The sequence below is a fragment of the Blastomonas sp. genome, from assembly GCF_046294995.1.
In the GTDB taxonomy this organism is placed as follows: domain Bacteria; phylum Pseudomonadota; class Alphaproteobacteria; order Sphingomonadales; family Sphingomonadaceae; genus Blastomonas.
On the sequence record NZ_JBKBOG010000014.1, the window covers coordinates 39644 to 87148 of the forward strand.

Consider the following 47505-nt stretch of genomic DNA (forward strand, 5'->3'; position numbering starts at 1 on the left):
CCCCCTTCCCCGCGCCCCCGTTACTCCCGCGTCTTGCTGAGGCAAAAGCGGGATTCCCGCGTGCGCGGGAATGACGAAGAATTAAAACTCACGCAGCCCCTCCCGCACGGTCGGCGATGATCAGCCCGTCGCGCATCTCGATCACGCGGTCGCAGTGCGTCGCCAGCGCAGGGTCGTGGGTGATGATCAGCAATGTCGCGCCGCTGGTCTTCTGGCGGCCAAACAGCAGGTCGATGATCGCATCGCCGGTGGTGCCGTCGAGGTTGCCGGTGGGCTCGTCGGCAAAGATGATGTCCGGACCCGGCGCCATCGCGCGCGCGATCGCCACGCGCTGCTGCTCGCCGCCCGAAAGCTGGCTGGGGTAATGCGTCACGCGGTGGCCAAGCCCAACCGCTTCGAGCTCGCGCGCGGCGGTGCCGAACGGATCGTCGCGCCCTGCCAGCTCCAGCGGCACCGCGACGTTCTCGAGCGCGGTCATCGTCGGCAGCAGGTGGAACGCCTGCAGCACGATGCCGATGCGCCCGCGCCGCGCCTTGGCGAGGCCATCCTCGTCCATCGGCCCGAAATCGAGCCCGGCGACGGTCACCTCGCCGCTGGTCGCGCGTTCCAGCCCGGAGAGGATCGCCATCAGCGACGACTTGCCCGATCCCGAGGGGCCGAGCAAAGCGACCGACTGGCCGAGCGGAATTTCGAGGTCGATGCCCTTCAATATCTGGGTCTGGTTGCCGCTTTCGCCGAGCGAGAGGGTGACATTGCGGGCGGCAATGGCAATATGAGGCCGCGTCTGGCTGTCAGGCATGAAATGAAAGGGCTTTCGCTTTGGGTCGGAACTTCATCTTATATGGGGCAGCATTGGCGCTTGTCCATTGCACCGCAGCATGTTCGCAGCCGTCGGACGAAGCCACGGCGCCGTCGGTCGAACGCGCAGACGCGCCTGCTGCGAATGCCGCGGTCAATGCCGACACCAAATTGGTGATGGCTTTCGGCGACAGCCTGTACGCGGGCTATGGCGTCAAGCAGGACGAAAGCTTCCCCGCGCAGCTCGAAAAGGCGCTGGCGGCCAAGGGCCTGAACGTCTCGGTCCACAACGCCGGGGTCTCGGGCGATACCACCGCAGCCGGCCTGCAGCGGCTGGCGTTCGCGCTCGATGGGCTGCCGCGCAAGCCTGACCTCGTCCTCCTGGGGCTCGGCGGCAACGACATGCTGCGCGGGATCAGCCCCGACCAGACGCGCAGCAACATGGAAGCGATGCTCAAGGAACTGCAGAAGCGCGACATCGACGTGGTGCTGACCGGAATGATCGCCGCGCCCAATCTGGGCCAGGATTATGCGGGCCGGTTCAACACGATCTTCACCGATCTCGCCGAGACCTACGACGCAGACCTCTATCCGTTTTTCCTCGACGGCGTGATCACCGATCCCGAATTGATGCTGCCCGACAGGGTCCACCCCAATCCACAGGGCATCGCCAGGGTGGTGTCGGGGATCAGCGACCTGGTTGCTGCTGAGCTGAAGGACTGAGTGCTAGGGCTGAAATTATCTGGAGTCACGAGCAGGATTTGCCGCTCGCAAACAGCCCTCTCCCCTTCAGGGGAGAGGGTTGGGAGAGGGGCATGTATTTCCGCTGGCCCCTCTCAGCTGCGACTAAGGCAGCAAGCCGCCAAGTCTCGCGTCTCTCCCCTGAAGGGGAGAGAGAGCAATCAGCTATCATCGAAAATCTTACCGGAACAACAGCACCGACATCTGGCCCGAACGGATCATCTGCGTCGTGGTGCTGCCGACCAGCATCCGGCGCAGCGGGCTCTGGCCATAAGCACCCATCACGAACATATCGATCGCGCGCTCCAGGGCGAGCTGTTGCAGCACGCCATCGGCCGAGCCTTCGCGCTGGATCGCCTTGACCCCGGGCCTTCCGGAAAACTGGCTCTGCGCCCAGTCGATATGGGCCGCATTCTTGTCGGTGTAGCTGCCGACCAGCACGATATCGATGTCGAGCCCGCCGAACAGCGGTGAACTCGACACGTATTCGAGCGCCTTTCTGCTCGAAGGACCACCGTCGAACGCGATTGCGATACGCTGGGGTTGCTTGAACACCCGGGTCGCGACCAGCACCGGTTTCTGGCTCTGGCGAACCACCCGCTCGACCTTGCTGCCCAGATGGCCCTTGGCGAAGTTGGCCTGCGCGCCCCGCTTGCCGATGATGACGATGTCGCTGAGCACTTCGCGCTCGGTAATCGTCTCGACGATCCCGCCTTCGCGCTGCGTGACCTCGACGTTGGTTATGCCCAGCTTGCGAAGCTGATCGGTGGCCGCCTGGATCAGCAGTTCTCCCTGGCGCTCGGCCAGCCGTCCTTCGGCCACCTTGAGAGAGAGGATTTCATCAAGCAGGCCCGGCTTGCTGGCCAAATCCATCGTATCGCCGAGCTCCTGGCGGACGTCTTCGGCAGCGTTACGCTGGATGACGTGCAACAGTTCGACCGCAGCATCGAGCCGGGTCGCGGCCCAGGCGGCGTGTTCGCATACGCTTTGCGAGTAATGGGATACGTCGAGGCAAGCCAGAAGGCGCTTCATGTCTCTCTCTCCTTGTTATTGTTTTGCCGATATTGGCTTGTCAGCTATTGGGTTGTCAGCTGGATGATAGGGCCCCCGCCGTTGCGGCACCATGGCCCGCTTGTTGTATAACGTTCATCATGGCGGGATGGTTTCGCCCGATTTCAGGTGACTTTGCTGGCGGCGCTGTATTCGCTGCGCTGCCAGCGACCGTCCGCCATGATCGCAGCCAGACGATCGACCGCGGTCCAGACGTCGGCAAACCCAAGATACAGCGGCGTCAGCCCCAGGCGCAGCACATCGGGCGTACGGAAATCGCCGATCACCCGCGCTTCGATCAAGGCACGGTTGATCGGCCAGGCATGGGGATGGACGAAGCTTGCATGGCTGCCGCGCTGATCGGCGCGTTCGGGCGTGATCGGCGCAAGCTGAGGACATCGCGCCGCCATCTGTTGCGCAAGGAAATCGAACAGCGCCTGCGACTTGTTCCACAGCGCCGGACCGTCAGCCTCGAGCATCAGATCGACCCCGCCCTCGAGCGCGAGCAGCGACAGCATTGGCGGTGTGCCGGCAAGGAACCGTTCGATGCCCGGCGCGGGCGTATAGCCATCGGTCATCGCAAACGGCGCTGCGTGGCCCATCCAGCCCTGGATCGGCGAGCCGAGAAACTCGAGCGCCTCGGCTGCGACATACACGAACCCCGGCGCGCCCGGCCCGCCGTTGAGGTATTTGTAGCCACACCCCACCGCAAAGCGCGCCGCATCGGCGCCCATATCGAGCGGCACCGCGCCGATCGAATGCGACAGGTCCCAGATCAGCGGCACATTGTGCGCATCGGCCAGCGCCTGGACGCTGGCAATATCGAACCGCTCGCCGGTCTTGTAGTGCACGTGCGTGAGCACGATCAGCGCGGTGTCCGGCCCGATCCGCTCGGCGATCGCATCGCGCGACACCGCATCCAGGGTCATCCCGAACTGCTGCGCCACGCCTGCGGCGACGTGGAGGTCGGTGGGGAAATTGCCGCTCTCGGTGAGGATGGTCCTGGCCTGGCCTCCGGTTTCACGACGCGAGGCGAGCAGCGCCATCATCAGCTTGTAGAGGTTCACCGTCACCGAATCGCAGGCGATGACCTCTCCGGGTGCGGCGCGGATCAGCTGCGCGATCTTGTCGCCGATGCGGCGCGGCGCGCCGATCCAGTCGGCATCGTTCCAGCTGCGGATCAGCCCTTCGCCCCATTGCCGCTCGGTGCAATCGCGCATCAGGTCGGCGGTCGCGCGCGGCAGTGCACCCAGCGAATTGCCGTCGAGATAGATCACGCCATCGGGGATCACGAACCGCTCGCGCCAACCGCGCAGCGGATCGGCGGCATCGCGGGCCTGGGCCTCGGACAGCGGCGGAAAAGATGCGCTCATGACGCACCCAGCAACTGCTTGATCCGCGCCTTCTGCGCCGCCCAGCTGCGGCTGGCAGGAGCGATCAGCTCGACATGGCCTTCGGGGCCGTGGACATGGGTTTCGACCGTGACGCCGCGCTTCTTCATGTCGGCGGCATAAGTGTGCGCATATTCGGGCGGCGCGATCCGGTCCTTGTCGGTGTGGAACTGGATCTGCAGCGCCTTGCTCACCGGCATTTCGGGGGGCGAGGTCAGCGCGAAGGCGTCACCCGCCATGGCCTTGGGAGCTTGCGTGCCGCAGGCATGGCCCTCGCGCTGCATCGCCGCGCGCAGATCGGCGATTCCGGCCTGGCTTATCGCGGCGTCGATGCGCAGCGGGGTCGTGCCCCGTAGCGGTTCGCTTGCAGGCAAAGCCTGCCGCGCCGCCAGCCAAAGCGCCAGATGCCCGCCCGCCGAATGGCCCATCGCGATCGTGGTGCCGAGATCGAGGTTGAGCGCCTTTGCCTGGGCCGCGAGCATGTCCGCTGCCGCGCCGACATCCTGATAGGTGCCGGGATAGCCGCCGCCGCGATCGACGCCGCGATAGTCGATGTTCCACACCGCGATACCTTCGTCGCGTAGGTCGGCCGCGATGTAGTTCATGATATCGAGGGTCGCGATTTCGGTCTGCCAGCAACCGCCATGGATCATCACCACCACCGGATGCGGCCCCTTGCCCTCGGGCAGCCACAGATCGACCACCTGCAAGGGGTCCTCACCATAGGTCAGCGTCCGGTCAGCTGCAGGGCGCGGCTGATCGAGCAGATCGGGCCACTGCATGATCGGGGTGGCGTCCGCCTGGTTCACCATGGCCGCCACCGAAGCATCATCGGCGAGCCGGATGCCGAGCAGCACCAGCGCCAGTGCAATCGCACCCCATTTGGCGCCCCATTTGATCGTCCGCACACGGTTTCCTCTCCGATTTGAATGTTCGATATCACCCAGCCCCGTTCAGCCGGAGCGTGTCGACGGCCCCGCCTTTGGGCCGCCGTCTACGCGGGGCCTTCCACAGGCTCAGGCTGAGCGGAGGTGGTAGGGGCTTTACACCGCCACCTCAATAATCTCTCGACACCCGCACATTGGCGCTTTGACGCCCGATCGTCGAGATCGACGACAGCAGCGACAGCCACCGCGTGATCTGGAATTCGATCTGCGTCGCCGAATAGCCGCGCCCGTCGGTGACGATTTCGACATAGGTGTTGCGGGTGATGTACTTGCCCGCCGCGATGCTGGTGCCCTGGCCGGTGGTCTGGTCCGCCGCGACGATCCGCAACCGGTCGAGCCCGATCGCCCCGCGCAGCGCGTTGATCGGGTCCAGCCCGCCGCCGCCACGCAGCGATGCCAAGGCCGCCGCCAGCTGCACCGCCTCGGGCGCGGAAATGTCGGTGATCGACGATCCGAACAGCAGCCGCGCGAGCAGTTCCTCCTCGGGCAGCGCCGGCGTGCTGGTGAAGCTGATCTCGGGCGCCAACCCGGTGCCGCGCACGTTGATCGTGGCGTTGAGGTCCGACAGGTTGGCAGAAGCGGCGATATCGAGCGACGGGTTGGGCGGCGATTCGCCGCGGAAATTGATGCGCCCGCGCGCCAGATCGAACTCGCGTCCGGCGAACTCGTACTCGCCGCGCACCAGATCGGCCTGCCCTGTGATCCGCGGCGCATCGACGGTGCCGGTCAGCGTCACATCCGCGCCCCATTCGCTGTTGAGGCCAAGCCCGGTGACGGTGAACTGGTTGGCAGCGCGCGCCTTGATATCATAGCGCCAGATCGCCGGACGCTGGCGGCGCGGCGCCTCGTCGGCGCGGCGGTTGATTTCGCGGATGTTGATGATCGGCAGCGCCTGCGCGGCATTGAACTGCCCCAGCCTGAACCGCCCACGATTGAGCACGACATCGCCACCCAGCGTCCCTGCGGTACCGCTCGACGAGATGGTCAGCGGCCCGGTCGCCGTCGCGCCGAAGTCGTCGCGGTTGACCAGCAGCGCGTTCTTGGCGGTGGCCCTGATCTCGACCGCGACGCCTTGCGAGGGCGAAGCGAACAGCCCGCCATAATCGACATAGCCCGATCCCGAGATCGTGCCGTTCGGCCCGGCCTTGCCGGTGAAACCCGAGAAGGTCAGCCGCGATCCGTTGAACTGTCCGCGCGAGACGATGTCGGTGATGATGGTGCCCGACAGCCCGCTTTCGAGCCGCGCGGTCCTGGTCGCCAGCACGCCGTTGATGCGCGGATCGCGCAAGGAGCCCGACATGTCCGCCGCAACGCCGACCTGCCCGGTGACATCGAACGCCTCGATCCCCAGCAGCCGCCACAGCGAATCCGCTGGGCCATTGAAGCGCAATTGCCCCGCCAGATTGCCGCGTTGCAGCCGCCCGAACAGATCGAACCCCGCAGGCAGCGCGCTGATCCGCGCCTGCGCCCGGCCCACGGTCTTGTCCTGCTCGGCGATGACCGCACGCATCGCCAAGGCATCGGCGGTGAGGGCGACATTGGCCGAGATATCGACAGGCCGCGAGCTCAGGATCAAGCCGGTGCGGGTCAGATTGTCGAGCTTGATGCTGGCCTTGCCGGTGGGCACGCCGCCAGCGGCCTGGCGATAGCTGAGCGTGCCCGACGCGTTGCCGCCAAAACCGAGTTCGCGCACCGCGACATCGAACAGCGCCATCGGCACAGTGTTGAACTGCGCGGTGACATCGGTCAGCCCGCCGCCGAACCGCCCCTGCGCGCCGATGCGTCCGCGCCCGACGCGCAGCACCGCAGGTGCCAGACGCCAGCCGCCATCCTCGAGCTTCGCCAGCCGCGCCGGGTTCACCAGCCGCACGCGGCGGTTGCCGTACTGGCCATTGCCCGCAATCACCAGCGCGTTGCGCGCAATCTGGACGTTGGTCTGCAGATCGAAATTGCTGCCCCGCCTGCCCGTCAGCGAGGCCGTCACCCGGCCCTCGCCGTTGACGAGGTTCGCGTTCGCCGCCAGCCGTCCGATGAACAAAGGCCCGCGCCCGATGCCCTGTGCGCGGATCGCACCGGTGACGGTGCTGCGCCCTTCCGCAAACAACGCATCAAGCTCTACAGCGCCCCGGTTGATGGTGATCGGCACATCGCCATCGAACCGCGCATTGGCCAGATCGAGCAGCGCCTTGACCCCCTGGCCCTGCCCCCGCGGATCGAGCGTCACATTGCCGGTGATGCCGCCGCCCGAGACGGTAAGCGACCCCTCGACCCCTTGACGGGTCGCGAAGAGATCGCCTGCAAACAGCGCCTGGGACACCGTGAAGCGCTCGATCTCGATCAGCGTGCGTCCAGCTTCGCGTGCGAATATCCGGGTTTCGCCTGCCAGCGGGCCGAGTGTCGATTGGCCGGTGACATCGACCGAAAAGCCATCGGGAACGGTGCCCAGCGCCAGCTGCAGATCGCTCACGCCCAATGCAGGCAACGGGTCGTCGAGCGTCAGCACCGCCCGCGTATCGCCCCGGATCGAATCCGCGCTGACGTCGAGCGGCCCGTAGTCGCGATGACGCCCGCTGGCGCGCAGCACGATGCGACCATCGGGCTCGACCCGTCCGCCACCCAGCAGCGCCAGCTTCTCGGCGGCAAGGCTCGCATCGCGCAGCACGAAAGGCTGGCCTGCGCCAAAACTGAACTTGCTGGCAAAGCGCGGCGCAGGGCCGATCAGCGTCACCACGGTCTCGTTGACGATGCTGCGCATCAGCACGCGGACGTCGCCGAGCAGATCCCAGCCCGGCCCGCCGCCAAAGGCGAGGCGCACATTGGCGTCGATATCGGCATCGCCGACATTCTCGATGGCAAAGGCCGGAAGCCGCACATCAGCGACCGCGAGATAGCGTCCGCGCTGGGCGCTGCCCGACAGCTGGACCAGAGCGGTAAACGCGCGACTGGCAAGCCGGATCGGGTCACTGCTCAATTGCCCGTCACGCATCCGCACCACGCCTTCGCCGACCAGTCCGCTCGCCAGACGGTCCCCATAAGCATTGCCGGTGACGACGCGCGCGGCGCGGACCTTGACCGGGATGGTAAAGTCCTCACCCGCCCGGGTCAGCGTCCCTTCCGCCACCAGCGTATCGGCGCTGACGCCCGCCAGCGCCAACCGGGCAGCGGTCAGCCGATAGGGTGCGGTGAGACGCCCGAAGGCGCCATCGAGCGTGACCGAACCACGCAGGTTGCGCGCGTCCAGCCCCGCGACCAGCAGCTCCGGCCGGGTGAGCGATGCCACGACTTCGACGCTGTCGAACCGGTTGCGTCCCAGATCGATCGCGCCGTCAGCGTTGAGGGTGCCCGCCTGCGCTGCCAGCGCCAGCGTGCCCGAGAGCACCCGCGCATCGAGCGTACCGCGCGCCGAGACACCGACCGCAGGTCCCAGCGCCCGCGCCATCTGGGTGCCGATCAGCGGCGCCGGGCGGACATAGCCACCGATCCGCACATTGCCTTCGCGCTGGTCGATATCGAGCGCCGCCAGTTCCGCCTGCCCCAGCGTTGCGGCCAGCTTGCCCTGCCAGAAATCCCAGTCGCCGCGGCCCTTGATCGAAGCGGTCAGATCCTGGCTCAGCCCCGCGATCGCGGCAATCGCGCCATTTGCAGGCGCGTTGACATCGGCATCGATCATCAGCCGGTTCTGGTCGGGCATCGCATCGATAACCACCGCCAGCCGGTCGGTGCCGTCGGTTAGCGCCGCGCGCGCATCGACCAGCACCCGGCCCGATCGGATATCGACCTTGCCTGCAACATTGCCTACCCGGCGCGCGCCGGCGATGCCATCGCGGATGACGAAGCCGTCGGCGCGCAGCCGGTCGATGCGGATATCAAAGGCCGGGAGCAGCGGATCATCGGGGTCGCCGGGACGCAGTTCGGGCAGGCTGCGCAGCTCGCCGCGCCGGATGACGATATTGCGGATGTCTAGCCGGTTGGCGAGGAAGCTGACCGGCCGCCAGTCGAGATCGACGCTCGATGCGGTGAGGAAGACGCGTTTGGTGTCGGATACCTCCACCCCGCGCAGCACCGCCCGGCCGAAGATCGACCCGTCGATCCGCGCAACGCGCAGCTTGAGCCCGGACTTGAGCTCGTATCCGGCGATCTGCTCGGCCAGGAACCTGCGCCCCGGCCCGGTGTCGAGCGACAGCACCAGCGCGCCGAGCGCCAATGCCAGCCCGAGCACCGTCAGCAACAGGCCGCGCACCCAGCGCACCTGCTTGCGCGGTGCTGGCGCGACCGCCTCGTCGGGCATGGCGACGGGTTCGTCCGCCATCAGAACGCCTGCCCGAGCGAGATATACACGCCGATGCGGCTGTCACCGGTCTGGCGGTTGAGCGGCGTCGCGACATCGACGCGCAACGGGCCGAAGCTGCTGTAGTAGCGCACACCTATGCCCGCGCCGTAACGCAGGCCGCTGAAGTCGGGCGTGCTTCCGGCATAGACGTTGCCCGCGTCGAAGAACGGCACGACACCGAAATCGCCGAAGCGCACCCGCGCCTCGAGCGAGAACTCGGCCAGGCTGTTGCCGCCGATCGGATCGTCGTTGCCATCGCGCGGGCCGATCCGCTGAAAGCCATAGCCGCGCACCGATCCGCCGCCTCCGGCATAAAACCGCCGCGATGGCGCAATATCGAAACGGTCGGCGCCGACCGTGCTGCCCAGCCGCACGCGTGCCGCCATCACCACCCGGTCGGACACCGGCTGATAAAAGCTGCCGTCGATCTGGAACCGGCCATAGCCGCGGCTGCCGGATTGAAGCGAGTATTCGGGCGAAACGCGCCCGCCCAGCCTGAATCCACTTTTGGGATCGAGCAGATCGTCGCTGCCGTCATAGGTCAGCGATGTCGGCAATGCGGCGATGAAGAAAGTCTGCCGCGCACCACCGACGATGCGGGTCCTGCTGTCGCGTTCGTCGGACAGCACCAGCTCGGCACCCAGCGACCATGTCCATTTCTTCTGGAAGATCAGGTTGGTCTGCCGCTCGAGCGATGCCGCGACCAGAAAGGTGCGCGCCTCGAAGGCGTTGCGATTGGTGTCGCTGGCGAGCACCTGCGCTGTCAGCACGCGGTCGCGGGTCCTGAAGTTGTTGCGGCGGAAGACAAGATTGATCAACTGCTCCTGGGTGCCGCCCACGGCGCGCGCGCGGACAAGCCCCTCGGGCGGAAACAGGTTGCGATGTTCCCAGCTGAGTTCGGCGCGCAGGCCTTCGCCGGTGCCATAGCCCAATGCGCCCGCTATCGTCCGCAGCGGTGCCGCCGCCGTCTCGACCGCGATGTCGACGACTCCCGGCTCGGTCCCCTGCGGCTCGGTCACCGCCACCGGCTTCAGCGTGACGGTGGAGACCAGTCCCGTCGCCAGGATCGCGCGGCGCAGATCGTCGACGTCCGACGCCTGATAGATTTCTTTCGGCTCGAACCGTGCGATCCGTTGCAGGTGACGCGATCCGAAAAGCCTGTCGTCGTCGGTGACGATTGCGCCGAAACGATATTGCCCGCCCGGCGTCACCGGCACGGTCAGCGCGCCACTGCGCGCCTCGTGATCGATCAGCAGATCGGGCTCGCCGGTTTCTGCAAAGGCAAAGCCCGTCTCCAGCAACCGGGTCAGCAGCGCCAGCCGCCCGGCGACGATCCTGTCCGAATTGGCCGGGTCGCCGACCTTCAACCCGAAGGCCTGCCGCGCTGCGGGCACGTCGACACCGACGGCATCGAGCCCCGCCAGATCGATCGCGCTGAGCGTATAGACCGGCCCGGCGGCAATATCGAAGGTCAGCGCAACGCGCTCCTGCCCCTCGATCCGCGCGACCGAATTGCGCACATCGGCATCGTAAAAGCCGTAGACGTGCATCATGGTGTCGAGCAGATCCCGGTCGTCGCGCGCGCGCCGGTTGACCTGCGCCAGGTTCGCATCTTCGTCGGCCAGCCTTTCCAGCGTCGATAGCGCGCGGAAGCGTGCGGTGAAATCCCCCTGATCGATCGCATCGAGTTCCTGCGACGGCAGGAAGTTGACGATCACGCGGTAGCGCACGTCGCCATCGTCGATCGCACGCAGCGCCTGTCGGTCGGCGCGGGTGGCCTGGCGATCGGCGCGGGTGGCCTGGCGTTCGGCCTGGCGCTCCGCGCGGCGGCTTTCGGACGCAGTCTCCTGCTCGCCGGCTGCGGCATCGACCCCGGGCACCGCGCTGGCAAGACCGTCGCGGACGTCGTCGACCCTGGTCGCGACGCTGTCCGGGTTGGCGCTGTCGGCCAAATCGGCTGTCTGGGTGTCGGCGGCCTGGGTGTCGGCGGTCTGGGTGTCGGCGGTCTGGGCCCCAGCAATCAGCGCGTCCTCGGTCGCAAATTCACCGGGCCATGCGGGGATGTCGCCGCCCTCGGGCCAATCGACCTCCATCCCCGGCAACTGATCGAGCGGGGCGAGCGGATCGATCGCCAGCGGATCGTCGAGCTGCGGCTGGTCGAAGGGCTCGGGGGTGGTGGGTTCGGACGCGGTGGGTTCGGGGCTGGCTGTCTCGGGAGTGATCGGGACAGGCAGGGGGACCGGCTCGGCAGCGTCCGCCTGCCCGGCAGGGCCTTGCGTCTGCCCGGCAGCGTTCGCCTGCCCGCCGGGGCCTTGCGCCTGCGCGCGCGCAGGATCGGGCATTGCCATGCCTGAAGCCAGCAAAGCCAGTGTCCAGGCCGTGGCAAGGCGCGCGCGATCAGCCAGACTCATCAACCATATGCCTTCAACGCGCCCGGGCTGTGTTCCCGATGCTGCAGCAAACGTCTAGACGTCGCCTGCGTCGCGTTCAAGGTCGAACGGGTGCCATCCATCGGGTCCAAGCAGTTCAAGCGGCTGGTATTTCATCTTGTACTGCATCCGCGGCGAAGATTTTACCCAATAGCCCAGATAGACATAAGGCAGCCGCGCCCGCGCCGCGCGCTGGATGTGATCCATGATGATATAGTTGCCAAGCCCGCGCCGCGTCGGGTGATCGGGCTCGTAGAAGCTGTAGATCATCGACAGGCCATCGCCCTGCTGATCGGTCAGGCACGCGCCGACTAGCTTGCCCGCGCTGCCATCGGGATTGGGTTCGCGATATTCGATGACATAGCTGCGCACCGGCGAATGCTCGACCATGTCGGCATAGTCCATGTCGTCCATCTCTGACATCCCGCCGCCGGGATGACGCGCCTTGAGGTAGCGGCGCAACAGATCGAACTGCTCCTGCGTCGACCAGGGCCGGCAGGCGGAGACGATGAGATCGCGGTTGCGCTTGAGCAGCTTGCGCTGGCCCAGATTGGGCGTGAACTGTTCCGCCACCACGCGCACCGAAACGCAGGCGCGGCAATCGAGGCAACTGGGCCGATAGGCGACGTTCTGGCTGCGGCGAAAGCCGATGCGGCTGAGCGCATCGTTCAACTCATCGGCGTGCGGACCGCTGAGCTCGGTGAACACCTTGCGCTCGCTCTTGCCCGGCAGATACGGGCAAGGACCAGGATTGGTCACGAAGAATCGGGGAAAACGTGCCGGTGCGCTCACTGGGCCAACGGTCCTTGTGTCTGGTGCCAATCATGCGGGAAATGCCCCGACCCGGTATGGTCGATAAGCCGCAGCGCCGCCAAGGCTGTTAACCAACTTTCGTGGTTAAGCAGCGCCAAGTCGAGTCAATTTGACGGCAGACCGTGTGTGGCTGTGGAGAAAGGAAGGATTCATACTGAATCCGGGCCTCCGGAGATCTACTGATCCTTGCAGGGGTGCTTCATAGCCCTCCCCCTCGATGGGTGAGGGTTGGATGGGGGTGATGTCTCCGGATTGTGCGTCGGTGACAGCCGCACCATCACCCTCACCGCTGCGACTAGGTGGCAAAGCCACCAAGTCTCACTGCCTCTCCCATCAAGGGAGAGGCGAGTAGCAGCGAAGTTCCCAGGGGTTGCCCCCCTACGCCACCTCGACCAGGCCGACGTCGTAGCCGCTCGCCTTGAGCGAGGTGATCAGGGCTTCGAGCTGGGCGCGGTCGCGGGCTTCGCATTCGATGTCGGTGATCAGCCCCTTGGCGGGCAGGTTGGTGAAGACGCGCTGGTGGTAGATTTCGATAATGTTGACCTGGTGCGCGTCGAACTGGCGCATCACCTTGAACAGCGCGCCGGGGCGGTCCTGCAGCGCGATGCGCAGGCGCGCGAGGCGGCCCGAGCGCGCCAGGTCACGCAGCAGCACGTTGGCGAGCAGCCGCGTGTCGATGTTACCGCCGCACAGCACCACGCCCACGGTCTGCCCGGCGAAGCGCTCGGGCTCGGCGAGCAAGGCGGCAAGCCCTGCGGCGCCTGCACCTTCGGCGACGGTCTTTTCGATCTGCAGCAACAGGCTGACCGCGGTTTCGAGCTGGGGTTCGGTGACCAGCACGATGTCGTCGGCGAGCGCGCGGACGATTTCGCGGGTGAAATTGCCCGGCTGCTTGACCGCGATGCCTTCGGCGAGCGTATCGCCCTCGCAGGGCAATTCGGTCCCCTTCACGGTGTTGTACATGCTGGGATAGAGCCTGGCCTGTACCCCGGTGAGCTTGATCCCGGGCTTGAGCGCGCGCGCTGCGGTCCCCATGCCGGAAAACAGGCCGCCGCCGCCGATGGGGATGATGAAATGGTCGATCTCGGGCGCGTCCTCGAGCATCTCGATCGCCACCGTCCCCTGCCCCGATGCGATCACCGGATCGTCGAACGGATGGACGAAGGTGAGGCCCTCGGTCGCCTCGAGCTCGCGGGCGTGGGCATAGGCATCGTCGTATTTCTCGCCGAACAGGATGACCTTGCCGCCGTTCGCCTCGGTCTGCTGCACCTTGATCGTCGGCGTGGGCTTGGGCATCACGATGGTCACCGGAACGCCCAGCCGGGTGCCGTGCCAGGCCAGGCCCTGCGCATGGTTGCCCGCAGAGGCCGCGATCACGCCCTTGGCCTTGGCCTCGTCGCTCATCTGGCTGAGGAAGTTGAGCGCGCCGCGCTCCTTGTAGGCTGCGGTGAACTGCAGGTTCTCGAACTTCAGATACACCGTCGCGCCGGTAATCGCCGACAGGGTCCTGCTCACCAAAGTGGGGGTGCGGACGATCGATCCGGCAATGCGGGTGTGCGCGGCGCGGATGGTCTCGAGGGTGAGCTGGGGGTGCGGGCTGTTCATGTCGGCTGCGGCACCTAACCGATATGGCGCGGATTGAAAACATCCGTTAAGGCACCGCTATGGCAAATATAGCATTTATCGGTATCGGCGTAATGGGTGGCCCCATGGCGCGGCATCTGGGCAACCACGGACACTCTCTGGCGCTGTACAACCGCAGCCCGGCCAAGGTGCAGAGCTGGCTCGAGGCGAACCCCGCGCTAGCGCAAAGCGCACGGGTTGCCGCGACACCGGCGGAGGCGGCAGACGGCATGGACGCGGTGATCACCTGCGTCGGCAACGACGATGACCTGGCGCAGGTCGTGCTGGGCCGCCAGGGCGCGTTCAATACGCTGAGGCGCGGCGCGGTGTTCATTGATCACACCACGGTCTCGGCGACCATCGCCCGGCAGATTTCGGTCGAAGGCAAGTCCAAGGGCATCCTGTGCGTCGATGCACCGGTCACCGGAGGCCAGGCGGGAGCCGAGAACGGCACGCTCGCGATCATGTGCGGCGGCAAGCCCGAAGCGATCGAGGCTGCGCGGCCGATCATCCAGAGCTATTCCTCGCGGATCGTTCATGTCGGCGGGCCCGGCGACGGCCAGACGACGAAGATGGTCAACCAGATCTGCATCGCAGGCGTGCTCGGCGGATTGAGCGAGGCGATGCGCTTTGCGCAGGCGAGCCGGCTCGATCTCGACAAGGTGTTTTCCGCGGTCTCGGGCGGCGCGGCGCAGAGCTGGCAGATGGACAACCGCTGGAAGACGATGTCGGAGGACAGCTTCGACTTCGGCTTCGCCATCGACTGGATGCGCAAGGACCTGGGGCTGGCGCTCGACGAGGCGCGCAACAACGGCGCATCGATCCCCGTTGCCGCATTGCTCGACCAGTTTTTCGCCGAGGCGCAGCACCTGGGGGCGGGCCGACAGGACACCAGCGCCCTCGTTCGCAGGTTGCCGCGCAAGTGATCGCCCGGACCCTGCGCGCGCTCGCGCTCACCACCGCGCTGCTGACCAGTGCTGCAGTCCCCGCACTTGCCGATGGCCTGATCGACAACGTCAACGGCATGACGCTCGATGCCAAGGGCAAGGTGGTCAATTTCACCGGGCTGGTCATCGATGACGACGGCAAGGTCAAGACGCTGCTCCAGCGCCGCGACAAGCGCCCCGAAAAGCTCGACTACAAGCTTGACGGCGACGGACGCACCTTGATGCCTGGCATCATCGATGCGCACGGCCATGTCATGGGGCTGGGTTTCTCGCTGCTGACGCTCGATCTTTCGGGCACCCGCTCGCTCGAAGAGGCGCTTGGCCTGATCAAGGCCTATGCCGACGAACATCCTTCGCGGCCGTGGATCATCGGGCGCGGGTGGAACCAGGAGAAATGGGGCCTTGGCCGCTTCCCCACTGCGGCCGATCTCGACGCGGTCGTGCCCGATCGTCCGGTCTGGCTGGAACGGGTCGATGGCCATGCCGGCTGGGCCAACAGCGCCGCGATGCAGGCGGCAGGCGTCAAGCCCGATGTCAAGGATCCCCCGGGTGGCCGGGTCGAGCGGATCGGCGGCAAGCCTGCGGGCGTCTTCGTCGACGCCGCCGAGACTCTGGTGTCAAAGTCGGTCCCTGCCCCGCGCGCGGTCGATCGCGATGCGGCGCTGATCGCGGCGCAGGACCATCTGCTGACGCTGGGCATCACCGGGATCGCCGATATGGGCACCACGATCGAAGACTGGCAGGCCTACCGCCGCGCGGGCGACGAGAGGCGGCTGTATGTGCGCATCATGGCCTATGCCGGCGGGATCGATTCGATGGTCGCGATCGCAGGCCCGCGCCCCACGCCCTGGCTGTATGACGACCGGCTGCGGCTTAACGGGGTAAAATTGTATCTTGATGGCGCGCTGGGATCGCGCGGCGCCCTGCTCAAGGCGGATTACGCCGACAAGCCCGGCGAACGCGGCCTGAGCTTCGTCAACGACACGCAGTTGCTCAACATGATGAGCCGCGCTGCGATGGACGACTTCCAGATCGCCGCACACGCGATCGGCGACGGCGCCAACGCGCAGGCGCTGTCGGCGATCGAGGAACTCGCCAAGGACTACAAGGGTGACCGGCGCTGGCGGATCGAGCATGCGCAGATCATCGATCCGGTCGATATTTCCCGTTTCGCCAAGAACGGCATCATCGCCTCGATGCAGCCGGTACACCAGATCTCCGACCGGCAGATGGCCGAAGCCCGGCTCGGCCCCTCGCGCCTGACCGGTGCCTATGCGTGGAAGACGCTGCTCGATGCCAAGGTGCCGCTGGCGTTCGGGTCCGACACCCCGGTCGAATCGCCCGACCCGTTTGCCGGCCTTGCAGCCGCGATCACCCGCGAGGGACCGGATGGCCAGCCTTTCGGTGGCTGGCAGCCGCAGGAACGGCTCAGCCGCATTCAGGCGATCGACGCGTTTACCCGCGGTGCGGCCTATGCAGGCTTTGCCGAGGAGCGCTTCGGCATGCTGCAGCCAGGCATGCGCGCGGATTTCATCCTGCTCGATGTCGATCCGCTGATGAGCAGCCCGGGCGAGCTGCGCAACGCCAAGGTGGTGGAGACCTGGGTCGGCGGTGTGCGGCGCTATGAGGCGCGGGGTAGCCGCTAGCATCCTGCCTCGGCATCGTTAACGGGTTGGCAAACATTCGTTGCCCGCATGCAACAGGCTGCGACAAAAGCCTTTTTGGAATGCGGTGCGCCGGATTTGTGCCTTGCAAGGCAGGAACTTTAACCCTAGTTGGGGATTGAGCGCGGGGAAGAGCCTATAAAAGACTCTTCTCGCAACGGGTTGCAAATCCTTAACTCCCAATGGGTTAGGGGCACTGAACTAAGACGTGACGGAGGCTATAATGAAGAATCGTATTGCTGCAGCTGCTCTTGCTGCACTCGCCATCGCGGCGACGCCGGTACTGGCCCAGGCCAGCGCACAGCGCGTTACCTCGACTTCGACCGAAGACAGCGAAGCTGCTGGCGGCACCGGAATCATCATCGGCGTTATCGCTGCTGCTGCCATCATCGGCGGCATCGTGATCGCTGCCGACCAGGACAGCGACACCCCCACCAGCCCCTGATTTCGATCAGACTGGTTGGATCGCTCTGATCCACTGAATCAAGGAAACGGGGTCTTTTGGCCCCGTTTTTTTGTGCCTGCCGAACGGCTGCCGGTGCGATGGTTTGCTGCCCCCAAAAAAATAATGACGCCCGCATTTTTTCTCGGAACCAATTTTCGCGATCTTGGTTTTTCATTCAGGACGACAGACCAAGCCCCCCCTCGAAATGTCGTCCTAACAAACATGAGCCCGGGCGCGCGATCCTCCCCCCTTCTCATCGCGCCCGGGCTTATACCTTCCCCCCCCCCATATCCGCGCGCTTGCGCTTCACCGGTCGCCCGCACATGCCTGTGCGATGGTCCGCTCGCTGTGCGCTGGACCCATCCACGCCATCGCGATAAGGCAGGTGCATGACTGCTACCCCCGCCTGGCCACCGCGCTCTGCCCCTCGTCTGTTCGTCGATCAGCCGCTCGCCATTGGCGCATCCTTGCGGATCGAGGGCGGACAGGCGCACTATCTGGTCAACGTCATGCGGCTGGCCGAAGGCGCTGCGGTCAAGCTGTTCGACGACATCAGCGGTGAATATCTCGCCACGGTCAGTGCGCGCGGCAAGCGCGACCTGACGCTGACGATCGAAAGCCTGCTGCGCCCGCGCGAGGCGGTTCCCGATTTCTGGCTGTGCGCCGCACCGATCAAGAAGGCGCGGTTCGATTTTCTCGCCGAAAAGGCCTGCGAACTGGGCGTTGCGCGCTTCGTGCCGGTGCTGACCGATCGTGCGGTGGTCGACAAGGTCAAGGACGACCGGCTGCGCGGCACGATGATCGAGGCCGCCGAACAATGCGAGCGCACCGCGCTTCCCGAGATCGCACCGCTGACCAGGCTCGATGCGCTGCTCAAATCCTGGCCAGAAGGGCGTCATCTGTTCTTTGCCGATGAACGGCTGCACGAAGACGGCGGCGTTGCGCTGACCCAGGCCCTCGCCCGTCATCCCGGCCCGGCAGCGGTGCTGATCGGCCCCGAGGGCGGTTTTACCGATGGCGAAAACACCGCGATCCGCAGCCATCGCGCTGCGGTTCCTGTTTCACTCGGCCCGCGAATCCTGCGCGCCGAGACCGCCGCGATCGCTGCGACCGCGGTGTGGATGGCGGCTGCGGGGGACTGGGCCGCTTGAAAGCCGGGCTATCCACCCCATTACACAATTAGCGCTGGCTTGGGTTGCATCCCGCAACTAAAGGCAGCGACAACAGACATATCAGGGTTCAGGGCGCATCGATGAGCACACGTACTTCCACCGGCCAGGACGAGCCCGTGATCACCTCGATTGCGCAGCTGGCAGAGCCGATGCGCGCGGGCGAAAAGCCCAAGGCCGATTGGCGGATCGGCACCGAGCACGAGAAGTTCGTGTTCAACCGCGCCGATCGCCACGCCCCGAGCTATGACGAACCCGGCGGCATCCACGATCTTTTGATGTCGATGACCGAGTTCGGCTGGGAGCCTGTCGAGGAATTGACCCCGGCGGGCGGCAGCAACGTCATCGCGATGCGTGGCCCCGATGGCACCGTCAGCCTTGAGCCCGCCGGACAGCTCGAACTGTCGGGCGCGCCGCTCGAAAACCTGCACCAGACATGCGCCGAAACCGGACGCCACCTCGCGCAGGTCAAGGCCGTGGGCGAGAAGACCAACACCGGGTTCCTCGGCATGGGGATGTGGCCCGACAAGTCCCGCGCCGAGCTGCCGATCATGCCCAAGGGCCGCTATGGCATCATGCTCAACCATATGCCGCGCGTCGGCACGATGGGCTTGGACATGATGCTGCGCACCTGCACCATCCAGGTGAACCTCGATTATTCGAGCGAGGCCGACATGGCCAAGAAGTTCCGCGTCGGGCTGGCGCTGCAGCCGCTGGCGACCGCCTTGTTCGCCAACTCGCCGTTCACCGAGGGCAAGCCCAACGGCATGCTCTCGTACCGCAGCCACATCTGGTCGGACACCGACCCTGCGCGCACCGGCATGCTGCCGTTCGTGTTCGAGAATGGCTTTGGCTATGAACGCTATGTCGAATACATGCTCGACGTGCCGATGTACTTCGTCTTCCGCGATGGCCTCTATATCGACGCGGCGGGCCAGAGCTTCCGTGATTTCCTTGATGGCAAGCTGCCTGCGCTCCCCGGCGAGCGCCCGACGATCAGCGACTGGAACGACCACCTCTCGACCGCCTTCCCCGAGGTTCGCCTCAAGAGCTTCCTCGAGATGCGCGGCGCCGATGGCGGACCGTGGAGCAAGATCTGCGCGCTGCCCGCTCTGTGGGTTGGCCTGCTGTACGACCAGACCGCGCTCGATGCGGCGTGGGATGTGGTCAAAGGCTGGACCATCGAGGAACGCCAGACCTTGCGCGATTCGGTGCCGAAGATGGGCCTGAACGCGCCGATCGCAGGCGGCGGCAAGCTGCTCGACATCGCCGCCGAAGTGCTCGACATCGCCTCGTCAGGCCTTGCCGCGCGCGCGCGCACCAACTCAAGCGGCGACAACGAAACCGGCTTCCTCGAACCGCTACGCGACACCGTCGCCCGTGGCCGCACACCTGCCGAAGACCTGCTCGCCAAGTACCACGGCGAATGGGGCGGCGACCTCAGCCGGATCTATGACGAGATGCAGTTCTGATTTTTTACCATCGCCCATGACCCCTTCCCCTCTCCCTTGACGGGAGAGGGTTGCGAAAGCTTGGCAGCTTGCTGCCTGGCTGAAGCTGGGAGAGGGTGACGCGCAAGCAGAACGCCATCTCGCCCAGATCACCCTCATCCAACTGCGCCTAGCCAGCAAGCTGGCGAGGCTTCGTATCCTTCTCCCATCAAGGGAGAAGGTTTAAGGCCCGCGCCGCCTGCCCTGCCCGCGCCCTGGCCGCGTTGTGCGGCCCTCGATTGAAGAAATGACGCCATTCTCGAAACGACCCCAAGTCGGGCGTTCAGTCGCAAGTTTCAACTGCCATCACGCCAGCGCCACTCAGCGTCGGAATGCACATAAGCCAGCCAGACAACGATGGGGGTCAAAACGACCAAGACTATCAGTGAAATCGTTTCGGAGAATATCACCGCTGAAAGCGTGACCGCTGCGATGTATAGGGCCAGAACCAACCACCCTTCCCATGCGACGGGAAGGCCGACGCCATAGCCGTGGCGTTTAACCCGGAACCATATCCTTTTCTCATCTGCGCACATTGACTTGCCTCCTGCCCGCCAGTGAACTCCAGATTGAGCCAGTATTCAAGCGGAAGCGGCCCGTCCGTTTTCCACCCAGCTTGAACCGTTCCCGAAAGCCTGACGCGATCCCGATACCCGTCGGGCAGCTTCGGCGGGGTTTAGTGCCGAAAGCCGAACTTCTCATGTCGATCCCATTGCGGTTGTTCCACCTTGCGTTATCTCCCTGATGACCAGTTCCGTGTGTGAGCACCGCAAAATGTCGTTTTTTGTTCTAGGTATCATCACCGCCATCATCCCATTGGGTATCCTGACAGGTGCGTATCTCGCACGTTGGACAGGTTCTCTTTTTCTCCCTGATTATCCAGCTTCAATTGCTGGCTTCGCCTTCATTCTCGGTGTCAACATGACCGGGGCGCAGCACTACGCTGACTTATCGCTCGGTCTGGTTATTTGGTTCATGCTCGCACAAGTCATTGGCCTAGCCAGCGTCTTCTATCTATTTTTTAGAAGGGGCACTTCTCGAAGCTTCCCGTATTAAACGGCCTGATTGCGCTAGGTGGTGTCAGCAAACCACCCACTTCTCGCCATTCGCGGTCATAAAGCTGAGCACCGAGAGCTGCCGTCGAGGTTGAGCCTTCGAAAACCAGGTTACAGCCCCGTCACGCCCGCGCCGCCTGCCCCTGCCGCGCCCGCGCCGGGTGGCGCGCCACCAACAGCAGGTACCATCCGATCAGCACCGTGTTCGACAGCGCATTGCGCCAGAAGCCGGTCGCGACCGACAGGCCGCTGTCGACGGCATACCACAACAACAAGGCGGCGGTGATCCCGCGCCACAGCGCCAGCGATTGCGCGCTCGCCATGTCGCCAGTGCCGCGCACCACCGCGAGCACGGTCGCGCCCCAGCCCAGCGTCACCGCACCCATCAGCGCGAGGGAGAAGCGCAGCACCGGATCCCAAGTCATCGGCCCGGGGCCATCGAGGATCGCGAACAGCGCGCTCACCCCGGCGCTGGTTGCCTCGAAAGCACCGCCCATCAGCACCAGCCCGAAAACCATTACCGCGCCGCACCAGAGCTGCATCTGCGCCTGCCATTTGCCGTTCATGTCGTTATCTCCCGCTGAGCATCCTGGCTTCGAGCTACGCCATACCGTCGCGGCGGAACAATTACCCTGCAGGTAACGTGCGCACTGCATCCATTCACCGCTTGCCTGCGTTAGGGTGAACATATGCGCATTCCCAACATCATTGGCCCCCGACTCGTACGCTTGGCCCGGCGGCTGGTCTGGCTCGCCATCATCGCGTTCGCGTTGCTGGTGCTGTTCGCCTGGCTCAAACCGGGACGCCAGGATCTGCCATGGACGCCGCTATCGCTGAGCGAGCCGATCGGCATGTCGACCGGGCGCAAGATCGTGAAGCTCTCCGAAGATCGCGAGGAGTGCATGGCGCTGCTGGAAAGTTCGGGGCTGGAGTTCACGCCCGCAGAACCGTTCGGCGCGGACCAGTGCCGGGTCGAGGATGCGGTGCGCGCGTCGTCGGGCCAGCCGCTGCTGCCGCTTGCCCCCGCCTCGGTCGCGCCATCGTGCCCGATGGCGGTTGGCCTGCTGATCTGGCAGGCGCAGGTCGTGCAGCCGGCGGCACAGGACATCCTTGGCAGCAAGGTCAGCCGGATCGAGAACTTCGGCAGTTACTCATGCCGGCGGATGTATGGCCGCAGCGAAGGCTCCTGGAGCGAGCACGCCACTGCCAACGCGCTCGATGTCAGCGGCTTCGTGCTCGAGGACGGCAGGCGCGTGTCGGTGCTGGGCGACTGGTTCGGCGGCGATGACAAGGCGTTGTTCCTGCGGCGGGTGCGCGATGGCGCGTGCGACCTGTTCTCGACCACGCTGTCACCCGATTACAACGCCGCGCATCAGGATCACTTCCATTTCGACCTCGCCAATCGCGGCGCGATGGGCTGGAGCGCCTGCCGCTAGGCTCGATCCGGCCTATTCGCGCCCGGCGCGGATCGCGGCACCGGCGGCGATCGGGCAGATGACGGTGAGCAACAGGCTGGCCGCGGCCAGCAGCAGCAAACCGTTCTGGCTCCCAGGCGCGAGACTCCCGGCGCCGAAGATCAGCAAAGGGACTGCCAGCGGCAGCAAGAGCAATCCGCCCAGAGCCGCGCCATGGCGCAGGCCTGAGGTCAGCGCAGCGATCATCACCCCCAGCGCCGCCAGTGCAGGCGTCGCGCAGGCGAGCCCGATCTCGATAGTTAGCAATTGCTCGGATGTCTGCCCCAGCAGCCCGGCGGAAATTACCGCAGCAAGCATCAGCGGCGGGCCGAAGCTCAGCCAGTGGCCAATGGTCTTGGCAAGCGCGATCAGCTCTTCGGAAATCCCGCGCACGACATATTGGTCGATCATCCCCTGGTCGACATCGGCCTGCACCAGCCGGTCGATCGGCAGGATGCTTGCGAGCAGGGCCGCCACCCAGATCACCCCGCCCCCGGTGCGGCCGAGCAATTGCGCATCCGGCCCGACCGCGAACGGATAGATCGTCGCCACCGCGAGGAAGAAGATGATCGGCATGATGAAGCCAGCCGATCCACGCGTGCCACCGCCCAGCCCGAAGGCCAGCATCAGTTCGCGCCGGATCAGCGTGCCTAGGGCTGCGATCATGCGGGCTCGTCCACAGCGGCGGGCACGAAATCGGCGAGCGGCAGCGTCCGCGCGCCATCGAGCGGCAGCGGCTGGTGCGAGGCGGCAAGCACGATCCCGCCGTTCGCCCTGTGCGCCGCCATCAGCGTGCCCAGCCGCGCGATCGACGCGGTGTCGAGGCCGTTGGCGGGCTCGTCGAGCAGCCAGATCGGCGCGCGCGACAGGCTGATCCGCGCGAGCAGCGCGCGCTTGCGCTGGCCGGTCGAAAGGAACCGCACCGGCACATCGGCGAGATGCGGCAGATCTACTGCGGCCATGGCTCCCGCGATATCGGCATCCGCGCTGCCGTCGAGCCGGGTCCAATGGCTGAGCGCGCGCGCCAGCGGTTGCCCCGGATCAAGCGCCACCTTCTCGTCGGCCAGCGCCATCCGCCCCGTGGTCTTCACCTCGCCAGCATAGGCCGGCAGCAGCCCGGCGAGCACCCGGATCAGGCTGGACTTGCCCAGGCCATTGGGGCCGGTAACATGGAGCGCCTCGCCTCCGGTCAGTGCGAACGAGACGCCACGAAACAGCATTCGCCCGCCGCGCACACAGCCAAGGCCGGTGCATTCCAGCGCTGCATCCGTGTCAAAGTCCTTGGTTTGTGCAGCATCTTGCGCCATCTGATCCGCAGATAGGCGCAATTGCCGCCCGCTGCCAAGAGGAGACACGAGCGATGGTCACCAAACTCACCGACGTCGAACGCACGACCGCCTTTTCCGCGCTGCCAGAATGGACGCCCGAGCCGCTGCGCGACGGGCTGACCCGCACGTTCAAGTTCACCGATTTCGTCGAGGCGTTCGGCTTCATGACCCGCGTCGCGATCCTGGCCGAAAAGGCCGATCATCACCCCGAATGGTCGAACGTCTACAACCGCGTCGAAATCCTGCTGACCACGCACGATGCAGGCGGCCTTTCGCAGCGCGACATCGACCTTGCGACCCAGATTGACGCCCTGATCTGACCGCTTGCGGCGGCCATTGTGCAGGCCGCCCGCTCTCTATACGATGCCCTTGCGACCGACCCTGCATGAACGGGGCGGCAAGCTTCGAGGAGGAGAGAGCATATGGCAGACGACGCCCCCAATCTGGTCGAAGAGGCAGCGCAGCACACCACCGCGTTGGGACCCCTGATGGGGCTGGCGCGCGAGGATTTTGTCGGCGCGATCGGGTTGCTGCTGCGCGAAACCGCGAGCGACCCGGCACGAACGATGCGCCACGCGCAATCCTTCTCCGAGGATGTCGTCAAGATCATGACCGGCCAGTCCGAGCTTGCCCCCGACCCCAAGGACAAGCGCTTCATGGACCCCGCGTGGCGGTTCAACCCGTTCTTCAAGGCGGGCGCGCAATATTACATGGCGGTGCAAAAGGGCATGAAGAGCTGGATCGAGGAGCTCGAGCTCGATGCGATCGAGCGCGACCGCGCCAACTTCATCTCCGCAATCATCATCGACGCGCTGGCCCCCACCAACACGCTGCTGGGCAATCCGATGGCGCAGAAGCGGATCGTCGATTCGGGCGGGCTATCGCTGCTCAAGGGGCTGAAAAACGCCTATAATGACATGGTGTACAACGACGGCATGGTCAGCCAGGTCGACAAGAAGCCGTTCACTATCGGCGAGAATGTCGCGACCTCCAAAGGCAATGTCGTCTATCGCGACGAGATCATGGAGCTGGTCCAGTACGCGCCAACCACCGACGAGGTCTATGCGATCCCCCAACTGACCATCCCGCCGCAGATCAACAAGATGTACATCAACGACCTGTCGCCCGAGAAATCGGTGGTCAAGTGGCAGGTCGACAACGGCATCCAGACCTTCGTGATTTCGTGGCGCAATCCGCAAAAGGAGCATGGCCACTGGGCGATGGCGGACTACATCGCCGCGTGCACGCGCGCGGTCGACGTGGTGTGCGAGATCACGGGCTCCAAGAAGGTCAATGTCTCGGGCGGCTGTTCGGGCGGGCAGACGCTGGCGATGCTGCTCTCCAAGCTCAAGGCATCGGGCGACGATCGCATCGGCGCGGTGACACTCATGGTGTGCGTGCTGCACCCCAAGCAGACCGATATCGAGGCCGGATCGCTGATGAGCGACAACGGCCTGGCGCTCGCCAAGCAGCGCGCGGCGCGCAAGGGCGTGATCAAGGGCAGCGACCTTTCGCGCGGCTTTGCCTGGCTGCGGCCCAACGACCTGATCTGGAACTATGTCATCAACAACTATCTGATGGGCGAGGACCCGCCGGCGTTCGATGTATTGTTCTGGAATGCCGATGCCACCAACCTGTCGGCGAGCCTGATGGGCGATTTCCTCACCATCTTCGAGACGCTCGCCTTTACCCGCAAGGGCGAGGTCGAGATGGTCGATCACAAGATCGATCTGTCGAAGGTGACCAACGACCTGTTCATCCTGGGCGGGGTGACCGATCACATCACCCCATGGCGCGCATGCTATCGCTCGACGCAGTTGTTCGGATCGAAGAACGTCGATTTCGTGCTGTCGCAATCGGGGCATATGCAGGCGATCCTCAATCCGCCGACCAACCCCAAGGCCAAGTATTTCCGAATGAAAGGCAACACCCCGACCAAGGCGGGCAAGACCCCGGCGGACGTCGATGCGTGGCTGGCCAAGGCCGAAGAGGTCAAGGGCAGCTGGTGGCCGTATTGGATGGAATGGCTGCAGGCGCGCTCGGGCGACAAGGTGGCTGCGCCTGCGGCCACCGGCAGCAAGAAGCACCCCGCGCTGGAACCTGCGCCGGGTCTGTATGTACTGGAGTGAAGCAGATTTGAAATCCTCCCCTGCAAGGGGAGGTGGCTGGCGTAGCCAGACGGAGGGGTGTCAGCACTGGCGATAGGGGGTCACCCCTCCACCACTTCGTGGTCCCCCTCCCCTTGCAGGGCAGGATTTAGTTAGACACTGAACTCAACCGACAGGAATTCGCATTGGCCAGCAAACCCAAGCTCCAAACGCCCTCGGGCCCCGAAATCACCATGCCACAAATCACCATGGAGGTGGCCGATGGGCGCACGTTGCGCGTGGCGCGGTGGCGCTTTGACGAGGGGCTGACCAAGCCGCCTTTGCTGTTCTTCAACGGCATCGGCGCCAATATGGAAGCGGTCGCGCCATTTGCCGAACAGCTCTCCGATCGCCCGTTCATCACCTTCGACATGCCCGGCATCGGTGGATCGCCCGATCCCAAGGTGCCGTACAATGCGTTCCTGATGGCGCGCTGCGCCTGGCTGCTGCTGCAGCAGTTCGAGATCGAGACGGTCGATGTCATGGGGGTGAGCTGGGGCGGTGCGATGGCGCAGCATTTCGCGCTCCAGCATCCCGGCAGCGTCAACCGCCTGGTGCTCGCCGCGACCACCGCCGGCATGGTGATGGTGCCCGGCAAGCTCTCGGCGCTCAGCAAGATGGCCGACCCGCGCCGCTATATCGACCCCAGCTACATGGAGAAGCACTTCGCGACGCTCTATGGCGGCTCGACCGACGGCGCCACGGGCCACACCGGACGCATCACTGCGCCTTCCAAGACCGGCTATTTCTATCAGCTGCTCGCGATGATCGGCTGGACCAGCGCGCCGTTCCTGCCCTTCCTGGGCAAGCCCACGCTGATCCTGATGGGCGGCGACGACCAGATCGTCCCGGTGGTCAATGGCCAGATCCTCAAGGCGCTGATCCGCAACTCCGAGCTCAAGGTGATCGAGGATGGCGGGCATCTGTTCATGCTCAGCCATCTGGACGAGAGCCTGGAGGCGATCCGTGCGCATCTGGATGCGGAAGTAAACTAGCCCTAACTCGTCACCCCCGCGAAGGCGGGGGTCCCGCTTCTTCGCCAACATCAGCGCTAAAGCGGGATTCCCGCGTTCGCGGGAATGACGAAGGGACGACAAATTACCCCGCCTGTCCCGAGCGAAGTCGAGGGACGTGCGCGCTACCTCCACCGACAATACTTCTGTTCTCCGGCGAAAGCCGGAGCCCAGGAGCCAGGTTGCGCCAAGACCGCCCCTGGACTCCGGCTTTCTCCGGAGAACAGATTGCGAATAAATGAACCCTAGCCCGCCTTCACCTTCTGCCGATACGCATGCAGCAGAGGCTCGGTGTAACCACTGGGCTGTTCAACCCCCTTGAAAACCAGATCACGCGCCGCCTGAAACGCGATCGAGCCTTCGGGATCGCTCGCCATTGCCCGGTAGAGCGGGTCGCCCGCGTTCTGCGCATCGACCTTGGCCGCCATCCGCAGCAGCGCCGCATCGACTTCCTCTGCCGTGCACACGCCGTGGAGCAGCCAGTTGGCGAGCGCCTGGGATGAGATGCGCAGCGTCGCGCGGTCTTCCATCAGGCCAACATCGTGGATGTCGGGCACCTTGGAGCAGCCGATGCCCTGATCGACCCAGCGCACGACATAGCCCAGGATCCCCTGCGCATTGTTGTCGAGCTCGGCGCGGATGTCTTCGGGCGACCAGTTCTGGCCGGCGGCGAGCGGAATGCTGAGCAGCGGATCAAGGTTGGGCACCGGCTGCGCGGCGATCTCGGCACGGCGGGCAAACACATCGACCTTGTGATAGTGCATCGCGTGCAGCGTCGCGGCGGTGGGCGATGGCACCCAGGCGGTGTTGGCGCCGGTCAGCGGATGGCCGATCTTCTGTTCCATCATGTCGGCCATCATGTCAGGCGCCGCCCACATGCCCTTGCCGATCTGCGCCTTGCCATCGAGCCCGCATTTAAGGCCGATCCCGACATTGCGCGCCTCGTAGGACTTGATCCAGTCCGAGGTCTTCATGTCGCCCTTGCGGACCATCGGGCCTGCCTGCATCGAGGTGTGGATCTCGTCGCCGGTGCGATCCAGAAAGCCGGTGTTGATGAAGACGATGCGGTTGCGCACCGCATGGATGCACGCGGCGAGGTTGGCCGATGTCCGACGCTCCTCGTCCATCACGCCGACCTTGATCGTGTAGCGCGCAAGGCCGAGCATGTCCTCGACCGCATCGAACAGGTCGTTGGTGAAGGCGCACTCTTCGGGCCCGTGCATCTTGGGCTTGACGATGTAGATCGATCCGGCGCGGCTGTTGCGGAACCGGCCCAACCCCTTGATGTCGTGGCAGCCGATCGCGCTGGTGAATACCGCATCGAGAATGCCCTCGGGCGCTTCGGATCCATCGGCGAGCAGTACCGCCGGGTTTGTCATCAGATGGCCGACATTGCGCACGAACAGCACGCTGCGGCCCGGCAGGGTGAATGCGGTGCCATCGGGCGCGGTATATTCGCGGTCTGCTTCCAACGACCGGGTCAGCGTCTTGCCGCCTTTGGGGAAGCTGGCTTCCAGGTCTCCGCGCATCAGCCCCAGCCAGTTGGTATAGGCGGTGACCTTGTCCTCGGCATCGACCGCAGCGACCGAATCTTCCATGTCGACGATGGTGGTCAGCGCGGCTTCGAGCAGCACGTCGGCGATCCCGGCGGGGTCGTCCTTGCCGATCGGGTGCAAGGGATCGATGACGATCTCGATATGCAGGCCGTTGTGGGCGAACAACAGCGCGCTCGGCGATGACGCCTCCCCCTTGAACCCTGCAAAACTCCCGTTTGTCCCGAGCGTCGTCGAGGGACCCTCCTCAACCGTTCCCTCTACGTCCCTCGACTTCGCTCGGGACAGGCGGAGTTGGGTTGGTGTGTCAGGTGACAGCTCGAAGCCTGTCACATCCGCCCAGCTTCCCTCGGCAAGGGGAACCGCCTCGTCAAGAAACGCCTTGGCCGCCTTGACCACCGCCGCGCCGCGCACCGCGTCATAGCCGCCGGGCTGCGCCGGGGCCGCATCGAGCGCGTCGGTGCCGTAATAGGCGTCGTACAGGCTGCCCCAGCGTGCATTGGCGGCGTTGAGCACGAAGCGGTCGTTGAGCGAGGGCACGACCAGCTGCGGGCCCGCCATCGTCGCGATTTCGGGATCGACGTTGGTGGTGCCGATCGCGAACGGCTGCGGCTCGGTCACCAGATAGCCGATGTCATAGAGGAAGGTGCGGTATTCCATCGCGTTCATCGGCTGGCCCCTGCGCACCCGGTGCCAGTCGTCGATCTTGGCCTGAAGCTCCTCGCGCTTGGCGAGAAGATCGCGGTTTACCGGCACGAACCGCTCGAGCAGCGCGGCGAAATCCGCCCAGAAGCGGTCGGCGTCGAGCGCCAGCGGGGCCAGCACCGAATCGGTGATGAAGCCGTGCAGCGCAGAATCGATGCTGATGCCGTTGGTCTGGATAGTATCGCTCATTCCCGGTCCTCTTTGCTTGATACGATCTCCCCGCGCGCAACGCGCAGGGAAAGTCAGAGTATTTCCGGGGAGGAATGAAGCACCGGCTATGGCAAGGCAAGGCGCCAAAGTAAATCCGCTTTGCCCGCAACGGGTGGCGGCGTGCGACCAACCGGGCTATGGCATGGCGGATGACGACGAGCCTTGCCAGCCTGAGCGCATCCGAACGCGATGCGCTCGAACCCATCGACCAGTCCGCGATGCTGCGCCAGGTCGAGCAGTGGGCGGCGATCAACAGCGGATCGGGCAATCTTGCGGGCCTCGCGCAGACTGCGCAGCTGCTCGCCGACGCGTTTGCTGTGCTGCCCGGCGAGGTGCGGCTGGTCGATCCCGTGCCGGTCGATGCGGTGCGCGTTGATGGCAGCATCGATACCATCCAGCGTGGCCAGCATCTGGTCGTCTCGGTGCGGCCCGATGCCCCGCTGCGGCTGCTGCTGACCGGGCATATGGACACGGTGTTTCCCGCCGACAGCGCCTTCCAGAGCCTGACCTGGCTCGAGCCCGGGGTGCTGAACGGCCCGGGCGTCGCCGACATGAAGGGCGGGATCGCGGTGATGCTGGCGGCGCTCAAGGCGGTCGAGCGATCGCCGCTCGCCGCAAGCATCGGCTACGACGTGATGATCAACTCCGACGAGGAAGTCGGCTCAGGGTCCTCCGGCGCGCTAATCGCGCGCCTAGCAGCCGGCAAAGTCGCCGCGCTGACCTATGAGCCTGCGCTGCCCGATGGCACGCTTGCCGGAGAGCGCGGCGGATCGGGCAATTTCTCGGTCATCGTCACCGGTCGCTCGGCGCATGCCGGGCGCAATCCGCAGGACGGGCGCAATGCGCTGGTCGCAGCAAGCGACCTTGCGGTGCGGCTAAAGGCGCTGACCCGCGACGGACTGTCGGTCAATCCGGCGAAGATCGATGGCGGCAGCGCCAACAACGTCGTCCCCGACCACGCGATCCTGCGCGTCAACTTCCGCCCGCAAAGCCTTGAGATGCAGGCCTTTGCCGATGATGAACTCAATCGGCTCTGCGAAACCGTCGCGCGCGCGCACGATGTCTCGGTCCATGCGCATGGCAGCTTCGGCCGCCCGCCCAAGCCGATCGATGCGGGCGCCGCAAAGCTGTTCGGGCTGGTCAAGGATTGCGGCGCGGCGCTCGGGCTTGAGATCGGCTGGCGCGGCACCGGCGGGGTGTGCGATGGCAACAACATCGCGGCCTGCGGCGTGCCCGTGGTCGACACCATGGGCGTGCGCGGCGGCGCGATCCACAGCGCCGAAGAATTCCTGATCACCGACAGCCTCGCCGAAAGGGCGCGACTGTCGGCGCTCACCATGTTGCGGCTTGCCGAAAAAGGGGGGTTATGAGTTTTGTCATCCGGGCGGCGACGCCCGACGATCTGCAGCCGATCTACGAGATGGCCAAGCTGACCGGCGGCGGGTTCACCAACCTGCCTGCCGACCGCAAATCGCTCGAATCCAAGATCGAGCGCTCGGCGACCGCCTTCGCGCGCGATGCGGACAGCGTCGAAGATGAACTGTTCGTGCTGGTGCTGGAAAACACCGAGACCGGCGAGATTCGTGGCACCTGCCAATTGCTCACCCGGGTGGGGCAGAAATTTCCGTTCTACTCCTATCGGCTGAGCACGCTTTCGCAGCACAGCGCCGAACTCGCCCAGACCTTCCGCGCCGAAATCCTCAGCCTGGTGACCGATCTTGAGGGATCATGCGAAGTTGGCGGGCTGTTTCTGCACCCCGGCGAGCGGGCCGGCGGCCTCGGCATGCTGCTGGCGCGCAGCCGCTATCTGTTCATCGCGATGCACCGCGCGCGCTTTACCGACCGCATCCTCGCCGAACTGCGCGGGGTGATCGACGAGGCGGGCGATTCGCCGTTCTGGGACAGCATCGCCGGGCGCTTTTTCGGGATGAGCTTCGACGAGGCAGACACCTTCAACGCGCTGCACGGCAACCAGTTCATCGCCGATCTGATGCCCAAGCACCCGGTCTATGTCGCGATGCTCTCAGATGCCGCACGGCATGTGCTGGGACGCCCCAATGTCAGCGGCAGGGCCGCGATGCGGATGCTCGAGAACGAGGGTTTTGCGTATGAGAACTATGTCGACATCTTCGATGGCGGCCCGACGATGACCGCGCGCACCGACCAGGTCCACTCGATCCGCAACTCGCGCGATGCAGTGCTGGGCGCCGTCGCCGATGGCGGCACGCTGTCGCTGGTGGCATCGGGCCGGCTGGCGGACTTCCGCTGCGCTTACGGCCATGTCGCGGATCAGGGCGACAGCATCGCGATCGACCCCAAGGCAGCGGGGCTGCTGGGAATAGCGCCGGGCGATGCGGTGCGATGGATCGAGCGGTGATGTGACGCCAAACCTTCTCCCCTTGAGGGAGAAGGATACGAAGCCTTGGCGGCGAAGCCGCCTAGGCGCAGTTGGATGAGGGTGATGGGGCGGGGCGCACGAACGCCAGCGTCGCTGCCCCCTCTCCCAGCTCCGACTAGGGCACATGCGTGCCCAAGTCTGCGCAACCCTCACCCTCGGAGGGGAGAGGGAAGAAACGGAAAGACCCAATGCTGACCGAAATCAACTTCGACGGGATCATCGGCCCCAGCCACAATTACGCGGGGCTGAGCCTGGGCAATATCGCCTCGGCGAGCAACGCAGGCGCGGTCAGCGCGCCGCGGGCGGCGGCGCTGCAGGGGGTGGCCAAGATGCGTGCCAACATCGCGCTCGGGCTGGCGCAGGGCTTCTTTCTGCCGCTCGACCGGCCCAATAACGGCTGGCTCGAGAGCCTGGGCTGCGACCTTGCGACCGCCGAGCCGCACATCCGTGCCGCCGCCTATTCTGCGTCCTCGATGTGGGCCGCCAACGCTGCGACCGTCTCCCCCGCCCCCGATACCGCCGATGGCCGCTGCCACCTGACGGTCGCCAATCTGGTCACGATGCCGCACCGCAGCCATGAATGGACCGGAACGCTGGCGCAGCTTCGCCTCGCCTTTGCCGACGAACAGCATTTCGCGGTGCACGGACCTGTCCCGGCCCCGTTTGGCGACGAGGGCGCTGCAAACCATATGCGGCTGTGCGATGGCCATGATGGCACCGGCGTCGAGATTTTCGTCTATGGCAAAACAGGCGGCCCCTTCCCCGCGCGCCAGCATGTCGAGGCGGGCAAGGCGATTGCGCGGCGGCACGGCCTGGCGGCGGACCGGACGCTGTTCATCCAGCAGAGCGAGACCGCGATCGCCGCCGGTGCCTTCCATAACGATGTCGTGGCGGTCGCCAACGAGACCGTGCTGTTCACGCACGAACAGGCGTTCGAGGATCGCGCGGGCAGCCATGCCGCGATCCGCGCGGCATTTCCGGCGGTGCAGATCGTCGAAGTGCCCGCCAGCGCGGTGTCGCTGGCCGATGCGATCAAGAGCTATCTGTTCAACGCGCAGCTCGTTACCCTGCCTGAAGGCGGCCACGCCCTGGTTCTGCCCAGCGAATCGCAGGAGGTGCCGGCGGTGTGGCAGTGGCTCGAGGCGATGGTCGCGGGCAACGGCCCGATCCGGCGGCTGGTGCCGGTCGATGTCCGCCAGTCGATGGCCAATGGCGGCGGGCCTGCGTGCCTGCGTCTGCGCGTCGTCGCCGATCCTGCCACGGTCGACCCGCGCTTCATCGCGACACCGGGAAAGCTCGACATAATCGAACGGGTGATTGCGGCCCAATGGCCCGAACGTATCGCGCCGTCCGATCTTGCCGAGCCCGGATTTGCCGCCACCGTCCAGGCGGCACGCAGCGCGCTGCTCGATGCGCTCGATCTGGCCGAGCTTGCCCGATAATCTGTCGGCAGGCTTTACACGTTAACCCAATCTCAACCATACTATCCCGCAGGAAACCGCCCTTGGCACGGGGCTTGCGGGGATATGTCGATGTTCGAAAAAATACGGCGCCTGTTCCTGATCAAGACCAAGTTCGAGGTGTTTTTGATCACCTATGCACTGGCGCTGGGTGCCTGCGAACGCGGCAAGGCATATCTGGACCAGTATCCCGGCTATGGCGGCTGGCTGCTGTTTGCCGCGTGCACCGGTGCGGTGTTCATGGCCGGCGCCAAGATGCTCGACGCGGTCGACTACCAAAAGGCCTATGGGCCTGAGTGACGCCATCTTCTGAGGGGGAAAGTGGAGAGCTTCTGTTGCCCGGTGCTCTCCAAACCGCTGAACTCCGCTTCTGTTGCCCGGTGGGTTCAACCGCGCTCTTGCTAGATAACTCTTGGCCGTTAGGCCGCTGAATTATGCAGCGAGGGCGAGTGCGTCATTGTCATTGGCACTTATCGTGTTTGAGCCTTTAACGGGTTACTCAGCCCGGACGAAAACAACGTCTTTCAACACACGTCGATCCTAGTTCGGCCCCATCAAAAGCCCCGGTTTCACGGGGATCCCCCCGTTAAACGAAGATTATGGTGGAGCCGCCGGGTACCGCCCCCGGGTCCGCTGTGCCTATTGCACGCCGCAGTTTATCGTCATAGCCGGACAAGCCGGCAGGGATGTATATAGCGATGGAATGATGAATGGGAAGTGAGTGGGGAGAGAAAAGCTCTGCCCCTCTCCCCTTCCGCCTGCGAGAGGGGCTTAAAGCCCTCCCCCTCGATGGGGGAGGGTTGGGTGGGGGTGATCTCTCCGGATCGGGCTGACGGTGCAAATGTGTACCGATGGCATCCAGCCGCACCATCACCCTCACCGCTGCGACAGGCAAGCAAAGCCACCAAGTCTCGCTGCCTCTCCCATCAAGGGAGAGGCATATAGCGGCTCCGCCTGCGGGAGGGGAGATTTCAACCTACTTCTTCAGCAGATCGCGGATCTCGGCGAGCAGTTCGACCTCGCTGGGGCCGGACGGAGCGCCGGGTTCGTCGGGCTTCTTGAACAGCCGGTTCGCCTGCCGCACGATCAGGAAGATGATGAACGCCAGGATCAGGAAATTGATCACCACGGTGATGAACTGGCCATAGCCGAGCAGCGCGACGCCCGCCTCCTTGAGTTCGGCATAATTTTCGAGCGAACCGGCATAGCCTTCGGGCACCGGACCCAGCATGATGAAATAGCTGGAGAAATCCGCGCCGCCAAAGATCGCGCCGGCCACCGGCATGATGATGTCCTGCGTCAGCGAAGTCGTGATCGTGGCGAAAGCCGCGCCGATGATCACGGCCACGGCCAGATCGAGCACGTTGCCGCGCGCAATGAATGCCTTGAACTCTGCAAACACGTGTTTCCCCCTTTTGCTGTTGCAATATCGCCCTATAATCGCGAGCGACGTCGAGATGTCGAGCGCTTTGCGAACCGGAACCGTAAAACATGGTCTTGCAGAGTTGCTGTCTTAATACGATATAACGGCCACGCGTTATCAACCAGAGGGAATCACTGACTATGCGTATCACCCGTTATGCCTTGCTGGCATTTGCCACGCTTGCGCTCACTGCGTGCGGCATCAACTCGGTCCCCACGGCGGAGGAAAATGCCAAGGCGAAGTGGGGCGATGTCGAAAACCAGTATCAGCGGCGCGCCGATCTGGTGCCCAATCTGGTATCGACGGTGCGCGCGGGCGCCGCATCGGAAGAGCGGATCCTGACCCAGGTGACCGAGGCGCGCGCGCGCGCGACATCGATCAACATCACCACCGACGATCTGTCCGATCCGGAAACCTTCGAAAGGTTCAGCCAGGCGCAGAACCAGCTGACCCAGGCTTTGGGCCAGCTGCGTACCGTGGTCGAGGCCTATCCGACCCTGCAGAGCCAGCAGAATTTCACCGTGCTGATGGGTCAGCTTGAAGGCACCGAGAACCGCATCGCGGTAGCTCGGCGCGATTACAACGAGGCCGTGCGCCAGTACAACACCACGATCCGCACCTTCCCCGATTCGATCGGCGCGAACCTGATCCACGGCGCCAAGCCGATGGTGCCGTTCAAGGCCACCACTCAAGGCGCAGAAGAAGCGCCGAAGGTCGATTTCGGCACGTGATCGCACGCACAGCCTTCGGGCACCTGTGGCACGGCTGGATGCTGGCGCTGCTGTGTCTTGCAGCAGCGTCCAGCCCGTCCGCCCAAGCCCAGACTTTCCCCAATCTCACGGGCCGCGTCGTCGATAACGCCAACCTGCTCGATCCCGCGCAGGAGGCGGCGCTGACTGCCAGGCTCGAGGCGCTCGAGAAGCAGTCGACGCGCCAGCTGGTCGTCGTCACCCTGCCCGATCTGCAGGGATACGAGATCGAGGAGTACGGCTATCAGCTGGGCCGCGAATGGGGCATCGGCCAGGCTGCCAACGGCGATGCCGAAAAGGACAATGGCGCGCTGCTGATCGTCGCGCCCACCGAACGCAAGGTCCGCATCGAAGTCGGCTACGGGCTGGAGGGCATCCTCACCGACGCGCTGACGACGATGATCATCCAGCAGGACATCCTCCCGCGCTTTCGCGACAACGATTATCCCGGCGGGATCGCCGCCGGTACCGATGCGATCGTCACCCAGCTGACCCTCCCCGACGACGAGGCCCGCGCGTTCGCGTCCGAGGTCGAGCAGGAGGCGCGCGGCAGGAAGGGAGGTGGCGGCATCGGCCTGTTCCTGTTCTGGGGCGCGATCATCCTGTTCTTCTTCATCATTCCTGCGCTCAGCAGCGCGGGCAAGGGCCGGCGCTATGGCCGCCGGTCTGGCGTCGGTGATGTCGTCACCTGGGGACTGCTGCTCGGGCAGATGATGAACAACGGACGCGGGGGCGGCGGCGGCGGTTTCGGCGGCGGTGGCGGCTTTGGCGGCGGCGGAGGCTTTGGCGGTGGTGGCGGCGGCTTCGGCGGCGGCGGGTCGTCGGGAGGCTGGTGAGGCACGATGAGCAAGGTTGAAACCGTAACCGCCGACGATCACTGCATCGTCACCGATGCCGTCGCGGCGGCAGAAAGACACACCGATGGCGAGATCGTCACGGTCATCGCCAGCCAGTCCGATGATTATCGCGAAACGCCGATCTATTGGGCGGTGGCGGCGATGTTCTTCGCGCTCGCCTGCATCGCGGCGTTTCCCGCATGGTTCGAGAGCTGGCTGAGCGTGTTCACCGGGGGCTGGGTGCACGATTACACGCCCGGCGAGTATCTCACGATCATCATGCTGCTGCTTGCGGTCAAATTTGCCGCGGTGCACCTGATCGTCGCATGGAAGCCGATTCGGCTCGCTTTGACCCCGCCTGCGATCAAGCGCATCCGGTCGCGTGCGCGCGCGATCAGCCTGTTCCGGGTGAGCGCCGAAAAGCGCACGATGGGGCTGACCGGGGTGCTGATCTACCTCTCGATGGCAGAACACCGCGCCGAAATCGTCGCCGACAGCGCTATCGCGGCCAAGGTCAGTCCCGATGTCTGGGGCGAGGCAATGGCGGACATGATCGTCGAACTGCGCGCCGGGCGTCCCGGCGAAGGCATGGCTGCGGCGGTCCGCGATGTCGGCAAGGTGCTTGCCGAGCACTTCCCCAAGACCACCGACAACCCCAATGAATTGCCCGACCGGCTGATCGAGCTTTGATGATGGCGCGACTTTGCAGTTGCTTTTCTGTCGTCACCCCCGCGCACGCGGGGGTCCCGCTTCTGCTCGACGCCAGCACGAAAGCGGGATTCCCGCGTTCGCGGGAATGACGAGGGGTAGTGGATGACGGACACAGCCATGACCGAACCCGAACAGATCGTCTGGCAGGGACGGTTCATCACCGCCAAGACGCGCGGCAAATGGGAATATGTCTCGCGCGCACGCGGCATCAGCGCTGCAGTGATCCTGGCGGTGCACGATAATGCGGTGATCCTGGTCGAACAGTTCCGCGTTCCCCTGGGCCGCCCCTGCATCGAGCTTCCCGCAGGGCTGATCGGCGACCACGACAGCGGCGAGGCGCCCGAACTGGCCGCTGCGCGCGAGCTTGAGGAAGAGACCGGCTATCGCGCCGGGCGGATGGAAGACCTTGGCGAGTTCTATTCGTCACCCGGCATGGTCAGCGAGGCCTTCCATCTGATGCGCGCACACGATCTCGTCCGCGTGCATGACGGCGGAGGTGTGGAGGGTGAGAACATCACCGTCCATGTCGTGCCGCTGGCGGATCTTGACAGCTTCATCGCCGACAAGCGCGCGCAGGGATGCGGCATGGACGTAAAGCTGCTGTTGCTGCTCGGCGCGCGGATGCTCGATTAGCGCCTTTCGCGGGGCAGGTCTCAGCCCTGCCCCTTGGTCTTCGACGCCCCCGCCTTGAAGTTGCCCTCGATGAAATCGATGATCATCCCGGCAATGTTCTTGCCCGTGGCGTTCTCGATCCCCTCGAGCCCGGGCGAGCTGTTGACCTCCATGATCACCGGGCCGTGATTCGACCGCAGGATGTCGACGCCTGCGACGTTCAATCCCATCACCTTGGCCGCTCGCACCGCGGTCGAGCGTTCCTCGGGGGTGATCTTGATCGCCTTGGCGCTGCCGCCGCGGTGCAGGTTGGAGCGGAAATCCCCCTTGGCCCCGGTGCGCATCATCGATGCGACCACCTTGCCGCCGATCACGAAGATGCGGATGTCGCTACCATCAGCCTCCTTGATGAACTCCTGCACCAGGATGTTGACGTTCGCCCCGCGAAACGCCTCGATCACCGACTTGGCCGACTTCTCGGTTTCGCCCAACACCACGCCGATGCCCTGCGTACCCTCAAGCAGCTTGATGACGACCGGCGCGCCGCCGACGATCTTGAGCACCTCATCGGTCTGCCGGGGATCGTGCGCGAACGCGGTGACCGGCAGGCCCAGGCCATGCTTGGCGAATATCTGCATCGAACGGAGCTTGTCGCGCGAGCGGCCGATCGCGACGCTTTCGTTGAGCGACCACACCCCCATCATCTCGAACTGGCGCAGCACCGCAAGGCCATATTGCGTGATCGACGCGCCGATGCGCGGGATCACCGCGTCATAGCCGCCAATTGGCTCGCCATGATATTGTGCGCCGGGGCGGTGCGAGGTGATGTTCATCGTCACCCGCAGCGTGTTGAGGATCTCGATCTCGTGCCCGCGTTCCCGCGCCGCCTCGCACAATCTGCGATGCGAATAGAGATTGGGGTTGCGCGCCAGCATGGCGATTTTCATGGGGAAATCCTTTGGGGAAAGGGGGTCATCGGTCGGTGGCTTCGGGCTGGCCGAGCACCCATTTGCGCGCGCAATCGACACGAAAGCCGCGCCTGAGGGCCCGGCGTCCGATCAATATGGGGAAGGTCATGGTGGTGCGGTTGGCCAAGGTCATATGCCCCTTCCAGCGCACGCTACCAAGGATCATCGTCGTTTCTATGACATACCGCAGTTCAATCGCGCCATTCGAGCTTTTGATGTGGCGCTGCTCGACTCCGGGTGCCCGATACTTGCGCGCGGGCTCGCCGCGATGAGCACGGAACCAGAACTCGACGATCAATTGGCCGTCGATCATCAGCGGCTTGACCCGCGTCGCGTGAATCGACGAGGTCGCTGCCCCGGTATCGATCTTGGCCCGGATGCGGTCCAGCCCCAGCTCGGGAAGATCGACGCATTCGCACCAGCCGATGTCGACCGGGCTACGCTCGAGGCGTGTGCGTGTGGGGCTTGATCGGGCCATGCTGAACGCGCCCGTAGCAGCACTGCATGCCTCGTCAACCGGTTTGGCGCGCGCCACGCCGGCACGGTTCCAGGTTCAGACCGCCTGTGCCGTGGAGCAGACGAAAACGCTGATGCAATACGGCGTCACCATCACCGTGCGGATCCGCCGGAAGTCACCATCCAGACCCATGCTGGCGGGCTTGCCGCCGGCGTTGAGCCACGCCACCAGCGCGGTCGCGACCTGCTGCCCGGCGTTGAAGCGCGCGGTCTCGTCGCCGCCGGCGCACCAGAATAGGTCGATGTCCCAACCATTGGACACCCCGGCTGCCAATGTCTGCGCCTGATAGGTCAATCCTGCTTGCGCGTTGGCGGTCGTCACCCGGTCGGATGTGGACCAAATCAAAAAGCCGCCACCCGGGCTGGGTGACGGCCTTTTGAATCAGGCGGGATGTGTGCGCTGGCGGTCAGACGACGCCAAAGGCGAGCATGGCATCGGCGACTTTCTTGAAGCCTGCGATGTTGGCGCCCTTGACGTAATCGATATAGCCGCCGCCCTGGTCGCCATAGCGCAGGCAGCTGTTGTGGATGCCGGTCATGATGTCCTTGAGCATCTGCTGCAGCTCATCTTCCTTCCAGGCGCGGCGTTCGGAGTTCTGGCTCATTTCGAGACCCGAGACCGCGACACCGCCGGCGTTGGACGCCTTGCCCGGCGCATAGAGGATCTTGGCATCCTTGAAGACATGCACGCCGTCGAGATCGGTGGGCATGTTGGCGCCTTCGGACACCGCGATGCAGCCGTTCTTGACCAGCATCCGCGCGTCGTCGCCGAGCAGCTCGTTCTGCGTCGCGCAGGGCAGCGCCACGTCGCACGGAACGCCCCAGGGGGTCTTGCCCTCATGATAGGTCGCGCCCTTGAACTCGGCGACATAATCCTCGATGCGGCCGCGACGGTGGGTCTTGTGCTCCTTGACCCAGTTGATCTTGTCCTGGGTGATGCCATCGGGATCGTGGATGAACCCGCCCGAATCGGACAAAGTGAGCACCTTGCCGCCCATCTGCACGATCTTCTCGGCAGCGTGCGTCGCGACATTGCCCGACCCGGAGATCACCGCGGTCTTGCCGACCAGATCATCGCCCTTGTGCGCCAGCATGTTGGCGAGGAAATACACCGCGCCATAGCCCGTCGCTTCGGTGCGGATCAGCGAGCCGCCCCATTCGAGCCCCTTGCCGGTGAGCACCCCGGTGAACTGGTTGGTGATGCGCTTGTATTGACCGAACATATAGCCGATCTCGCGTCCGCCCACGCCGATGTCGCCGGCAGGCACGTCGATGTCCGCACCGATGTGGCGATACAGCTCGGTCATGAAGCTCTGGCAGAAGCGCATGATCTCGCGCACGCTCTTGCCCTTGGGGTTGAAGTTCGATCCGCCCTTGCCGCCGCCCATCGGCAGCCCGGTCAGCGCATTCTTGAAGGTCTGTTCAAAGGCGAGGAACTTGAGCACCGATTCGTTGACCGAAGGGTGGAAGCGGATGCCGCCCTTATAGGGACCGATCGAGTTGTTGTTCTGCACGCGCCAGCCACGCTGGACGCGGATGTTGCCGTTGTCGTCCTCCCAGCAAACGCGGAACGAGACGACACGATCGGGCTCGGCAATCCGCCGCAGGATCTGCTGCTCATGGTACTGGACCTTGTCCGCCATGAACTCGAAAATGTCTTCGGCGACTTCCTGCACGGCCTGGCAGAATTCGGGCTGGTGCGGATTGCGCTTGTGCACGCCTTCCATGAAGGTCGGCAAGTCTACGTGATCGGTAACGGCCATGGGTCCCCCCTTTGAGGTGATGCTGCGGTTTGCGCGACCCGGCACGAAAGCAGCAAACTCTCGCGATTCGCCTGCATTTCTGGGCGAACTCTAACGCAAAACACAAGCGACGATAGTGCTAAATGGCACAGGGCTGGAAGCCTGCGCGAAGGGCGTCAACGCCCGGTTTCGTCGTCCTTGGCCGCGCGCGGGCTGGTGCTGGTGGCGCGGGTGGAAATCGGCCGCGTGCCCGGCTTTGTCCTGGGCTTGCGAGCGGCCATTTCGGGCGATGCGGCTTCGCGCGCTGCGGCACCGTCAGGGACGTCGTCCGGCTCTTGCGCACCAGTGTCGGCGTCGGGCTCGAGGTCGGTGACCAGATCACTGACACTGCCCTGCCCTGCAGGCTCCTCATCGGGCACGATCGCCCCGGCGGCTCCATCACCCTTGAGCGCCGGCAGCTTGTCGCCGCCGACCAGAGGGCCCAGCGCCATCGCGAGGCGCGAGGCCTGCGCGCCGATCATGCCATCAACCGCAGATGCCATCTCGGCCTGCTCCATGCGCATGAAACCGCCGGCGACATATTCGAAGGTCAGCCTGGTGCCGCCCTTGATCGGCGCCAGCGTGACGGTCATCGTGCCCGCCATCGCTTCGCCCTGCAGCGGCCCCAGCGCGCCCGACAACCGCAGCAGCTTGCCGGGGTCGACATAGAGGATCTGCATATGCTGGACGCTGCCCCGCAAGGTGCGCTGCGGTGCGCCGGTCTCGGTGGTCGCGGCGTTGGGAATCAGCTCGCAAAAGCAGCCGCCCGCCTGCGCATCCATGTACAGATTGTCGGCGCTGCCGGTCCAGGTGTGCTGCTTGTCCCACCATTTGGCAGGCGTGCGCAGCATGGCGAACGCGGTATCCGGATCGACCGCCACCGTGACGTTGTGCATGACCGCAAAGCCGTTGTCCGACCGGGTGGTGACCTCGGCCTGGGCGGGGGTAACGGTAACGGTGGCAAGAGCCAGAACGGCAAGAGCGGTGCGCATGTGGAAGGTCCCCCGGTGATGTTGCCGGTTCATGCCCCTTAAAGCCCTCCCCTGCAAGGGGAGGGGGACCGCGAAGCGGTGGAGGGGTGTCGCCCTCTCGCCGACGTTAATACCCCTCCGTCAGGCCTGCGGCCTGCCACCTCCCCTTGCAGGGGAGGATTGCGACGTCAGGCGTCCAGAATCCCGGCGACGTTCGCTGCGACCGTGTCCATGCTGGCCATGCCGTCGACGCGGGTGACGATGCCGCGCGCTTCGTAGATCGGCAGGATCGGCGCGGTCTTGGCGCGATATTCGGCCATGCGGGTGCGCACCGTTTCCTCGTTGTCGTCGGGGCGCCGCTTGAACTCGGTCGATCCGCATTTGTCGCAGACGCCTTCCTTGGCGGGCAGCTTGTAGCGGTCGTGATAGCCCTCGCCGCAATTGGCGCAGGTGAAGCGGCCGGTGATGCGCTCGACCAGCGCGTCCTCGTTGACTCCCAGCTCGATCACATGGTGCAAGATGCGGCCGCGTGTCTCGAGAATGGTATCGAGCGACTCCGCTTGCGCAGCGGTGCGCGGATAGCCGTCGAAGATGATGCCGGTGTCGGGCGCCAGCGCGTCGAGGGCATCGCCGATGATGCCCGAGACGATCTCGTCCGAAACCAGTTCGCCCGCTTCCATCACAGCCTTGGCCTTGAGGCCGATCGGGCTACCCGCCTTGACCGCCGCCCGCAGCATGTCGCCGGTCGACAGCTGCTTCATCCCGCGCTCGTCTACCAGACGCTGCGCCTGGGTGCCCTTGCCGGCACCTGGCGGGCCCAAAAGAATAATGTTCATGGGTAGATACATCCCCTGCGGGCTAGTTACCCCGGCCCTTCATATTCGACAACGGAGCGCTCAGCGCAAGCGGCCCTTCAACTTCGCCTTCTTGATCAGGTCGGCATATTGGTGCGCCAGCAGATGGCTCTGGATCTGGGTAATCGTGTCGACGGTGACGTTGACGACGATCAACAGGCTGGTGCCGCCCAAGAAGAACAGCGGAATGCCGGTCTGCGCGATGACATATTCGGGCAGCACGCACACGAAGGTGAGGTACGCTGCACCGACCACGGTGATGCGCGTCAGCACGTAATCCAGATAGGTCGCGGTGTTCTTGCCCGGACGGATGCCGGGGATGAAGCCACCATTCTTCTTGAGGTTCTCGGACGTTTCTTCCGGGTTGAACACTACGGCGGTGTAGAAGAAGCAGAAGAAGATGATGCCCAGCGCATACAGCGTCATGTAGAGCGGCTGGCCGTGCTGGAGATACTGGTTGAGCGTCACCAGGGTGGTGCCGAGCGTCGAATTCGGGTCGGCCGAATTGCCCGCGAACTGCGAGATCGTCAGCGGCATCAGCAGCAGCGACGACGCGAAGATCGGCGGGATGACGCCTGCGGTGTTGATCTTGAGCGGCAAGTGGCTGCGATCGGCCTGCATCACGCCGCGCTGGGTGGCACGCTTGGGGTACTGGATCAGCACCCGGCGCTGGGCACGCTCCATAAAGCAGATGAAGATCACCAGGCCGACGATCATCACCAGCAGGCCGACGATCAGGAACGGCGAGATCGAACCGGTGCGGCCGCCTTCGAACATCTGCGCGATGAACACCGGCATCTGGGCGACGATGCCCGCCATGATGATCAACGAAATGCCGTTGCCGATGCCGCGCGCGGTGATCTGTTCACCCAGCCACATCAGGAACATGGTGCCGCCGACAAGGCTGATCACCGCGCCGACGCGGAACATGATGCCGGGATCGACCACGGCCTGGATGCCGCTGGCCCCTGCATAGGATTCGAGTCCGACGGCGATGAAATAGCCCTGCATCGCAGTCAGGAACACGGTGCCATAGCGGGTGTACTGGTTGAGCTTCTTGCGGCCCGACTCGCCTTCCTTCTTGATCGCGGCGAGTTGCGGCGACAGCGAGGCCGCCAGCTGCACCACGATCGACGCGGTGATGTAGGGCATCACGCCAAGCGCGATCAGGCTCATGCGCTCGAGCGAACCGCCCGAGAAGGTGTTGAAGATGTCGAGAACGCCGCCCTTGGTCTGCTCGTAAAGCGCCGCCAAAGCGGTGGGATCGACGCCGGGCAGCGGCACGTAGCTCAGCAAACGGAAGATGATCAGCGCGCCGATGGTGAACCAGATGCGGTTCTTCAGTTCGGTCGCCTGGCTGAATTTCGCCATGCTGAAGTTGCTTGCCAGATTGTCGGCCCGTGATGCCATGAAACCAAATATCCCATAATACGGCCTGCCAGCGCATCGAGACGCGCGCGACCGGAAATCACATATGTGCGCGCTACGCCTCGCGCTTGCGCTTTACAAGCCCGCCGCAGCGATACCGACTTGCGGCGTTTCAAGCAAGACGCCCCGCGCTCACCATATCGGGAGGCGGGGCGTTCTTGACAAGCCGGATGGCCTGATCAGGCTTTCTTTTCGTACGGCGGCTTTACGTACTTGGGCCGCGGCAGAATGATGTCCACCTTGCCGCCGAGCTTTTCGATCGCCTCGACCGCACCCTTGGATGCGCCGGCGACGGCAAAGCTGACCTTGGCGGTGAGTTCACCCTTGGCCAGAATGCGCACGCCGTCCTTGCCGCCACGCGACAGACCGGCGGCACGCAGGGCAGCCTGATCGACAGTGCCATCGGTCGGCAACTTGCCGGCGTCGATGAACTTCTGGATCATGCCCAGGTTGACGATGTCATAGTCCTTGCCGAACGGATTGTTGAAGCCGCGCTTCGGGATCCGCATGTGGAGCGGCATCTGGCCGCCTTCGAATCCGTTGATCGAGACGCCCGAGCGGCTGGTCTGGCCCTTCTGGCCACGTCCGCCGGTCTTGCCCTTGCCCGAGCCGATGCCGCGTCCGACGCGCATCCGGCTTTTGCGAGCGCCTTCGTTGTCCTTGATTTCGTTCAGTTTCATAATGTGCACTCGCTTTCGCTTTGTTCGCGCTAATCCGGTCCGCCCCCTGATGGGGCCAAATCCGGGTGACCAAGAGCCGTGCTCCTAGTCCAAACAGAGAGGGGAACGCCAGCACAATGTGCAGCATTCCCCTCCCCTAACCCGCTTCCCCGTCAGGAAACGGATATCTCGTGTCAGTCGATCACTGTCACCATGTGGCGGACCTTCTGGAGCATGCCGCGAATTTCGGGCGTGTCCGTGTGTTCCACGACGCGGTTCATCTTGTTCAGGCCGAGGCCGATCAGGATCTTGCGCTGCGATTCAGGACGGCGGATCGGCGATCCGGTCTGCTTCAGCTTGATGGTAGCCATGTCGCGTTACTCCGTAATCGCAGCGGCTTCAGCCTCGGCGACGACAGGTGCGGCACCGCCACGGCCCAGCAGGTCGGCAATCTTCTTGCCACGACGTGCTGCCACCGACTTGGGGCTGGTCTGTTCGCCGAGCGCCTCGAAGGTCGCGCGGATCATGTTATAGGGGTTCGACGTGCCGTTGGACTTGGTCACAACGTCGGCCACACCCAGGCTTTCGAACACGGCGCGCATCGGACCACCGGCGATGATGCCGGTACCCTGCGGCGCGCTGCGCAGCGTCACCTTGCCCGCACCGAAATGGCCGGTGCCGTCATGGTGCAGCGTGCGGCCTTCCTTGAGCGGAACGCGGATCATCTTCTTCTTGGCAGCAGCGGTTGCCTTGCTGATCGCCTCGGGCACTTCGCGCGCCTTGCCATGGCCGAAACCGGCACGGCCCTGGCCGTCACCGACCACGACCAGTGCAGCAAAGCCGAAGCGCTTGCCGCCCTTGACGGTCTTGGACACACGGTTGATGTGCACCAGCTTTTCGATCAGCTCGTCGCCCTGGGGCTCGTCGCGCTTGTTGCGGTCATCGCGGCGACCACGGCCACCACGATCGTTTCCACCACCGGCGCGGTCATTACCGCCCCGGCCACGACCACGGGCACCGCGGCCCTGACGCTCGCCCTGCGGCGCTCCGTCGGTGGCTGCGCCCGATGCTTCTGCGTTGTTCACTTCATCAGCCATCGCTTAAAACTCCAGTCCGCCTTCGCGTGCGGCATCGGCCAGGGCCTTGACCCGGCCATGAAAAATGAAACCGCCACGGTCGAACACAACGGTGGTCACACCCGCCTGCTTGCCGGCTTCGGCGATCTGCTTGCCCACGGCGATCGCATCGGCAACGGTTGCACCCGATGCCTTGCTGCCCTTGGTCAACGTCGAGGCTGCTGCCAGCGTCTTGCCGGCGGCATCGTCGATGATCTGCGCATAGATGTGCTTGCCGGTGCGGTGCACCGAAAGACGGGGACGTCCACCTGCCCGTGCCCGCAGCGAGCTGCGGACGCGCTGACGGCGACGATCGAATAAAGAGAGCTTCGCCATGGCTTACTTCTTCTTCCCTTCCTTGCGGAAGATAAACTCGCCCGCATATTTGATACCCTTGCCCTTGTAGGGCTCCGGCTTGCGCCAGCGGCGGATTTCAGCGGCAACCTGGCCAACCTTCTGGCGATCGCTGCCCGAAATGTGGATCGTGGTCTGATCCGGGGTCTTGATGTCAATGCCATCAGGAATGGCGAAGTCGACATCATGGCTGTAGCCGAGCTGCAGCTTGAGGTTGCTGCCCTGCACGTTGGCACGATAGCCGACGCCGGTGATGTTCAGCGTCTTGGTGAACCCTTCGGTCACACCGACCACCAGGTTCTGCACCAAGGTCCGCTGCATGCCCCAGAAAGAGCGGGCACGACGGGTGTTGTTGGCAGGCTTCACCGAAACTTCGCCATCGCCCACTTCGTAGGTGATGTCCGGAACGGTGGGCATGGTCAGCTCGCCCTTGGGGCCCTTCATCGTGATGACGCCATTGGCCATCGATGCAGTAACGCCTGCAGGAATGGCCACCGGCTTTTTACCAATGCGGCTCATATCAAAATACCTCCGCCAGCACTTCGCCGCCAACGTTCTGGTCGCGCGCTTCCGCGTCGGACAGAACACCACGGGGAGTGGACACGATGGTGATGCCAAGGCCGTTGCGCACGATCGGCAGTTCCTTGGAACCCGAATAGACGCGGCGGCCAGGCTTGGACACGCGGGCAACATGCTTGATCGCAGGCTGGCCCTCGAAATACTTCAGTTCGATGCGCAGGCCCTTGTGACGGCCCAGCAGCTCTTCGGTATATCCGCGGATATAGCCTTCACGCTGCAGAACGTCGAGCACGCGAGCGCGCAGGTTCGATGCGGGCGACATCACGCTGTCCTTCTTGGCCTGCTGGCCATTGCGGATGCGGGTGAGCATATCGCCCAGAGGATCGGTCATTGCCATATCTTCAAATCCTTACCAGCTGGACTTCGTAACGCCGGGGATCAGGCCTTTGTTGGCCAGATCCCGCAGCTCGATACGGCTGAGCCCGAACTTGCGGTAATAAGCGCGAGGACGACCGGTGGTGTTGCACCGGTTGCGCACGCGCGTGGGGTTCGCGTTGCGGGGCAGTTCGGCCATCTTGAGCCGAGCGATCAGACGCTCGGTTTCGTCAAGAGTGGTGTCTTCTGCCTTCGCACGGAGGCGCGCATAATGGCCAGCATACTGCTTGACCATCTTCTTGCGACGCTCGTTCTTGTTGATGGAACTCAGTTTCGCCATGACTTAAGTTCTCGCCTTTCTATTGCGAGACGGTGGGCTTTTAAGCCGCCGCCTGTTCCTGGGTTTCCTCGATCGGGAACGGGAAGCCGAAGAGGCGCAGCAGTTCGCGCGCTTCATCGTCCGTCTTGGCCGTC

At 64.7% G+C, this 47505-nt stretch carries 46 protein-coding genes, 1 other RNA gene and 1 pseudogene; 19 read left to right on the plus strand and 29 right to left on the minus strand.

From position 1 onward, the window contains the following. Positions 1–88 precede the first annotated feature (88 nt). A complete protein-coding gene (locus ACK4R0_RS13675) occupies positions 89–799 on the minus strand; it encodes an ABC transporter ATP-binding protein (protein ID WP_409674936.1) in 711 nt (236 codons plus the stop codon). A 53-nt stretch (positions 800–852) separates the two neighbouring features. Between ACK4R0_RS13675 and ACK4R0_RS13680 the strand changes: the two genes are divergently transcribed. Continuing rightward, entirely contained in the window at positions 853–1521 is a 669-nt protein-coding gene (locus ACK4R0_RS13680; RefSeq protein WP_409674939.1) for an arylesterase, read from the plus strand. A gap of 198 nt (positions 1522–1719) precedes the next feature. Here the strand turns inward: ACK4R0_RS13680 and ACK4R0_RS13685 are convergent, their stop codons facing one another. From ACK4R0_RS13685 to ACK4R0_RS13715, 7 genes are all read right to left on the minus strand, one after another. Continuing rightward, positions 1720–2571 carry a universal stress protein gene (locus ACK4R0_RS13685; RefSeq protein ID WP_409674942.1) on the minus strand — a complete coding sequence of 284 codons (852 nt, stop codon included), beginning with the start codon at positions 2569–2571 and terminating at the stop codon, positions 1720–1722. 143 nt (positions 2572–2714) lie between these two features. Then, positions 2715–3962 carry a kynureninase gene (locus tag ACK4R0_RS13690; protein ID WP_409674945.1) on the minus strand — a complete coding sequence of 416 codons (1248 nt, stop codon included), beginning with the start codon at positions 3960–3962 and terminating at the stop codon, positions 2715–2717. Beyond that, positions 3959–4888 carry an alpha/beta hydrolase family protein gene (locus tag ACK4R0_RS13695; protein ID WP_409674948.1) on the minus strand — a complete coding sequence of 310 codons (930 nt, stop codon included), beginning with the start codon at positions 4886–4888 and terminating at the stop codon, positions 3959–3961. Before ACK4R0_RS13695 ends, ACK4R0_RS13690 begins: the two co-directional genes overlap by 4 nt. Positions 4889–5036: 148 nt before the next feature. Next, positions 5037–9236, minus strand: a complete 4200-nt coding sequence (locus ACK4R0_RS13700) for a translocation/assembly module TamB domain-containing protein (RefSeq protein WP_409674951.1) — start codon at positions 9234–9236, stop codon at positions 5037–5039. Continuing rightward, positions 9236–11668 carry a BamA/TamA family outer membrane protein gene (locus ACK4R0_RS13705; RefSeq protein ID WP_409674954.1) on the minus strand — a complete coding sequence of 811 codons (2433 nt, stop codon included), beginning with the start codon at positions 11666–11668 and terminating at the stop codon, positions 9236–9238. The genes ACK4R0_RS13700 and ACK4R0_RS13705 overlap by 1 nt, the downstream gene beginning before the upstream one ends. 54 nt (positions 11669–11722) lie before the next feature. Then, positions 11723–12478, minus strand: a complete 756-nt coding sequence (locus tag ACK4R0_RS13710) for an arginyltransferase (RefSeq protein WP_409674957.1) — start codon at positions 12476–12478, stop codon at positions 11723–11725. Between the two features lie 399 nt (positions 12479–12877). Then, on the minus strand, positions 12878–14104 hold the full coding sequence (locus ACK4R0_RS13715) for a threonine ammonia-lyase (protein ID WP_409674960.1): 1227 nt from the start codon (positions 14102–14104) through the stop codon (positions 12878–12880). 59 nt (positions 14105–14163) lie between these two features. Between ACK4R0_RS13715 and ACK4R0_RS13720 the strand changes: the two genes are divergently transcribed. The 6 genes from ACK4R0_RS13720 to ACK4R0_RS13745 all read left to right on the plus strand — a co-directional run bounded on the left by ACK4R0_RS13720 (position 14164) and on the right by ACK4R0_RS13745 (position 20893). Further along, on the plus strand, positions 14164–15048 hold the full coding sequence (locus ACK4R0_RS13720; protein WP_409674963.1) for an NAD(P)-dependent oxidoreductase: 885 nt from the start codon (positions 14164–14166) through the stop codon (positions 15046–15048). Continuing rightward, on the plus strand, positions 15045–16715 hold the full coding sequence (locus ACK4R0_RS13725) for an amidohydrolase (protein ID WP_409674966.1): 1671 nt from the start codon (positions 15045–15047) through the stop codon (positions 16713–16715). Before ACK4R0_RS13720 ends, ACK4R0_RS13725 begins: the two co-directional genes overlap by 4 nt. 241 nt (positions 16716–16956) lie before the next feature. Next, positions 16957–17178, plus strand: a complete 222-nt coding sequence (locus tag ACK4R0_RS13730) for a hypothetical protein (protein WP_409674968.1) — start codon at positions 16957–16959, stop codon at positions 17176–17178. 389 nt (positions 17179–17567) lie between these two features. Then, complete coding sequence (locus tag ACK4R0_RS13735) at positions 17568–18329, plus strand: 16S rRNA (uracil(1498)-N(3))-methyltransferase (RefSeq protein ID WP_409674971.1); 762 nt, start codon at positions 17568–17570, stop codon at positions 18327–18329. 101 nt (positions 18330–18430) lie between these two features. After that, the gene (locus tag ACK4R0_RS13740) at positions 18431–19819 is read left to right on the plus strand and encodes a glutamate--cysteine ligase (protein ID WP_409674974.1); all 1389 of its coding nucleotides are present in this window, start codon (positions 18431–18433) and stop codon (positions 19817–19819) included. Positions 19820–20581: 762 nt separating this feature from the next. After that, the gene (locus ACK4R0_RS13745) at positions 20582–20893 is read left to right on the plus strand and encodes a hypothetical protein (protein ID WP_409674977.1); all 312 of its coding nucleotides are present in this window, start codon (positions 20582–20584) and stop codon (positions 20891–20893) included. Positions 20894–21014: 121 nt separating this feature from the next. Here the strand turns inward: ACK4R0_RS13745 and ACK4R0_RS13750 are convergent, their stop codons facing one another. Beyond that, a complete protein-coding gene (locus tag ACK4R0_RS13750) occupies positions 21015–21458 on the minus strand; it encodes a hypothetical protein (RefSeq protein ID WP_409674980.1) in 444 nt (147 codons plus the stop codon). A gap of 123 nt (positions 21459–21581) precedes the next feature. Here ACK4R0_RS13750 and ACK4R0_RS13755 point away from each other — a divergent pair, with 123 nt between their 5' ends. Next, a complete protein-coding gene (locus ACK4R0_RS13755; protein WP_409674983.1) occupies positions 21582–22328 on the plus strand; it encodes an extensin family protein in 747 nt (248 codons plus the stop codon). Positions 22329–22340: 12 nt separating this feature from the next. Here ACK4R0_RS13755 and ACK4R0_RS13760 read toward each other — a convergent pair whose 3' ends face one another. Both ACK4R0_RS13760 and ccmA read right to left on the minus strand, forming a co-directional pair. Then, positions 22341–23012 (minus strand): heme exporter protein CcmB, encoded by a 672-nt coding sequence (locus ACK4R0_RS13760; protein WP_409674986.1) that lies wholly within the window; start codon positions 23010–23012, stop codon positions 22341–22343. Next, complete coding sequence (ccmA, locus tag ACK4R0_RS13765; protein WP_409674989.1) at positions 23009–23653, minus strand: heme ABC exporter ATP-binding protein CcmA; 645 nt, start codon at positions 23651–23653, stop codon at positions 23009–23011. The genes ACK4R0_RS13760 and ccmA overlap by 4 nt, the downstream gene beginning before the upstream one ends. 53 nt (positions 23654–23706) lie before the next feature. Between ccmA and ACK4R0_RS13770 the strand changes: the two genes are divergently transcribed. The 3 genes from ACK4R0_RS13770 to ACK4R0_RS13780 all read left to right on the plus strand — a co-directional run bounded on the left by ACK4R0_RS13770 (position 23707) and on the right by ACK4R0_RS13780 (position 26816). Further along, positions 23707–23994 carry a 4a-hydroxytetrahydrobiopterin dehydratase gene (locus ACK4R0_RS13770; protein WP_409674992.1) on the plus strand — a complete coding sequence of 96 codons (288 nt, stop codon included), beginning with the start codon at positions 23707–23709 and terminating at the stop codon, positions 23992–23994. A gap of 102 nt (positions 23995–24096) precedes the next feature. After that, positions 24097–25803, plus strand: coding sequence for a PHA/PHB synthase family protein (locus ACK4R0_RS13775; RefSeq protein ID WP_409674995.1), 1707 nt, complete (start codon positions 24097–24099; stop codon positions 25801–25803). A 212-nt stretch (positions 25804–26015) separates the two neighbouring features. Further along, positions 26016–26816: an alpha/beta fold hydrolase gene (locus ACK4R0_RS13780; protein WP_409674998.1), complete on the plus strand. Its 801-nt coding sequence runs from the start codon at positions 26016–26018 to the stop codon at positions 26814–26816. A gap of 263 nt (positions 26817–27079) precedes the next feature. On the opposite strand, the gene ACK4R0_RS13785 is transcribed toward ACK4R0_RS13780, so the two are convergent. Then, positions 27080–29281 (minus strand): malate synthase G, encoded by a 2202-nt coding sequence (locus ACK4R0_RS13785; RefSeq protein WP_409675001.1) that lies wholly within the window; start codon positions 29279–29281, stop codon positions 27080–27082. Positions 29282–29451: 170 nt separating this feature from the next. Between ACK4R0_RS13785 and ACK4R0_RS13790 the strand changes: the two genes are divergently transcribed. From ACK4R0_RS13790 to ACK4R0_RS13805, 4 genes are all read left to right on the plus strand, one after another. After that, on the plus strand, positions 29452–30672 hold the full coding sequence (locus ACK4R0_RS13790) for a hydrolase (RefSeq protein WP_409675004.1): 1221 nt from the start codon (positions 29452–29454) through the stop codon (positions 30670–30672). Then, positions 30669–31679 (plus strand): arginine N-succinyltransferase, encoded by a 1011-nt coding sequence (locus ACK4R0_RS13795; protein ID WP_409675007.1) that lies wholly within the window; start codon positions 30669–30671, stop codon positions 31677–31679. The genes ACK4R0_RS13790 and ACK4R0_RS13795 overlap by 4 nt, the downstream gene beginning before the upstream one ends. Before the next feature lie 209 nt (positions 31680–31888). After that, positions 31889–33142 carry an N-succinylarginine dihydrolase gene (locus ACK4R0_RS13800; protein ID WP_409675010.1) on the plus strand — a complete coding sequence of 418 codons (1254 nt, stop codon included), beginning with the start codon at positions 31889–31891 and terminating at the stop codon, positions 33140–33142. 90 nt (positions 33143–33232) lie between these two features. Continuing rightward, positions 33233–33460, plus strand: coding sequence for a hypothetical protein (locus ACK4R0_RS13805; RefSeq protein ID WP_409675013.1), 228 nt, complete (start codon positions 33233–33235; stop codon positions 33458–33460). Between the two features lie 20 nt (positions 33461–33480). Here ACK4R0_RS13805 and ssrA read toward each other — a convergent pair. Next, positions 33481–33881: a transfer-messenger RNA gene (gene ssrA, locus ACK4R0_RS13810) on the minus strand. Positions 33882–34136: 255 nt separating this feature from the next. Next, entirely contained in the window at positions 34137–34562 is a 426-nt protein-coding gene (gene mscL / locus ACK4R0_RS13815; protein WP_409675016.1) for a large conductance mechanosensitive channel protein MscL, read from the minus strand. 161 nt (positions 34563–34723) lie between these two features. Between mscL and ACK4R0_RS13820 the strand changes: the two genes are divergently transcribed. From ACK4R0_RS13820 to ACK4R0_RS13835, 4 genes are all read left to right on the plus strand, one after another. After that, positions 34724–35314: a LemA family protein gene (locus ACK4R0_RS13820; protein WP_409675019.1), complete on the plus strand. Its 591-nt coding sequence runs from the start codon at positions 34724–34726 to the stop codon at positions 35312–35314. A 38-nt stretch (positions 35315–35352) separates the two neighbouring features. Further along, positions 35353–36168, plus strand: coding sequence for a TPM domain-containing protein (locus ACK4R0_RS13825; RefSeq protein WP_409675072.1), 816 nt, complete (start codon positions 35353–35355; stop codon positions 36166–36168). A 6-nt stretch (positions 36169–36174) separates the two neighbouring features. Further along, positions 36175–36858 carry a TPM domain-containing protein gene (locus ACK4R0_RS13830; protein WP_409675022.1) on the plus strand — a complete coding sequence of 228 codons (684 nt, stop codon included), beginning with the start codon at positions 36175–36177 and terminating at the stop codon, positions 36856–36858. A 123-nt stretch (positions 36859–36981) separates the two neighbouring features. Further along, positions 36982–37512 carry an NUDIX hydrolase gene (locus ACK4R0_RS13835; protein ID WP_409675025.1) on the plus strand — a complete coding sequence of 177 codons (531 nt, stop codon included), beginning with the start codon at positions 36982–36984 and terminating at the stop codon, positions 37510–37512. A 20-nt stretch (positions 37513–37532) separates the two neighbouring features. On the opposite strand, the gene rimK is transcribed toward ACK4R0_RS13835, so the two are convergent. From rimK to ACK4R0_RS13910, 15 genes and pseudogenes are all read right to left on the minus strand, one after another. Continuing rightward, a complete protein-coding gene (rimK, locus tag ACK4R0_RS13840) occupies positions 37533–38438 on the minus strand; it encodes a 30S ribosomal protein S6--L-glutamate ligase (RefSeq protein WP_409675028.1) in 906 nt (301 codons plus the stop codon). A gap of 25 nt (positions 38439–38463) precedes the next feature. Then, positions 38464–38937 (minus strand): ATP-dependent zinc protease, encoded by a 474-nt coding sequence (locus ACK4R0_RS13845; protein ID WP_409675031.1) that lies wholly within the window; start codon positions 38935–38937, stop codon positions 38464–38466. Positions 38938–39012: 75 nt separating this feature from the next. Then, positions 39013–39321, minus strand: coding sequence for a hypothetical protein (locus ACK4R0_RS13850; protein WP_409675034.1), 309 nt, complete (start codon positions 39319–39321; stop codon positions 39013–39015). Positions 39322–39382: 61 nt separating this feature from the next. After that, a complete protein-coding gene (gene gdhA, locus ACK4R0_RS13855; protein ID WP_409675037.1) occupies positions 39383–40738 on the minus strand; it encodes an NADP-specific glutamate dehydrogenase in 1356 nt (451 codons plus the stop codon). A gap of 155 nt (positions 40739–40893) precedes the next feature. Continuing rightward, complete coding sequence (locus ACK4R0_RS13860; protein WP_409675039.1) at positions 40894–41748, minus strand: hypothetical protein; 855 nt, start codon at positions 41746–41748, stop codon at positions 40894–40896. A 167-nt stretch (positions 41749–41915) separates the two neighbouring features. Then, positions 41916–42563, minus strand: a complete 648-nt coding sequence (locus ACK4R0_RS13865) for an adenylate kinase (RefSeq protein ID WP_409675042.1) — start codon at positions 42561–42563, stop codon at positions 41916–41918. Positions 42564–42623: 60 nt separating this feature from the next. Next, positions 42624–43991, minus strand: coding sequence for a preprotein translocase subunit SecY (secY, locus tag ACK4R0_RS13870; protein ID WP_409675045.1), 1368 nt, complete (start codon positions 43989–43991; stop codon positions 42624–42626). 197 nt (positions 43992–44188) lie between these two features. Then, entirely contained in the window at positions 44189–44689 is a 501-nt protein-coding gene (gene rplO / locus ACK4R0_RS13875; protein WP_409675048.1) for a 50S ribosomal protein L15, read from the minus strand. A 173-nt stretch (positions 44690–44862) separates the two neighbouring features. Beyond that, positions 44863–45039: a 50S ribosomal protein L30 gene (gene rpmD, locus ACK4R0_RS13880; RefSeq protein ID WP_409675051.1), complete on the minus strand. Its 177-nt coding sequence runs from the start codon at positions 45037–45039 to the stop codon at positions 44863–44865. A gap of 6 nt (positions 45040–45045) precedes the next feature. Further along, a complete protein-coding gene (rpsE, locus tag ACK4R0_RS13885; protein ID WP_409675054.1) occupies positions 45046–45765 on the minus strand; it encodes a 30S ribosomal protein S5 in 720 nt (239 codons plus the stop codon). Positions 45766–45768: 3 nt separating this feature from the next. Then, positions 45769–46119 carry a 50S ribosomal protein L18 gene (rplR, locus tag ACK4R0_RS13890; protein ID WP_409675057.1) on the minus strand — a complete coding sequence of 117 codons (351 nt, stop codon included), beginning with the start codon at positions 46117–46119 and terminating at the stop codon, positions 45769–45771. Positions 46120–46122: 3 nt separating this feature from the next. Next, the gene (gene rplF / locus ACK4R0_RS13895) at positions 46123–46656 is read right to left on the minus strand and encodes a 50S ribosomal protein L6 (RefSeq protein WP_409675060.1); all 534 of its coding nucleotides are present in this window, start codon (positions 46654–46656) and stop codon (positions 46123–46125) included. Position 46657: 1 nt separating this feature from the next. After that, entirely contained in the window at positions 46658–47053 is a 396-nt protein-coding gene (gene rpsH / locus ACK4R0_RS13900) for a 30S ribosomal protein S8 (RefSeq protein WP_409675063.1), read from the minus strand. Positions 47054–47065: 12 nt separating this feature from the next. Then, entirely contained in the window at positions 47066–47371 is a 306-nt protein-coding gene (gene rpsN / locus ACK4R0_RS13905) for a 30S ribosomal protein S14 (RefSeq protein WP_409675066.1), read from the minus strand. 40 nt (positions 47372–47411) lie between these two features. Continuing rightward, positions 47412–47505: pseudogene (locus tag ACK4R0_RS13910) on the minus strand (50S ribosomal protein L5); the annotation flags it as partial.

Excerpts from the sequence above, each read along its gene's own strand:
- ACK4R0_RS13845 (WP_409675031.1), bottom strand. The coding sequence starts at position 38,937 with ATGGCCCGATCAAGCCCCACACGCACACGCCTCGAGCGTAGCCCGGTC.
- ACK4R0_RS13800 (WP_409675010.1), top strand. The coding sequence starts at position 31,889 with ATGCTGACCGAAATCAACTTCGACGGGATCATCGGCCCCAGCCACAAT.
- ACK4R0_RS13755 (WP_409674983.1), top strand. The coding sequence starts at position 21,582 with ATGCGCATTCCCAACATCATTGGCCCCCGACTCGTACGCTTGGCCCGG.
- rpsN (WP_409675066.1), bottom strand. The coding sequence starts at position 47,371 with ATGGCGAAACTGAGTTCCATCAACAAGAACGAGCGTCGCAAGAAGATG.
- ccmA (WP_409674989.1), bottom strand. The coding sequence starts at position 23,653 with ATGGCGCAAGATGCTGCACAAACCAAGGACTTTGACACGGATGCAGCG.
- ACK4R0_RS13805 (WP_409675013.1), top strand. The coding sequence starts at position 33,233 with ATGTTCGAAAAAATACGGCGCCTGTTCCTGATCAAGACCAAGTTCGAG.
- ACK4R0_RS13715 (WP_409674960.1), bottom strand. The coding sequence starts at position 14,104 with ATGAACAGCCCGCACCCCCAGCTCACCCTCGAGACCATCCGCGCCGCG.
- ACK4R0_RS13825 (WP_409675072.1), top strand. The coding sequence starts at position 35,353 with ATGCTGGCGCTGCTGTGTCTTGCAGCAGCGTCCAGCCCGTCCGCCCAA.
- ACK4R0_RS13775 (WP_409674995.1), top strand. The coding sequence starts at position 24,097 with ATGGCAGACGACGCCCCCAATCTGGTCGAAGAGGCAGCGCAGCACACC.
- rplO (WP_409675048.1), bottom strand. The coding sequence starts at position 44,689 with ATGAAACTGAACGAAATCAAGGACAACGAAGGCGCTCGCAAAAGCCGG.
- ACK4R0_RS13700 (WP_409674951.1), bottom strand. The coding sequence starts at position 9,236 with ATGGCGGACGAACCCGTCGCCATGCCCGACGAGGCGGTCGCGCCAGCA.
- gdhA (WP_409675037.1), bottom strand. The coding sequence starts at position 40,738 with ATGGCCGTTACCGATCACGTAGACTTGCCGACCTTCATGGAAGGCGTG.
- rpsE (WP_409675054.1), bottom strand. The coding sequence starts at position 45,765 with ATGGCTGATGAAGTGAACAACGCAGAAGCATCGGGCGCAGCCACCGAC.
- ACK4R0_RS13770 (WP_409674992.1), top strand. The coding sequence starts at position 23,707 with ATGGTCACCAAACTCACCGACGTCGAACGCACGACCGCCTTTTCCGCG.
- ACK4R0_RS13820 (WP_409675019.1), top strand. The coding sequence starts at position 34,724 with ATGCGTATCACCCGTTATGCCTTGCTGGCATTTGCCACGCTTGCGCTC.
- ACK4R0_RS13860 (WP_409675039.1), bottom strand. The coding sequence starts at position 41,748 with ATGCGCACCGCTCTTGCCGTTCTGGCTCTTGCCACCGTTACCGTTACC.
- ACK4R0_RS13735 (WP_409674971.1), top strand. The coding sequence starts at position 17,568 with ATGACTGCTACCCCCGCCTGGCCACCGCGCTCTGCCCCTCGTCTGTTC.
- ACK4R0_RS13705 (WP_409674954.1), bottom strand. The coding sequence starts at position 11,668 with ATGAGTCTGGCTGATCGCGCGCGCCTTGCCACGGCCTGGACACTGGCT.
- ACK4R0_RS13750 (WP_409674980.1), bottom strand. The coding sequence starts at position 21,458 with ATGAACGGCAAATGGCAGGCGCAGATGCAGCTCTGGTGCGGCGCGGTA.
- ACK4R0_RS13790 (WP_409675004.1), top strand. The coding sequence starts at position 29,452 with ATGACGACGAGCCTTGCCAGCCTGAGCGCATCCGAACGCGATGCGCTC.
- ACK4R0_RS13720 (WP_409674963.1), top strand. The coding sequence starts at position 14,164 with ATGGCAAATATAGCATTTATCGGTATCGGCGTAATGGGTGGCCCCATG.
- ACK4R0_RS13865 (WP_409675042.1), bottom strand. The coding sequence starts at position 42,563 with ATGAACATTATTCTTTTGGGCCCGCCAGGTGCCGGCAAGGGCACCCAG.
- ACK4R0_RS13785 (WP_409675001.1), bottom strand. The coding sequence starts at position 29,281 with ATGAGCGATACTATCCAGACCAACGGCATCAGCATCGATTCTGCGCTG.
- ACK4R0_RS13690 (WP_409674945.1), bottom strand. The coding sequence starts at position 3,962 with ATGAGCGCATCTTTTCCGCCGCTGTCCGAGGCCCAGGCCCGCGATGCC.
- ACK4R0_RS13745 (WP_409674977.1), top strand. The coding sequence starts at position 20,582 with ATGACCAGTTCCGTGTGTGAGCACCGCAAAATGTCGTTTTTTGTTCTA.
- ACK4R0_RS13780 (WP_409674998.1), top strand. The coding sequence starts at position 26,016 with ATGCCACAAATCACCATGGAGGTGGCCGATGGGCGCACGTTGCGCGTG.
- ACK4R0_RS13740 (WP_409674974.1), top strand. The coding sequence starts at position 18,431 with ATGAGCACACGTACTTCCACCGGCCAGGACGAGCCCGTGATCACCTCG.
- rimK (WP_409675028.1), bottom strand. The coding sequence starts at position 38,438 with ATGAAAATCGCCATGCTGGCGCGCAACCCCAATCTCTATTCGCATCGC.
- rplF (WP_409675060.1), bottom strand. The coding sequence starts at position 46,656 with ATGAGCCGCATTGGTAAAAAGCCGGTGGCCATTCCTGCAGGCGTTACT.
- rplR (WP_409675057.1), bottom strand. The coding sequence starts at position 46,119 with ATGGCGAAGCTCTCTTTATTCGATCGTCGCCGTCAGCGCGTCCGCAGC.
- ACK4R0_RS13795 (WP_409675007.1), top strand. The coding sequence starts at position 30,669 with ATGAGTTTTGTCATCCGGGCGGCGACGCCCGACGATCTGCAGCCGATC.
- rpsH (WP_409675063.1), bottom strand. The coding sequence starts at position 47,053 with ATGGCAATGACCGATCCTCTGGGCGATATGCTCACCCGCATCCGCAAT.
- ACK4R0_RS13730 (WP_409674968.1), top strand. The coding sequence starts at position 16,957 with ATGAAGAATCGTATTGCTGCAGCTGCTCTTGCTGCACTCGCCATCGCG.
- ACK4R0_RS13675 (WP_409674936.1), bottom strand. The coding sequence starts at position 799 with ATGCCTGACAGCCAGACGCGGCCTCATATTGCCATTGCCGCCCGCAAT.
- secY (WP_409675045.1), bottom strand. The coding sequence starts at position 43,991 with ATGGCATCACGGGCCGACAATCTGGCAAGCAACTTCAGCATGGCGAAA.
- ACK4R0_RS13835 (WP_409675025.1), top strand. The coding sequence starts at position 36,982 with ATGACGGACACAGCCATGACCGAACCCGAACAGATCGTCTGGCAGGGA.
- rpmD (WP_409675051.1), bottom strand. The coding sequence starts at position 45,039 with ATGGCTACCATCAAGCTGAAGCAGACCGGATCGCCGATCCGCCGTCCT.
- ACK4R0_RS13760 (WP_409674986.1), bottom strand. The coding sequence starts at position 23,012 with ATGATCGCAGCCCTAGGCACGCTGATCCGGCGCGAACTGATGCTGGCC.
- ACK4R0_RS13685 (WP_409674942.1), bottom strand. The coding sequence starts at position 2,571 with ATGAAGCGCCTTCTGGCTTGCCTCGACGTATCCCATTACTCGCAAAGC.
- ACK4R0_RS13830 (WP_409675022.1), top strand. The coding sequence starts at position 36,175 with ATGAGCAAGGTTGAAACCGTAACCGCCGACGATCACTGCATCGTCACC.